52 protein-coding genes and 3 pseudogenes (2 of these 55 cut by a window edge) are annotated in these 56,743 nt (G+C 59.6%); 30 read left to right on the top strand and 25 right to left on the bottom strand.

Annotated elements, in window-relative coordinates; genetic code table 11:
- The 7 genes and pseudogenes from HF679_RS06830 to HF679_RS06795 all read left to right on the top strand — a co-directional run.
- Positions 1-53, top strand: partial view of an LLM class flavin-dependent oxidoreductase gene (locus tag HF679_RS06830; protein ID WP_187042768.1) — the final stretch only. It extends 949 nt beyond the left edge of the window; the window shows 53 of its 1,002 coding nt (coding positions 950-1,002); its start codon lies off the left edge, out of view; the stop codon is at positions 51-53.
- Entirely contained in the window at positions 50-1,171 is a 1,122-nt protein-coding gene (locus HF679_RS06825) for an amidohydrolase (protein WP_187042767.1), read from the top strand. Before HF679_RS06830 ends, HF679_RS06825 begins: the two co-directional genes overlap by 4 nt.
- A gap of 87 nt (positions 1,172-1,258) precedes the next feature.
- Positions 1,259-3,522, top strand: a pseudogene (locus HF679_RS24850) (NtaA/DmoA family FMN-dependent monooxygenase).
- A gap of 11 nt (positions 3,523-3,533) precedes the next feature.
- Entirely contained in the window at positions 3,534-4,043 is a 510-nt protein-coding gene (locus tag HF679_RS06810; protein ID WP_123754214.1) for a GNAT family N-acetyltransferase, read from the top strand.
- A 9-nt stretch (positions 4,044-4,052) separates the two neighbouring features.
- Complete coding sequence (locus tag HF679_RS06805) at positions 4,053-4,985, top strand: amino acid ABC transporter permease (protein ID WP_123754215.1); 933 nt, start codon at positions 4,053-4,055, stop codon at positions 4,983-4,985.
- Positions 4,969-5,745: an amino acid ABC transporter ATP-binding protein gene (locus HF679_RS06800; RefSeq protein ID WP_123754216.1), complete on the top strand. Its 777-nt coding sequence runs from the start codon at positions 4,969-4,971 to the stop codon at positions 5,743-5,745. Before HF679_RS06805 ends, HF679_RS06800 begins: the two co-directional genes overlap by 17 nt.
- 44 nt (positions 5,746-5,789) lie before the next feature.
- A complete protein-coding gene (locus HF679_RS06795; RefSeq protein ID WP_187043038.1) occupies positions 5,790-6,647 on the top strand; it encodes a transporter substrate-binding domain-containing protein in 858 nt (285 codons plus the stop codon).
- Between the two features lie 65 nt (positions 6,648-6,712).
- On the opposite strand, the gene HF679_RS06790 is transcribed toward HF679_RS06795, so the two are convergent.
- Positions 6,713-8,023, bottom strand: coding sequence for an MFS transporter (locus HF679_RS06790; protein ID WP_123754217.1), 1,311 nt, complete (start codon positions 8,021-8,023; stop codon positions 6,713-6,715).
- A 106-nt stretch (positions 8,024-8,129) separates the two neighbouring features.
- A complete protein-coding gene (locus HF679_RS06785) occupies positions 8,130-9,326 on the bottom strand; it encodes an L-talarate/galactarate dehydratase (RefSeq protein ID WP_154143768.1) in 1,197 nt (398 codons plus the stop codon).
- A 305-nt stretch (positions 9,327-9,631) separates the two neighbouring features.
- On the opposite strand from HF679_RS06785, the gene HF679_RS06780 reads away from it, so the two are divergent.
- The 4 genes from HF679_RS06780 to nadS all read left to right on the top strand — a co-directional run bounded on the left by HF679_RS06780 (position 9,632) and on the right by nadS (position 12,237).
- A complete protein-coding gene (locus HF679_RS06780; protein ID WP_123754219.1) occupies positions 9,632-10,636 on the top strand; it encodes a LacI family DNA-binding transcriptional regulator in 1,005 nt (334 codons plus the stop codon).
- A gap of 83 nt (positions 10,637-10,719) precedes the next feature.
- Positions 10,720-11,337 carry a glutathione S-transferase family protein gene (locus HF679_RS06775; protein WP_187042766.1) on the top strand — a complete coding sequence of 206 codons (618 nt, stop codon included), beginning with the start codon at positions 10,720-10,722 and terminating at the stop codon, positions 11,335-11,337.
- Between the two features lie 67 nt (positions 11,338-11,404).
- Complete coding sequence (gene pptA, locus HF679_RS06770; RefSeq protein ID WP_187042765.1) at positions 11,405-11,632, top strand: tautomerase PptA; 228 nt, start codon at positions 11,405-11,407, stop codon at positions 11,630-11,632.
- A gap of 308 nt (positions 11,633-11,940) precedes the next feature.
- Positions 11,941-12,237 (top strand): NadS family protein, encoded by a 297-nt coding sequence (gene nadS, locus HF679_RS06765; protein WP_123754222.1) that lies wholly within the window; start codon positions 11,941-11,943, stop codon positions 12,235-12,237.
- A 308-nt stretch (positions 12,238-12,545) separates the two neighbouring features.
- Here nadS and HF679_RS06760 read toward each other — a convergent pair.
- From HF679_RS06760 to HF679_RS06745, 4 genes and pseudogenes are all read right to left on the bottom strand, one after another.
- Positions 12,546-13,064, bottom strand: a pseudogene (locus HF679_RS06760) (ClbS/DfsB family four-helix bundle protein).
- 129 nt (positions 13,065-13,193) lie between these two features.
- Positions 13,194-13,529: a DUF6616 family protein gene (locus tag HF679_RS06755; RefSeq protein ID WP_154143772.1), complete on the bottom strand. Its 336-nt coding sequence runs from the start codon at positions 13,527-13,529 to the stop codon at positions 13,194-13,196.
- A gap of 25 nt (positions 13,530-13,554) precedes the next feature.
- Positions 13,555-14,064, bottom strand: coding sequence for a MarR family winged helix-turn-helix transcriptional regulator (locus HF679_RS06750; protein WP_154143773.1), 510 nt, complete (start codon positions 14,062-14,064; stop codon positions 13,555-13,557).
- Between the two features lie 272 nt (positions 14,065-14,336).
- Positions 14,337-14,918, bottom strand: a complete 582-nt coding sequence (locus HF679_RS06745; protein ID WP_123754226.1) for a flavin reductase family protein — start codon at positions 14,916-14,918, stop codon at positions 14,337-14,339.
- A gap of 214 nt (positions 14,919-15,132) precedes the next feature.
- On the opposite strand from HF679_RS06745, the gene HF679_RS06740 reads away from it, so the two are divergent.
- The 5 genes from HF679_RS06740 (at position 15,133) to nhoA (ending at position 19,737) form a co-directional block, all read left to right on the top strand.
- Positions 15,133-15,834, top strand: a complete 702-nt coding sequence (locus HF679_RS06740; protein ID WP_123754227.1) for an ABC transporter ATP-binding protein — start codon at positions 15,133-15,135, stop codon at positions 15,832-15,834.
- Positions 15,831-16,799, top strand: a complete 969-nt coding sequence (locus HF679_RS06735; RefSeq protein WP_123754228.1) for an ABC transporter substrate-binding protein — start codon at positions 15,831-15,833, stop codon at positions 16,797-16,799. Before HF679_RS06740 ends, HF679_RS06735 begins: the two co-directional genes overlap by 4 nt.
- 152 nt (positions 16,800-16,951) lie before the next feature.
- Positions 16,952-17,074, top strand: a complete 123-nt coding sequence (locus tag HF679_RS24845; RefSeq protein WP_255417644.1) for a hypothetical protein — start codon at positions 16,952-16,954, stop codon at positions 17,072-17,074.
- 85 nt (positions 17,075-17,159) lie between these two features.
- Complete coding sequence (locus tag HF679_RS06730) at positions 17,160-18,815, top strand: ABC transporter permease (protein ID WP_187042764.1); 1,656 nt, start codon at positions 17,160-17,162, stop codon at positions 18,813-18,815.
- A 76-nt stretch (positions 18,816-18,891) separates the two neighbouring features.
- On the top strand, positions 18,892-19,737 hold the full coding sequence (gene nhoA / locus HF679_RS06725) for an N-hydroxyarylamine O-acetyltransferase (protein WP_123754230.1): 846 nt from the start codon (positions 18,892-18,894) through the stop codon (positions 19,735-19,737).
- Between the two features lie 45 nt (positions 19,738-19,782).
- On the opposite strand, the gene HF679_RS06720 is transcribed toward nhoA, so the two are convergent.
- Both HF679_RS06720 and HF679_RS06715 read right to left on the bottom strand, forming a co-directional pair.
- The gene (locus HF679_RS06720; protein ID WP_123754231.1) at positions 19,783-20,193 is read right to left on the bottom strand and encodes a tautomerase family protein; all 411 of its coding nucleotides are present in this window, start codon (positions 20,191-20,193) and stop codon (positions 19,783-19,785) included.
- 10 nt (positions 20,194-20,203) lie between these two features.
- Entirely contained in the window at positions 20,204-20,518 is a 315-nt protein-coding gene (locus HF679_RS06715; protein ID WP_123754232.1) for a carboxymuconolactone decarboxylase family protein, read from the bottom strand.
- Between the two features lie 115 nt (positions 20,519-20,633).
- Between HF679_RS06715 and HF679_RS06710 the strand changes: the two genes are divergently transcribed.
- On the top strand, positions 20,634-21,551 hold the full coding sequence (locus HF679_RS06710; protein WP_154143776.1) for a LysR substrate-binding domain-containing protein: 918 nt from the start codon (positions 20,634-20,636) through the stop codon (positions 21,549-21,551).
- Between the two features lie 54 nt (positions 21,552-21,605).
- On the opposite strand, the gene HF679_RS06705 is transcribed toward HF679_RS06710, so the two are convergent.
- From HF679_RS06705 to HF679_RS06675, 7 genes are all read right to left on the bottom strand, one after another.
- Positions 21,606-21,872, bottom strand: a complete 267-nt coding sequence (locus tag HF679_RS06705) for a hypothetical protein (protein ID WP_154143777.1) — start codon at positions 21,870-21,872, stop codon at positions 21,606-21,608.
- Positions 21,873-22,064: 192 nt separating this feature from the next.
- Positions 22,065-22,745: a respiratory nitrate reductase subunit gamma gene (gene narI, locus HF679_RS06700; RefSeq protein ID WP_123754235.1), complete on the bottom strand. Its 681-nt coding sequence runs from the start codon at positions 22,743-22,745 to the stop codon at positions 22,065-22,067.
- Complete coding sequence (gene narW, locus HF679_RS06695) at positions 22,742-23,437, bottom strand: nitrate reductase molybdenum cofactor assembly chaperone (RefSeq protein WP_154143778.1); 696 nt, start codon at positions 23,435-23,437, stop codon at positions 22,742-22,744. The genes narI and narW overlap by 4 nt, the downstream gene beginning before the upstream one ends.
- Positions 23,437-24,963 (bottom strand): nitrate reductase subunit beta, encoded by a 1,527-nt coding sequence (gene narH, locus HF679_RS06690; RefSeq protein ID WP_123754237.1) that lies wholly within the window; start codon positions 24,961-24,963, stop codon positions 23,437-23,439. Before narH ends, narW begins: the two co-directional genes overlap by 1 nt.
- Positions 24,960-28,700, bottom strand: a complete 3,741-nt coding sequence (locus HF679_RS06685; RefSeq protein ID WP_154143780.1) for a nitrate reductase subunit alpha — start codon at positions 28,698-28,700, stop codon at positions 24,960-24,962. Before HF679_RS06685 ends, narH begins: the two co-directional genes overlap by 4 nt.
- A 60-nt stretch (positions 28,701-28,760) precedes the next feature.
- A complete protein-coding gene (locus HF679_RS06680; RefSeq protein WP_123754239.1) occupies positions 28,761-30,149 on the bottom strand; it encodes a NarK family nitrate/nitrite MFS transporter in 1,389 nt (462 codons plus the stop codon).
- A 285-nt stretch (positions 30,150-30,434) separates the two neighbouring features.
- On the bottom strand, positions 30,435-31,016 hold the full coding sequence (locus tag HF679_RS06675) for a TetR family transcriptional regulator (protein ID WP_187042763.1): 582 nt from the start codon (positions 31,014-31,016) through the stop codon (positions 30,435-30,437).
- 120 nt (positions 31,017-31,136) lie between these two features.
- On the opposite strand from HF679_RS06675, the gene HF679_RS06670 reads away from it, so the two are divergent.
- Positions 31,137-32,627 (top strand): SmvA family efflux MFS transporter, encoded by a 1,491-nt coding sequence (locus tag HF679_RS06670; RefSeq protein ID WP_123754241.1) that lies wholly within the window; start codon positions 31,137-31,139, stop codon positions 32,625-32,627.
- 2 nt (positions 32,628-32,629) lie between these two features.
- Here the strand turns inward: HF679_RS06670 and HF679_RS06665 are convergent.
- A pseudogene (locus tag HF679_RS06665) lies at positions 32,630-33,518 on the bottom strand (IclR family transcriptional regulator C-terminal domain-containing protein).
- Between the two features lie 121 nt (positions 33,519-33,639).
- Here HF679_RS06665 and HF679_RS06660 point away from each other — a divergent pair.
- The 7 genes from HF679_RS06660 (at position 33,640) to HF679_RS06630 (ending at position 39,939) form a co-directional block, all read left to right on the top strand.
- A complete protein-coding gene (locus HF679_RS06660) occupies positions 33,640-34,806 on the top strand; it encodes a muconate cycloisomerase family protein (RefSeq protein WP_174508733.1) in 1,167 nt (388 codons plus the stop codon).
- A gap of 20 nt (positions 34,807-34,826) precedes the next feature.
- Positions 34,827-35,117 carry a muconolactone Delta-isomerase gene (gene catC / locus HF679_RS06655; RefSeq protein ID WP_123754244.1) on the top strand — a complete coding sequence of 97 codons (291 nt, stop codon included), beginning with the start codon at positions 34,827-34,829 and terminating at the stop codon, positions 35,115-35,117.
- A gap of 78 nt (positions 35,118-35,195) precedes the next feature.
- Positions 35,196-36,122 (top strand): catechol 1,2-dioxygenase, encoded by a 927-nt coding sequence (gene catA, locus HF679_RS06650; protein ID WP_123754245.1) that lies wholly within the window; start codon positions 35,196-35,198, stop codon positions 36,120-36,122.
- Positions 36,123-36,265: 143 nt separating this feature from the next.
- Positions 36,266-37,648 carry a Rieske 2Fe-2S domain-containing protein gene (locus HF679_RS06645; protein ID WP_123754246.1) on the top strand — a complete coding sequence of 461 codons (1,383 nt, stop codon included), beginning with the start codon at positions 36,266-36,268 and terminating at the stop codon, positions 37,646-37,648.
- Positions 37,648-38,133, top strand: coding sequence for a benzoate 1,2-dioxygenase small subunit (benB, locus tag HF679_RS06640; RefSeq protein ID WP_123754247.1), 486 nt, complete (start codon positions 37,648-37,650; stop codon positions 38,131-38,133). The genes HF679_RS06645 and benB overlap by 1 nt, the downstream gene beginning before the upstream one ends.
- A gap of 9 nt (positions 38,134-38,142) precedes the next feature.
- Positions 38,143-39,156, top strand: a complete 1,014-nt coding sequence (benC, locus tag HF679_RS06635; RefSeq protein ID WP_187042762.1) for a benzoate 1,2-dioxygenase electron transfer component BenC — start codon at positions 38,143-38,145, stop codon at positions 39,154-39,156.
- A 9-nt stretch (positions 39,157-39,165) separates the two neighbouring features.
- Positions 39,166-39,939 carry a 1,6-dihydroxycyclohexa-2,4-diene-1-carboxylate dehydrogenase gene (locus HF679_RS06630; RefSeq protein ID WP_187042761.1) on the top strand — a complete coding sequence of 258 codons (774 nt, stop codon included), beginning with the start codon at positions 39,166-39,168 and terminating at the stop codon, positions 39,937-39,939.
- Here HF679_RS06630 and yddG read toward each other — a convergent pair.
- Positions 39,936-40,814, bottom strand: coding sequence for an aromatic amino acid DMT transporter YddG (gene yddG, locus HF679_RS06625; protein ID WP_187042760.1), 879 nt, complete (start codon positions 40,812-40,814; stop codon positions 39,936-39,938). The genes HF679_RS06630 and yddG overlap by 4 nt on opposite strands.
- A gap of 223 nt (positions 40,815-41,037) precedes the next feature.
- Here yddG and fdnG point away from each other — a divergent pair, with 223 nt between their 5' ends.
- Genes fdnG through fdnI form a run of 3 tightly spaced genes read left to right on the top strand, consistent with a single transcriptional unit; the run spans position 41,038 to position 45,642 of the window.
- Positions 41,038-44,085, top strand: coding sequence for a formate dehydrogenase-N subunit alpha (gene fdnG, locus HF679_RS06620; RefSeq protein WP_148060376.1), 3,048 nt, complete (start codon positions 41,038-41,040; stop codon positions 44,083-44,085).
- Between the two features lie 11 nt (positions 44,086-44,096).
- A complete protein-coding gene (fdxH, locus tag HF679_RS06615) occupies positions 44,097-44,981 on the top strand; it encodes a formate dehydrogenase subunit beta (protein ID WP_154143787.1) in 885 nt (294 codons plus the stop codon).
- Positions 44,974-45,642, top strand: a complete 669-nt coding sequence (fdnI, locus tag HF679_RS06610; protein WP_123754254.1) for a formate dehydrogenase-N subunit gamma — start codon at positions 44,974-44,976, stop codon at positions 45,640-45,642. Before fdxH ends, fdnI begins: the two co-directional genes overlap by 8 nt.
- Before the next feature lie 77 nt (positions 45,643-45,719).
- Here fdnI and ppk2 read toward each other — a convergent pair whose 3' ends face one another.
- Entirely contained in the window at positions 45,720-46,538 is an 819-nt protein-coding gene (gene ppk2 / locus HF679_RS06605; protein ID WP_123754255.1) for a polyphosphate kinase 2, read from the bottom strand.
- 264 nt (positions 46,539-46,802) lie between these two features.
- Here ppk2 and HF679_RS06600 point away from each other — a divergent pair, with 264 nt between their 5' ends.
- Both HF679_RS06600 and araJ read left to right on the top strand, forming a co-directional pair.
- The gene (locus HF679_RS06600; protein ID WP_123754256.1) at positions 46,803-47,135 is read left to right on the top strand and encodes a glycine zipper domain-containing protein; all 333 of its coding nucleotides are present in this window, start codon (positions 46,803-46,805) and stop codon (positions 47,133-47,135) included.
- A gap of 213 nt (positions 47,136-47,348) precedes the next feature.
- Entirely contained in the window at positions 47,349-48,518 is a 1,170-nt protein-coding gene (gene araJ, locus HF679_RS06595) for an MFS transporter AraJ (RefSeq protein WP_123754257.1), read from the top strand.
- Here the strand turns inward: araJ and HF679_RS06590 are convergent.
- The 7 genes from HF679_RS06590 to adhP all read right to left on the bottom strand — a co-directional run.
- On the bottom strand, positions 48,515-49,609 hold the full coding sequence (locus tag HF679_RS06590) for an alkylhydroperoxidase domain protein (protein WP_123754258.1): 1,095 nt from the start codon (positions 49,607-49,609) through the stop codon (positions 48,515-48,517). The genes araJ and HF679_RS06590 overlap by 4 nt on opposite strands.
- Before the next feature lie 8 nt (positions 49,610-49,617).
- Entirely contained in the window at positions 49,618-50,607 is a 990-nt protein-coding gene (locus HF679_RS06585; RefSeq protein ID WP_187042759.1) for a putative FMN-dependent luciferase-like monooxygenase, read from the bottom strand.
- Positions 50,604-52,208 carry a dipeptide ABC transporter ATP-binding protein gene (locus HF679_RS06580; protein WP_123754260.1) on the bottom strand — a complete coding sequence of 535 codons (1,605 nt, stop codon included), beginning with the start codon at positions 52,206-52,208 and terminating at the stop codon, positions 50,604-50,606. Before HF679_RS06580 ends, HF679_RS06585 begins: the two co-directional genes overlap by 4 nt.
- Entirely contained in the window at positions 52,205-53,056 is an 852-nt protein-coding gene (locus HF679_RS06575; protein ID WP_154143789.1) for an ABC transporter permease, read from the bottom strand. The genes HF679_RS06580 and HF679_RS06575 overlap by 4 nt, the downstream gene beginning before the upstream one ends.
- The gene (locus HF679_RS06570) at positions 53,053-53,997 is read right to left on the bottom strand and encodes an ABC transporter permease (protein ID WP_187042758.1); all 945 of its coding nucleotides are present in this window, start codon (positions 53,995-53,997) and stop codon (positions 53,053-53,055) included. The genes HF679_RS06575 and HF679_RS06570 overlap by 4 nt, the downstream gene beginning before the upstream one ends.
- A 10-nt stretch (positions 53,998-54,007) precedes the next feature.
- Positions 54,008-55,630, bottom strand: coding sequence for a TIGR04028 family ABC transporter substrate-binding protein (locus tag HF679_RS06565; protein ID WP_123754263.1), 1,623 nt, complete (start codon positions 55,628-55,630; stop codon positions 54,008-54,010).
- Positions 55,631-55,812: 182 nt separating this feature from the next.
- Positions 55,813-56,743, bottom strand: the 3' portion of a protein-coding gene (adhP, locus tag HF679_RS06560) for an alcohol dehydrogenase AdhP (protein WP_123754264.1). Its footprint extends 80 nt past the window's final position; the window shows 931 of its 1,011 coding nt (coding positions 81-1,011); its start codon lies off the right edge, out of view — the gene reads right to left on this strand; it ends in the stop codon at positions 55,813-55,815.

Genomic DNA, 56,743 nt, shown 5'->3' with positions numbered 1-56,743 from the left:
ATTCGCTCCGCCTGCTGGCTCAGGCCCACCATCGCACGGAGGTGCTGTCATGAGTTTTGAACAACAACTGATTGGCTGGCGCCGCGAACTGCATCAGTTCCCGGAACTCTCGCTGCAGGAGGTGGCAACCACCGCCCGCATTCGCGACTGGCTGGAAAGCGGCGGCCTGCGGGTGCTGCCCTACGAACTGAAAACCGGGCTGGTGGTAGAGGTGGGCCGCGGTGACAACATCATTGCTCTGCGGGCCGATATCGACGCTCTGCCCATTGAGGAGAACAGCGGGTTGCCTTACCGCTCGCAGCACGAAGGGGTGATGCACGCCTGCGGCCACGACATTCACACCAGCGTGATGCTCGGCGCCGCGCTTTTGCTGAAAGAGGCGGAAGCGCAGCTGCCAGGTCGGGTACGGGTCCTGTTTCAGCCCGCAGAGGAGAACTTCGGCGGCGCGAAAACGCTGATTCGTGCCGGAGCGCTGGAAGGCGTGCGGGCGATTTTCGGCATGCACAATGAACCCGGTCTGCCGCTGGGCGAGTTTGCCACCCGCGGCGGCGCCTTCTACGCCAACGTCGACCGATTTGTGTTTAAGGTGACCGGCAAAGGCGCGCACGCCGCGCGTCCCCATGAAGGCAAAGACGCGATTTTGCTGGCCAGCCAGCTGGTCACCGTGCTGCAAAGCGTCGCCAGCCGCGAGGTGAATACCCTCGATTCGGTGGTGCTCAGCGTGACGCGGATTCAGGGCGGAAATACCTGGAACGTGCTGCCGGAAAGCGTTGAGCTGGAGGGCACCTTACGGACCCACAGCAGCGAGGTACAGCAGCGCGTGAAGGCGCGGGTCAGCGAGATCGCCGCCGGGTTTGCCAGCGCCTTTGGCGCCCAGATTGATGTGTTCTGGTATGCCGGCCCGACGGCGCTGGTCAATGATGACCGCTGGGCGGCGTTTGCCAGCGAGGTCGCTGCAGAATCCGGCTACCGCATCCATGAAGCCGATTTGCATATGGGGGGCGAAGATTTCGCCGTCTATTTGCAGCATATTCCCGGCGCCTTTGTCAGCATCGGCAGCGCCAGTGAATATGGCCTTCATCATCCGGCCTATAACCCGGATGATCGCTTAATTGCCCCGGCGGCCCGTTATTTCGCGGCGCTGGCACAACGGGCGCTACAGCAGAGTTAAACGCTGTTTATCGCGCCCTGTCAGGGCTATTTAGCCAGGGCTCATGCAATTTGAAATATGACCGGTAAATTCATAAAAGGGGTTGTTATGTCTGAAAATCGGCAATTGCGCCTGGGCACCATATTACACGGCGCATCAGGAAATATGTCCGCGTGGCGTCATCCGGCCGCTCAGGCCGATGCCAGTATTAATTTTGACTTCGTCAAACAAACGGCATTAAAAGCGGAAGAGGGAAAGCTGGACTTTATATTTGTCGCCGACGGTTTATATATTAATGAAAAATCTATCCCGCATTTTTTAAACCGTTTCGAACCCCTGACGGTATTATCGACGCTGGCGGCGGTGACCCGCCATCTCGGGCTGGTTGGTACCTTATCGACCTCCTACAGCGAGCCTTTCACCACCGCGCGGCAGTTTGCCAGCCTCGACCATTTGAGCCAGGGACGCGCCGGCTGGAACGTGGTGACCTCGCCGCTGGAAGGCTCGGCAAAGAACTTCTCCCGAGCGCAGCATCCTGATCATGCGCTGCGCTATCGCATCGCCGATGAATATTTACGAGTGGTGAAAGGGCTCTGGGACTCCTGGGAGCAGGACGCGTTTATCCGCAATAAAGCCACCGGCCAGTTCTTTGATAACACCAAACTGCACACCCTTGACCATCACGGTGATTTTTTCCAGGTCGCCGGTCCGTTAAATATTGCCCGCACGCCGCAGGGCCGTCCGATTATCTTTCAGGCCGGCGCTTCGGATGACGGCAAAAAACTGGCGGCAAGCCACGCCGACGCTATCTTCACCCATCAGGCCACCCTGGCGGAAGCTCAGGTATTTTATCGCGATGTGAAACGCCAGCTGGCGGAGCACGGGCGCCAGGCGGATCAGCTGCACATTTTCCAGGGCGTCAGCGTGATTGTCGGCGACGATGCCGACGACGTGGAACAGCAATACCAGACCACCGCCGCGCTGGTGTCGATCGACGATGCTCTGAACTACCTCGGGCGTTATTTCGAACACCACGACTTTAGCCAGTATCCGCTGGATGAAGCGTTCCCGGATATTGGCGAACTGGGCAAAAACAGCTTCCGCAGCACCACCGATGAGATCAAACGTAACGCCCGTGAACGGCATTTGACCCTGCGCCAGGTGGCGCTGGAGGCCGCCAGCCCGCGCCCGCTGTTTTCTGGTACGCCAGAAGAGGTCGCCGACGGTCTGCAGCAGTGGTTTGAACAGCATGCGGCGGACGGTTTTATCATCCAGGGCGGCACCCCGGACACCTTCCCGCGCTTTGTTGACCGGGTGGTGCCGGTACTGCAGGCACGTGGGCTGTTCCGTAATGAATATCCCGGCACGACCCTGCGCGAGAGTCTGGGGCTGGCGCAGCCCGTCAACCAATTCCAACAATAAAAACAGAGAACACCGCTATGCAGAAAAAGTCACTTTTACTGGCGCTTGCGCTGGCCTTTAGCGCCCCGTCATGGGCACAGGACGTCAACATTAACGGCACCGGCGTGAGCCTGGCCGCCAATAAAGCGCCGATCCACACGGCGAAAAACCCGCAGGCCATTGCGCAGCTGCCGGCGAATTATCACTTCGCGGTGCCGGGCAAACTGACCGTGGCGGTGGCGGCGCTGAACTCGCCGCCGCTGACGGTGTTTTCCGACGATAACAAAACCCTGCTCGGCAGCGAGGTGGATATCGCCCGCCTGGTGGCCGACAGCCTGGGGCTGGAGCTGAACGTCGTCCCAACCTCCTGGGAAGACTGGCCGCTGGGGGTGGCCTCCGGCAAATATGATGCCGCGATCAGCAATATTACCGTCACCAAAGAGCGCAAAGAGAAATTCGATTTTGCCACCTACCGTAAGGACTCGTTAGGCTTTTACGTCAAAAGCACCAGCCCGCTGCAGCACATCGACAAAGCGGAAGATATTGCCGGGCTGCGCATTATCGTCGGCTCCGGGACTAACCAGGAGGCCATCCTGCTGGCGTGGAACGCTGAAAACCTGAAGAAAGGGCTGAAGCCCTTTACCCCGGTCTACACCAAAGACGATGCCGCCCAGACGCTGGCGATCCAGTCCGGCCGCGCTGACGCCTTCTTTGGCCCCAACGTGATTGGCGCATGGAAAGCGGCGCTGACCGGCAAAACCAGGCCGGTGGGCAGCGTGGATGGCGGCTGGCCGAAAGCGGCGCATATCGCGGTCACCCTGAAAAAGGGCGGCGGCCTGGTGGAACCGGTACAGACGGCATTGAACGGCGTCATTAGCAACGGCGACTACGCCAAAGTGCTGAACCGCTGGGGCGAAGGGGTCGAGAGCATCCCGCAATCAGAAATTAACCCGGCCGGTCTGGGCGACTAACAGGAGGCAACATGAGCGACGCATTCCGCGATATCTCCCCCGAAGCACCGGAACTTCAGCCGATTATTAACGGCCTGTTCGCTGAATATGCCGCGCGCTATGGCGACTACTTTTCCCGTGACGCGGAGGTTGAGCTGACCGAATGGTATCTGGCGCCGCAGGGGCTGTTCATCGTCCTTGAACGCGACGGCGAGATCATCGCCACCGGGGCCTATAAGCCAAAAGATGCCCACACCGCGGAGATCAAGCGTATCTGGACCCACCACCGTCTGCGCCAGCAGGGGCTGGCGGTAAAAGTCGTGCAGGAGCTGGAGCGGCGGGCCGTGCTGGCGGGTTACAGCCACATTTATCTGACAACCGGCTTTCGCCAGCCGGAAGCGGTGAAGCTCTATCTGAGCCAGGGATACGACGCCCAGTTTGACCTGACGCGCAACCCGGAAGAGTACAGCCAGCCGCCGTTTGACGGACGGCTGCGCTTCAGCAAAGCGCTGGCGGTCAGCGCCCTGAGCCAAAGCGCCTGAGGAGGCCACATGACGCATTCGGAAACGATAAAAGTGGTTCCGGCGCGCTACCCACTGCGCGCCGTCGGGGCGCTGCTGGCGCTGCTGGTGCTGGCGGGCGTGGTGCAGTCGGTGGCCTTTAACCCGCGCTGGGAGTGGGCGGTGTTTGCCCGCTGGTTCTTCGACCCGGTGATCCTTGAAGGGCTGGGGCAGACCCTGCTGTTGACGCTGATCGGCACTGTCCTCAGCGTGCTGTTCGGCGGCGTGCTGGCGCTGGCCCGGCTCTCTTCCTCCTGGTTGTTGAGCAGCCTTGCCTGGGGCTATATCTGGCTGTTCCGTTCGCTGCCGCTGATAGTGGTGCTGATCATTCTCTACAACTTTTCCTATCTGTACGACACGCTGTCGATTGGCATCCCGTTTACCGCCTTTAGCTGGGGGAGCTACCAGACCATCAACGTACTGGGGCAATTTTCGACGGCGGTGGTCGGGCTGACCCTGGTGCAGAGCGCCTACACCGCCGAGATTATTCGCGGCGGTTTCCTTGGGGTTGATCACGGGCAGTATGAGGCCGCGGCGGCGCTGGGGCTGCCGGCATGGCGCCGCACGCTGCGGATTATTCTGCCGCAGGCGCTGCGGACGATTTTGCCCGCCGGCTTTAACGAAATTATCAGCCTCGCCAAAGGCACGGCGATGGTCTACGTGCTGGCGATGCCGGAGCTGTTTTACACCATTCAGATGATCTACAACCGTACCCAGGAGGTGATCCCGCTGCTGATGGTCGGCGCCGTCTGGTACCTGGTGATCACCAGCGTGCTGTCAGTGATTCAGTATCTGGTGGAACGCGCTCTGGCCCGCAGCGAACGCCGCTCGGCGGTGAACTCGCCGCGTCGTCGGCAGCTTCAGGAAACCGCCCCGCAGCCGCAGCAGAAACCGCAGGAGGCCATCCATGCCCAACTCTCTTAACGGCCATATTTCGATTACCGGGGTCAGCAAGTACTTCGGTCGCCACAAGGCGCTGGACGATGTGTCGCTGGAGATCCCTCCCGGCACCGTCACGGTGATCCTCGGCCCTTCCGGGTCTGGCAAGTCCACGCTGCTGCGCACCATTAACCATCTGGAGCGGGTAGATGAAGGATTTATCCAGATTGACGGGGACTATATTGGCTACCGCCGCGAGGGCGACAAGCTGTATGAACTGAAAGAGAAAGCGATTCTGCGACAGCGCGTCAACGTCGGCTATGTCTTCCAGAACTTCAATCTGTTCCCGCACCTGACGGTGCTGGAAAACCTGATTGAAGCGCCGATTGCTCACAAGCAGGCGACCCGCAAAGAGGCGATAGCCCGCGCCTATGACCTGCTTGATGTGGTGGGCCTGCGCCACAAGGCCGATGCCTGGTCGCGGCATCTCTCCGGCGGGCAGCAGCAGCGCATCGCCATTGCCCGGGCGCTGGCCCTCAAGCCGAGAGTGATTCTGTTTGATGAACCGACCTCGGCGCTCGATCCTGAGCTGGTGGGCGAAGTGCTCGACGTGATTAAAAAGCTGGCGCGCTCCGGCACCACGCTGGTGGTGGTAACCCACGAAATCGGCTTCGCCCGCGAAGTGGCCGACAAAGTGGTGTTTATGGTGGAGGGCAAAATCATCGAACAGGGCAGCAGCGATGAGGTGCTCAACCATCCGCAACATCCGCGAACGCGGCAATTTTTATCGAAGGTGCTGGCATGAAAACAAGGACAAGTGTGTTGGCGCTCGCCGCCATTTCAACGGTGATGGCAGCCGACGTGCAGGCGGACATCGACCTGAAGGCCAACGAAACGCCGCTGCCGGTGACGGCGGATCCCACGGCGATCGCCAGGGTCCCGGCCAACTACCGTTTTGTGGAACCCGGCACGTTGACGGTGGCCATTTCGGCGCTGAACTCGCCGCCGCTGGCGCTGCTGGCAAGCGACAACCGCACGCGCATCGGCAGCGATCCGGATATCGCCCGTCTGCTGGCGGGAAGTTTAGGGCTCAAGCTTAAGCTGGTGCCCACGGCGTGGGAAGACTGGCCGCTGGGGATCACCTCCGGGCGCTATGATGTGGCGCTGGTCAATATCGCCGTCACCGAGCAGCGTAAAACGAAGTTCGATTTCGCCACCTATCGCGTCGATTCGCTGGCGTTTTCCGTGAAGTCGACCAGCAATATTGCGCAAATCAGCGGTCCGGCGGACCTCTCGGGTCGCAAGGTGATCGTCGGTTCCGGTACCAATCAGGAGCGTATTTTGTTGGGCTGGAACGAGGAAAACAAAACGGCAGGGCGCCCGCCGGCGCTGCCGGTCTATCTGACCGATGACGCTTCTGGCAATCTGTACATCCAGTCCGGGCGCGCCGACGTCTTCTTTGGCCCGCAGTCGACGGCGGCTTACAAAGCGGCGCTGAGCGGCACCACCAAAGTGGTGGGGTTGGGGCCGAAGAAAGCCTGGGTGGCGACCACCACCAACAAGGGCAACGGCCTGGTGTATGCGCTGCAGGCGGCGCTGGACGGCGCTATCGCGCGCGGGGAGTATCAGCAGGTGCTGGCGCGTTGGGGAGAGCAGGGCGAGGCGGTGGCGCAATCAGCGGTGAACCCGCCGGGTATTACCTACTAAAAAACCGCTGTTTCGCAGGAGTGTGTTGCGAAACAGCGGGGGCGATATTCGCCAGGGATTTAACTTCAGGCAAGGCGCGGGGTGAGGGTTATCCGGTCCAGCGGGCCGACCACAAACAGGTATGAGAACAGGCCCAGTACGCCCATGGAGCCGACATACAAAATGGCGTAATCAAACGAGTGGGTGTTGGCGAGGATCACCCCAATCACCAGCGGGGTGATGATGCTCGCCAGGTTACCGCACATGTTAAACACGCCGCCGGCAATGCCGAGCATCTCTTTCGGCGAGGTATCGCTGAGAATGCACCAGCCAAGGTTGCCAAACCCTTTGGCGAAGAAGGCCAGACTCATGGCGGCGATGACGACCACTTCCGAACTGGTATAGTTAGCCACGACAATCACGCAGGAGAGCAGCATGCCGCAGATCACCGGCAGTTTACGGGCGGTGGTCAGGCTGTAGCCCTGTTTCAGCAGCCAGTCGGAAAAGACGCCTCCCAACAGTCCGCCGATGAATCCGGCGATCGCCGGGATACTGGCGACGAAGCCCACCTTCAGAATCGACATCCCCTTGGCCTGATACAGATAGGTGGGAAACCAGGTCAGGAAGAACCAGGTAATCGACGTCACGCAGAACTGGCCGATATAAACGCCGATCATCATCCGGTTGACGCAGACGCTTTTAATCTGCGCGAGGGTGAGTTTCTGCTGTATTTTACGACTACCCAGCTCCGGCTCGCCGCCGCCATCGCGGATATAATCGATTTCCTGTTGATTGATGCCTGGGTGCTGTAGCGGATCTCTGACTTTAATCAGCCAGAATATCCCCAGTACCACCCCGATGGCGCCAATATAATAAAAGACGTAATGCCAGCTTAAATTATGCAAAATAATGGTCATCAACGGGGTAATAATACCCAGAGAGATATATTGTGCCGCCTGGTAAACCGAGGTGACGAACCCTCGCTCTTTATTCGGGAACCACTGGACGCTCAGGCGGCTATTGGCGGGAAACGCCGGCGCTTCTATAGCCCCCATCATCAGGCGTAAAATAATCAACACGATCAGTGGGCTGGCGTACAGGTAGATGGTGCCCTGAAACATGGTGACGACGGACCAGCCAATTAATGCAAAGCCGTAGACTAGGCGGGAGCCATATTTATCCAGCAGCCAGCCGCCGGGGATCTGCATCACCACATACGAAATCCCGAATACCGAAAAAGCCAGCCCCATGGCTTCGGGATCGAAACCTAACTCTTTACTCATCATCGGGGCAACGACGGACAAGGTTGCCCGGTCGGCATAATTAAATACGGTGGCGAGAAACAGAAATATCAAAATACCATAACGCACTTTGCTGGGTTTTATTGGCGTTGTCATGTTATTCAACTCCTTTACAGGGTTGCATTGTAGGTACAGCGGATTTCAGCCGTGAATCGGCCGGTAGCCCGGATACGGCGCTTGCGCCGCAATCCGGGGAAATTGATTAAGGGCGCTGACCAAACTCGCAGCTGTGCTGGGTCCAGCGGCGGGCCTGTTCGCTGAGGGTGAAGCCCAGGCCGTGGCGTTCAGATACCCACATCCGCCCGTCGCGCAGCTCCAGCTGTTCGTTAAACAGCGGGTTAAGCCATTCGAAATGTTCCAGCCACGGCTCCAGCGGGTAGGCGGCGGCGAGATGCAGGTGGACCTCCATGGCAAAATGCGGTGCCAGCTTGCGGCCATGCTTCGCGGCGAGATCCATAATTTTGAGGAACGGCGAGATGCCGCCCACCCGCGGAGCGTCGGGCTGAACCACGTCGCTGGCGTTGCCGAGGATCAGCTGTTCATGTTCACGGAAGCTGGTCAGCATTTCACCGGTGGCGATAGGGGTGTCCAGCGCCGCGGCAAGCTGGGCGTGGCCTTCGACATCGTAGGCGTCCAGCGGCTCCTCAATCCACACCAGATTGAACCCTTCCATTTTGCGCCCCATGCGGATGGCGGTTTCACGATCCCACTGCTGATTGGCGTCGACCATCAGCGGGAAATCATCCCCCAGCACTTCCCGCACCGCCGTCAGACGACGAATGTCTTCGGCGGTGTTGGGCTGGCCGACTTTGAGTTTGATCCCGCCGATGCCGTTTTCCCGCGAGATAGCCACGTTCTTCAGCACCTGATCCAGCGGGGTATGCAGGAATCCGCCCGAGGTGTTGTAGCACTGCACGGAATCGCGGTGGGCGCCGAGGAGTTTGGCTAACGGCAGCCCGGCGCGTTTGGCTTTCATATCCCACAGCGCGATATCGATAGGGGAGATAGCCTGCACCGCCATGCCGCTGCGGCCCACGGAAGCCCCGGCCCACAGCAGCTTGGTGTAGATCTTATCGATATCATTCGGATCTTCGCCGAGCAGGTTATCGGCAATCTCTTTGGCGTGGGCGTAGATCCCCTGGCCTCCGGCCCGTTTCGAGTAGCTAAAGCCGACGCCTTCATAACCATCACGGGAGCGGATTTCGGCAACGATAATCGCCACTTCGGTCAGCGGTTTTTGCCGACCGGTGAGCACTTTGGCATCGCTGACCGGCGTCGCCAGCGGTAAAAAGGCCAGTGACAGTTTGACGTGAGCAATGCGGTCGCCGGTTTCAGCCGCGGTTTTGGCCCCGAGGGTTTTGGCGTAGCTCACGGACTCGGAATTTGCGCTAAAGGTCATGGTAGGTTCCTTTCAGGTTATAAAATGTTTGCGCTAACATTTCTAATCCTGAACGCTGACTTGCGCCATCGCATTGACTTTAATTTGTACAAACGATCACAACTGACGATAATTTAGGGTGAAATTATGCAAGTGACATCACGATCCAAGCAGGTTTGTGAAAAGCCACAATAATCAATGATAGCGATAACATTTAATGGGCGGCAACGCTGATAGTATCGGGCTGAGAGCGGCAGAGGCTGGCAATTGCGAGGGGCATCATCAATAATGCCCACAGGAAAACGACTCAACACAGGGGCTTCGTCGTGAAAAGCAGAAAACCGTCGCGGGCGCCGACGCTGGATGATGTCGCTCGTAGCGCCGGGTTGTCATCGATGACGGTCAGCCGGGCGCTAAATACCCCGCAGCTGGTGCGCCCGAAAACGGTGGAGAAAGTGATGCAGGCGGTGCAGGCTACCGGCTATATCCCCAATGCGCTGGCGGGTGGACTGGCGTCGCGGCGAAGCAAACTGATCGCGGTGGTGGTGCCGCAGATCAACAACAATATGTTTGTCGATACCATCCAGGCGCTCAGCGATACCCTGGCGGCGCGCGGCTATCATATGCTGCTGTGCGTGGCTGGCTACAGTCGCCAGACCGAAGCCGAACTGGTGGCGACCTTACTCTCACGCCGCCCGGATGGTGTGGTGTTGACCGGTATTCAGCACGCTGCGGCGCTGAAAAAAACCATTCTTAATGCCGCCATTCCGGTGGTGGAAATCTGGGATCTGACCCCCACGCCGCTGGATATGCTGGTGGGCTTTTCGCATGAGAAGGTCGGCGAAACCATCGGCGAGTTTCTACTGCACAAAGGCTACTGTCGCCCGGGACTGCTATGGGCCGCAGACGCGCGCGCGGCGCTGCGTAAGCAGGGGCTGCGCGCCGCGCTCAGCAAAAACGGCATATCCGCCGCACCGCAGATTGAAGTGCCGCTGCCGGCGTCACTGGCGTTGGGACGTCAGGGCCTGGCGCAGCTGCTGGATTCCGCCTCGTTTGATGTCATCGTCTGCAGTTCGGACACGCTGGCGCAGGGGGCGATCATGGAAGCCGAAAGCCGTGGCCTGCGCGTGCCGCAAGACCTGGCGGTGATTGGCTTTGGCGATCTGGATTTTGCCGCCAGCAATCGCCCGGCAATCACCACCGTCAGCGTCGACCGCCACGCCATTGGCGAACAGGCGGCGACGCTGCTTGCTGACCGCATCGAAGGACGCGAGGAAGGCGAGGTGATTATTGATATCGGTTTTCAGCTGGTGGCGCGCGAGTCGGCGTAGACGGATCAGCGCAGCGCCACCGGGGAATGACGCCAGAACCGCCGGTTTCTGCCTACACTTAGCGTTTAACGTGGAGGCCGAATATGATCACCGTTTATGGCGCACTCGGCTGGGGCTCGGCGATTAGCGAGCTGATGCTGACGCTGGCCGGGATGCCTTACCACTTTGTTAACGTCGGGGGCTTTGACCAACCTGGCCCGCAGCGCGATCGCCTCAAACAGCTAAACCCGCTGTGTCAGGTGCCGACCCTGACGCTGGATGACGGTCGCGTGATGACTGAGTCCGCAGCGATCGCCCTGATGATCCTCGACCAGCGTCCGGATCTGGCGCCCGACCCGGGTACGCCCCAGCGTCAGCAGTTTCAGCGCCTGCTGATCTGGCTGGTGGCCAACGTCTATCCCACGTTTACCTATGCGGACTATCCGCAGCGCTGGGCCGCCGATGCGCCCGAGCAGCTGCGGGAAAACTGTATTCAGTATCGACAATCACTCTATCTGTGGCTGGAGCAGCAGCTGGCCGCCGCGCCGTACGCGCTGGGGGCGGAGATAACCCTGCTGGATTGCTATATCGCGGCGATGTATTCATGGGGGCCGCGGCAGGCGTGGTTTGACGGGCATACGCCGAAGTTGGCTGCGGTGGCGGAAACGGTCTATCAACGGCCTGAGCTTCAGCCGGTGCTACGTGACAACGGGTTGATTTAAGGCACAAATAGCGAACCGATACCTCGGGGCTATGCTAATTTATCGCACTGACACTAAGGAGCCTGCTATGCCACATGTTGATATTAAATGTTTTCCCCGTGAACTGGCCGATGAACAAAAAACCGCGCTGGCGAACGACATCACCGAGGTGCTGATTCGCCACCTCAGCAGCAAGGACAGCGCGGTGAGCGTTGCCCTGAACCAGGTTGAACCCGGCGACTGGCAGCAGGTCTGGGACAGCGAAATCGCCCCGCAGATGGAGCAGCTGATTAAAAAGCCCGGCTACAGCATGTAATCATCGAGTGACCCCGGATGGCGGCGCGATGCGCCTAATCCGGGCTACGGAATGGTGCAGTTTGTAGCCCGGTCAGCGTAGCGCCACCGGGAATCCCGGATGGCGGCCCGGGCCACAGTATTGTGCGGAATGTAACGACAAAAGGGCGCATTTATCTGGCATTGATCTATTCGAAAAACGAAAGGGATGAATTAAGCCAGGAACAAAAAAGGATGTTAAGACAGGTTGCTGGTTTATTAAACTAATATATAAACAGTAAGTCAGGCTGAGCAAACATTTGTAGCGACAGAGAGCCAACTGAGGTGTTTATGAAAGATGAATTGTTTGCCGATCTGCTGGCCAGTGCAGAAGAGATGGTCAGGATTGAAAAAGGCGAGCAAACGCCAAAGGTAGAGCATATTCATACCTTTAGCGAGATTGACGTGAGAGCGATACGGGAAGCAACTGGTTTGAAACAGCAGGATTTCGCGGTTGCCGTTGGCGTCAGCTATGAGCTGGTAAAAAGCTGGGAAACCAAACGACGTCAGCCAACCGGCCCCTCAAGGAAGTTGCTTTTACTGCTTCAAGGCAATCCAGTTATTATTGATAAATTAAAAAGCATTTAAAATAAGATGCTCAAAGGCAGGATTGTTTTATTTTGGCTGTTTTTACAAAAATTGAGATAAAAAGGATAGTTAAAAACCTGCATTTATAACTGCTATCTGTCTTCATTATTATTCCACTGGATAGCCAGTCGTCCTGTCTTAAGCCCAGCGAAGACCGACGCCGGGTGCAGCGTTAAGATACCCCGGATGGCGGCGCAGGGCGCCTTATCCGGGCTACAGTATTGTGCGGTGTGTAGCCCGGTCAGCGCAGCGCCACCGGGAAATACCCCAATATATCCCTCGCAAAAGTTGCCGCGTCGCTGGGGAGATTATTTCAAGGGAATATTCTGCTCTTTTGCCCATCTACGCAATCGGACACAAGCGTTGGCGTAGGGTGACGAGGTGTTTAGTGAAATCATCCGCCCAAGCGTCCATTTGCCGTACCACGGGCGACCGTACAGTGCCTCGTCGTCACTGGTCGCGATTTGGACCATTATCTTCTGCTTAACCTCATGTAGGTCAGCCAGTAAAGAAGTGAAGTCCCGCGAAGGATAATCGCCATAAAACTTCTGTGCCAACTGCCCAAGCTGATTCCATTAAAAACCGGTTTCAGGAAGGTCTACAGGCGTTTGTGCTTTGTCGAGAGTAATCCATTTAAGCACCAGTTCGTTCCATCCCAACAAATAACAGACCAGATCGCGTACGCTCATGACTGTGCCTTGCGCATGACCAGGTAAGTTTTTTTCAGCTGCTTTTTCCTTGGGGATATGCGCAAGGTAATTTGCTAATGTGGTGAAGTTTTTGTCAATAGCTTGCAGAAGCTGAATCTGGGTTTGCGGTATGCTCATCGTGAGTTCCTTTCTGAGATGATATGGATGATTCCCGGATGGCGGCGCGATGCGCCTAATCCGGGCTACAGTATTGTGCGGTGTGTAGCCCGGTCAGCGCAGCGCCACCGGGGAGTTGGCCGCAGGATATTATCCCGCCAGCGCCTGCAGGTGCTGCTGCATATTACCGGTTACCGCGGCGGCATTGATGTGATCAAAATAGCCATACCAGCCGCTGGCAGCGATACCGGCCAGCAGGGCATCGCGGGCCTGGGCGTCAGGAAAACGCCAGATCCCCAAAAAGCGGTGCGGAGCCGCGTTGTCGATGGCCGTATCGGTTTCCGCCAGCGTCAGCAGTTCAACCCCCCATTGTGCAAGACCGCTCATCCCGGACTGAATGCCCTGAATAAACGCGCTACGTTGCGCCTCTGACAGCGCGTGCCAGGCGGCGTTGGGAGTGTAGAGTTCAACCAAATAATGAGACATGTTTGCTGCTCCTTTACGTTGTGTTTTAACACGAATCAGATGCGGCTTTTCCCGCCAGCGTTCCGGCGGCGACTTTCGCCAGCAGGCCAGCCAGTTGGCTGCGCTCCGGCGCCGAGAGATGGCTGAACAAACCGGCAATCCAGCGGCTGTGTTGGGCAAAAACCTTGCCGATCAGCTGCTTGCCTTCGGGGGTTAATGCAATACGCATCGCCCGGCCATCAAGAGGGTCGGCATGACGTTCAATCAACTGGTCGCGCTCAAGACCGTTCAGCAGACCGGTGATCGTCGCCCGGGTGACGCCGGCTCTTTCTGCCAGCACGTTGGGGGCGAGGCCCTCAGGCGCGGCATCAAGCAAAAACAGCAGCACGAAGCGCCCCTCGGATAGCCCCCAGGGTGCCAGCAGCGTCGCGCAATCGCGGTCGATGGCGGCAGCTAACGACAGGGTCTGAAAACAGAGGCGGATATTGTCCACATCGGCAAGCTGATGACGTTCGGCTTCCTGCAGTAGCGATAGGTATTTTTGTTCGAGCTCCATAGTGGCCTCCGTCAGATAGTATGGTGCCTAACTATATGCCTGAAGCAATGAACGATCAACCTGCTAAAAAAGAGAGTGTCGCGGGGAGAAGGCAGGCTCAGAGCCTGGCCCATTAGGCTATTTTATTTGCCATTTTGGCCCTGGGCAGTGCTCACCATCCTCACGTACTGCGTGTTCGCTCCGGTGGTTCTGCGCTGTCCGTGGCCAAACTGGCTGCATCAATCTACGCCTACTGGGATAGGCTCTTAACCACCTGCCTCGGTAAAGAAAGGTTACTCTTCCGGCATATTGGCCTGCACGTGGCGGCCGCTGGCGACAAAATTTCCGGTGCCGAGATGATGCAGCGTATTGAGCTTATCGTCGTCGAACTGCCAGCGACCGGTAGCAAATGCGCGCTCATCGGCGGCAGCGGAAACTACCTCGCCAAACAGGGTATCGTACTGCTCCTGGGCTGAGCCTGACGGGAGCAGGCGGCACTCCATCCACGCCAGACACTTCTCTTCGATTAACGGCAGTCCCAGAACCGGGCCGTTGACCACCGGAATACCGTAGGCGTTGAATTTATCCTCGTCCCGCCCGCTGATGCTGCCCACGGCATAGGTCCAGCTGGCCGCAGCCACCCCGGGAACCACGATGCCGAAGGTGCCGTTGCGCTCGATAATTTCCCGCGTCCAGGCGCTTTTATCCACCACGATCGCCAGCCGGGGCGGCGCGAATTCGACGGGCATAGACCATGCGGCGGCCATCACATTGCGGCGTTGCGTCTGGGCGTCATAACTGGTGATCAGAATGGTCGGGCCATGATTGAGCAGGCGACTGGCGTACTGGAGTTCCACGTGGCGAAAACGGCTCATAAGCGTTCCTTGGTAAATGGGTCTGATGCCAGACAACACGTTAATCCGCAATGAAAACGTAATCAATACGTCATACAGGCTCCCTATAGTCGGCACCACTAAATCCCAAAGAGGATCACAACATGGAAGCTCTCCTGTCTTTATCACAGGTGAGCGCGGCCCGTCAGGTGTTAACCGCGGGCAGAGCATCGCTTTCCCAACGGGGAGGGCGAGAATGCGCGCGCTGACCAGCATCACACTCGATGGCGTCTCATTCGCCTTCGGTCCCCAGACCGTTCTTCATCAAATCGACCTGCAGATCGACGCGGGCAGCATCGTGGCGCTTTTAGGGCCGTCGGGCTGCGGCAAAAGCACCTTGCTGCGTCTGCTTGCGGGACTCACCGTGCCCGCCAGCGGCGAAATTCGTTTCGGCGACCGGCTGGTGGCAAAACGCGGTTGGGCAATGCCGCCGGAGCAGCGCGACATCGGCATGGTGTTTCAGGATTACGCCCTGTGGCCGCACATGACGGCGGCGCAGAACGTCGCCTTTCCGCTACGGATGCGCGGCGTATCGCGGCATGACCGACAAAAGCGAGTCGCTGAAGCGCTGGCGCTGGTGGGCCTCAGCGGTTTCGCCGAGCGTAAGCCTTCCGGATTGTCCGGCGGGCAGCAACAGCGCGTGGCCCTGGCTCGCGCCATCGTCGCTGAACCCCGGGTCCTGCTGTTTGATGAGCCGCTCTCCAATCTCGATAGCGAACTGCGGGAGTCACTGTGCGTGGAGATGAGCCGTCTCTTGCGACAGTTGGGGATCACCGCCGTATACGTCACTCACGATCGCCGCGAAGCCGAGCTGCTGGCCGACAGAATTGTTCATCTCTCGGCGGGCGCCATCGCCGCCGTGCGCACCGTTACTTCATCCTCAGGGGAACTTGCATGAAAACTGTTATGACCATTAAGAAAGGAGCTGCGCTCGCGATGCTGTTGTCCGCCACCATGATGTCCAGCGCCCATGCGCTGACCGTATACACCGCCGGTCCCGGCTCGCTGGCGAAGAACCTTGCCAGCGGCTATGAGAAGAAAACCGGAGTGAAGGTCAATATTTTCCAGGCCACCACCGGCAAGGTGATGGCCCGTCTGGAAGCCGAGCAGGCCAACCCGCAGGCGGATGTGCTGATCTCTGCCTCCTGGGATACCGCCGAGGATTTACATCACCGCGGCTGGCTGCTGCCGTACCAGAGCGCCAATGCCGATAAGGTGCCGGCGAACCTGAAAACGGCGGATTATGTCGCGCAGGGGATCTCGGCGCTGGGTATCGTCTGGAATACCAAAAGCGGGACCCCGGAGCCGAAAGAGTGGCGCGACCTGACCGAAGCGGCGTTCAAGGACAAAGTGACCACGCCGGACCCGGCGCTCTCCGGCGCATCGCTGGATTTGCTGATCGGGTTACAAAATGGCATGGGCGATAAAGCCTGGGCGCTGTTTGACGATCTGAAGCGCAACGGCATGGTGGTCAGCGGGCCGAACGCTCAGGCGGTTACCCCGGTGATGCAGGGGGCGAAAGCGGCGGTATTCGGCGCGGTGGATTATGTCTCCTATGGCAACATCCATCAGGGCGAATCCCTGAAGGTGATTTTCCCCGCCAGCGGCACGGTGATTGCGCCGCGTCCGATGATGATCCTCAAGACCAGCCAGCATGCTGATGATGCCAAAGCCTTCGTTGATTATGTTCTGTCGCCGGAAGGCCAGGCGCTGGTTGCCGATGCCTGGCTGATGCCGGCGCGCAGCGATGTCCAGGCCAGGCGCCCGCTGCTTAATGAGCTGAAGATCCTACCGACCACCAGCGATGGCAGCAGTGAACGTAGCGCGGTGCTGTCCCGATTCAATACGCTGTTCGCACAGTAAACCGATGTGTCCCCAACGTATCCGGGGGATCCGGTCTGGCACATTTCCCGGAGGCGGCGCTGGCGCGCCTGTCCGGGCTACCGGACTATCAGCGACGTAGCCCGGTCAGCGCAGCGCCACCGGGGCCGGCACATTTCCCGGAGGCGGCGCTGATGCGCCTGTCCGGGCTACTGGATCATCAGCGACGTAGCCCGGTCAGCGCAGCGCCACCGGGGCCGGCACATTTCCCGGAGGCGGCGCTGGCGCGTCTGTCCGGGCTACCGGACCATCAGTGACGTAGCCTGGTCAGCGCAGCGCCTCCGGGGATCGGGCGACAGAACTGCCGATAGGTTGCGGGCGATTATTTTCCAGGAACATGCCGTGAAACAAACATTGATATCCGGGTTTACGCTGACCGCGCTGCTGGTGCTGGTGGCGTTACCGTTGTTATTTATCGTCCTGCAGGCGATATTTCCGCACTTCAGCGCCGGTTCGCTGGACGGGGCATTGAGCGGCGTTTCGACGCTGGCCAAAGAACCGCAGCTGCTGTCGATGCTCGGCGGCACCCTGTGGGTCGCCGCTGGCGTGGCGCTGATAAGCGTGCTGATTGGCCTGCCGCTGGGGGTATTGCGCGGTCTGTTTACGCTGCCGATGCCGCGCCTGTGGGATCTGCTGTTCCTGATCCCGTTTCTGACGCCGCCCTATATTTCGGCCCTGTCGTGGATGCTGGTGCTGCAAAGCAACGGCTATCTGCAACAGCTCACGGGCTGGGATCTTAACGACCTGCTGTTCAGCCGCAGCGGGATCGTGCTGGTGATGACCTTTAACATCTTCCCGGTGGTCTATTTCGCCGTTTCCCGCAGCCTGCTGGCGAGCGGTCAACGGCTGGCGATGGTGGCCCGCGTGCATGGCGCCAGCGCCTGGCGGGCCTTCTGGCATATCACGCTGCCGATGCTCTCGCCGGCGCTGGCGGCGGGGATGCTGCTGGCGTTTACTCTGGCAATTGAAGAGTACGGCGTTCCGGCGGCGCTGGGCTCGCGGGCCGGGCTGACGATGCTCACCGTCGGCATCGAGAAAAAACTCGCCGACTGGCCGATTGATTTACCCGGCGCCTCGCTGCTGTCGCTGTTGCTGATCGCGGTGGCGCTGCTGGCCTGGTGGCTGCAAAAGCGGCTTACGGGCGATACAGAGGTCACCAGCGTGACCGGCAAGCCGGGAGAGAACAGCGGTGCCAGCCTCGGCTGGCTGGCGACGCCGGCGGTACTGCTGATGGCCGGCGTTGGCGGGCTGGCGGTGGTGCTGCCGGGGGCCTCGATGGTGCTGACCAGCCTGATGGGCACATTATCCGGCGGTATTCACAGCGATAATTTTACCTTGCGTCATTTTACCGCGCTGTTTGCCCAGCAGGGCGATGCGCTGTCGGCGTTGGGGACCAGCCTGTCGCTGGCGCTGGCGTCGGCATTGATTGTCGGGCTGATCGGACTGCTGGCGGCCTGGCTGGTGCTGGTGCAGAAAATCAAGGGCAGCGCCCTGGTCGATGCCTTATCGTTGATGCCGGCGGCGCTCCCGGGGGTGGTGGTGGGCGTGGGGTTGATTCTGCTGTGGAACCAGCCGTTCTGGCCGGTTTCGCCCTATAACAGCTGGTTTATGCTGCTGCTCTCCTATTGCTGCCTGCTGTTGCCGTGGCCGGTGCGCTATGTCGGCAGCGCACTGCGCCAGCTCGGCACCAACCTCGAACCGGCAGCGCGGGTACACGGCGCCACGCCTCTGCAGGCGCTGCGTTTAATCGTCCTGCCGCTGGTGTTTCCGGCGCTGCTGGCCGCCATGCTGATGGTGTTTGCGGTGGCCTCGCGCGAGCTGGTGACCTCGCTGCTGCTGGCACCGGCCGGTACCCAGACCGTAGCGGTGTTTATCTGGCGCCAGTTTGAGCAGGGCTCGGTCGGGCAGGGAATGGCGATGGCCTCGCTGACGCTGTTGACCGGGCTGGTATTGATGCTCAGCGCGTTGGCGTTAATGCAGCGGAGCACACGCGAATAAATACGACCGCACAAAATAGACGGTCAAACGGCAAAAATAGGCTATAAATGTCGGACACCGATTGCTGGAGGCATTGATGAGTCCATTTTTAAGCGCCTATTTTTCCCGTCTGGGCTGGACGGGAACCCCTGATGTTTCTATCGACACCTTGCGCGACCTGCATATTCACCACAACAGCGCCATCCCGTTTGAAAATCTGGATGTGCTGTTGCCCCGGGAGATCCACCTTGACGATCGCACGCTGGAAGAGAAGCTGGTGAACGGTCAGCGTGGCGGCTACTGCTTCGAGCAAAACGGTCTGCTGGAAAGAGCGCTGCGCGAGCTGGGCTTTAAAGTCCGCAGCCTGTTGGGAAGAGTGGTGCTGGCGAATCCGCCGCAGATGCCGCCGCGTACCCATCGTTTGCTGCTGGTAGAAGTGGAGGGCGAACGCTGGATCGCCGATGTCGGTTTCGGCGGGCAGACGCTGACCGCACCGATTCGCCTGCTGGCGGATGTCGAGCAAGCCACCCCGCACGGTGAGTATCGCCTGCTGTGTGAGGGAGAGGCCTGGACGCTGCAGTTCAGCCACCACGGCCACTGGCAGTCGATGTACCACTTTGACCTCGGTCACCAGTACGCCTCCGACTATGTGATGGGCAATTTCTGGTCGGCCCACTGGCCGCAGTCGCATTTCCGCCACCATCTGCTGATGTGCCGCCATCTGCCGGACGGCGGCAAAATGACTTTAACTAACTTCCACTTCACCCACTGGGATAAGCACCATGTGGTTGAGAAGATTGACTTCCCGGACGTTCCGGCGCTGTATGCCGCGCTGCAGTCCCGTTTCGGCCTCGGCGTCGATGATGCCAAATATGGTTTCAGCGAAGCGGAACTGGCAGCGGTGATGGCGGCGTTTGATACCCATCCGGAAGCCGGTAAGTAGGGCGCTCAAGGGCCGGAAACGACGTTCTCCGGCCCGCATCCGTCGTCACCGCGTAACCGGGACATCCGTTAAACAGAACATCTTGCCGCCGCTGAACGACCAGTCTTCCGGCTCGGTAAAGCCGATCACCACCATCACCTCGTGCGGACTGATGCCCAGCGACTGTTCAAGTCGCGTCACTAAATCCTGATAAAAACGCTGCTTTTGCAGAGGGCTGCGCGGCTTACCGGCGGTTATCTGAAACAGCAGGAAATCATCGCTGCGCCCGGCTTCAGCCGTGCAGAGATAGTGCGGGTTAACTATCCGCTGCCCTGAACGGTAGCAATCGAACAGCTGAAAGCAGTCACCGGCCGGGACCGAAAAATGGTCTTCCAGCGCCTGCTGTAACGCGGTGCTAATCGCGGCGTGCCAGGGGGCGAAACGTTGCTCTGAAATCGCAATGCGGGTTACGGGCATCGTCGTCTCCTTATTCCGCGTTGAGCTGGTGCAATACGTTTAATGCCGACACCGCAGCAGGCCAGCCGGCATAAAACGCCAGGTGGGTCATTAGCTCGGTGATTTCGCTTTGGGTGACGCCGTTTTTTTCAGCGAACTGCAGGTGCCAGCCGAGCTGTTCCGGGCGATACAGGGCAACCAGCGCGCTAAGGGTAATCAAACTTCTGTCGCGCGCAGAGAGTTCCGGACGCTGCCAGATATCGTTAAACAGCACCTCTTCGCTCAGCGAGGCCAGTTTTGGCGCCAGTTGTGCGAGGTTTTCCCGTGTCAGATGACCGTTACTCATGTTTTTGCCCTTATTGTGAAATTAGTGGGGTGTCACAGAGACGATATCCGGTTATGATTGTTTTGATAATCATATAATTCATGACAAATAGTCCTGAAAAACGGGATGATTGATAATGGCCAGAAGACCACTGACCCTGGATGCCGATGCGCTGCGTGCTTTTGTCACCGGGATGGAGTTGGGGAGTTTTGCCCTGGCGGCGGAGCGCCTCGGACGTTCAACCTCGGCAGTCAGCGCGCAGCTGAAAAAACTGGAGCAGCAGACCGGCATGGCGCTGGTGCAGAAGGCGGGCCGTCATCTGGCATTGACGCCTGAAGGCGAAATCATGCTGGGTTATGCGCGACGCATGCTTAGTCTCAATGACGAGGCCTGTACCGCGTTGCAGGCCAGAGGGGTGAGCGGCGAGGTGCGTCTCGGGTTGCAGGAGGATTTTGGCGAGGTGCTCCTGCCGGCGATCCTCGGGCAGTTTGCCCGGTCCTGTCCGGAGGTTGAAATTGCCGTGACCGTGACCCGCAACGCGCCGCTGCGAGAGGCGATGCTGCACCAGGAGCTTGACCTGGCGCTGAGCTGGGAAGGGCGCGAGCAACCGGCTTTTGACCGGGCGCTGGGAAGGGCGCAGCTGCGCTGGATCGCGGCGCCAGAGTTCGACATCGCCACGTATCTCGCCAAAAACCAGCCGTTGCCGCTGCTGGCGTTTGAAGCGCCCTGTGTGATGCGTACCGCCGCCACAACGGCATTAGATAACGCCGGTATTCCCTGGCGTATTGCGTTTACCAGCCGCAGCCTGAACGGTATCTGGGCCGCCGCCTCTGCCGGGTTAGGGGTCGCGCTACGTACCACCATCGGCATGCCGGCGACGCTGCAGGTCATTAAGGCCACAACGCTGCCCGAAGCGGGAGATATTGGCGTCGGGCTATATGGCGATGAACGTCGCCTTACTGCACCGGCAAAGCTGCTGCTTGATACCATTATTGACTGCTTTGCGCTGCATCTGCCGCCGACGGACGCTGCGCCGTGGCAGCCAAAACGCTAATAAGCCGGGCTGTTACTCACATTGTTATTAACCCGGCTATTTCATTCACTATATTTATGTAAAAAACCAAACAATAAAGCCGAACATGGCGATGATGCCGACAAATATAATGTTGCCGGTATAGTCTTTTACTTCCTGCATATACTCATCATTAAATTGATTTAACGCCTTAACGGCCTGGACTTCGTTCTCTGCATCCACTTCAATATGATGTTTTCTAAACCCTTTTTGCTTCATCTCTTTAATAAATGCACGGGTCACTTGTTCTTTTGGAAACGCTTTGCCACCGCTGGTGCTGATAAAAATGACATATTTATTCATGGTTCCCTCACTGGAAACGTCTCTTCCGTTGGCGTCATGGTGTTAAGGCAAATATGACAATCATGAGAGGCGAGTATAAAACATGGCGAGGATTGGCGACAGATACCGCCGGTGCAATAAAAACGCCCGACTCCTGAACCGGAAGCCGGGCGTTTGCTTTTAACAAGGAGTACCAGCTATAGGGTTAGCCCCTCAGCGCCGGGATCGCACCAGCTGATAGCGGCGGGTTAAATATTCGATCGGTGCGCTCCAGACGTGCACCAGGCGGGTGAAGGGGAAGATTAGGAAAATGGTCATCCCGAGCACCAGGTGGACGCGGTAGATAAACGCCACGCCATCAAGATGCGCCGAGGCGCCGCCGTGGAAGGTCACCACCGCCTGGGCCCAGTCCACCAGCTTTAACATCTCGCTGCCGTCAGGGTGCTGGGCCGAGAAGGGAATGGTGGTTAACCCCAGAATGCACTGAATCAGCAAAATGCTGAGGATCACAATGTCCGCCGTCGATGAAGTGGCGCGAATGCGCGGGTTGGTCAGCCGACGAATCAACAGCCCCGCGCCGCCCACCAGCGTCAGCACGCCGCAGATGCCGCCGAGGATCATCGCCATCAGCTGTTTCTGCGACATCGGCAGGAACCACGAGTAGACCCAGTGCGGGGTCAGCATGCCGAAGAGGTGACCGAAGAATATCCCCAGAATGCCGATGTGGAACAGATTCGACCACAGCACCATCCCGCGTTTGTCGAGCATCTGGCTGGAGGAGGCGCGCCAGCTGTACTGCCCGTAGTCATAGCGCAGCCAGCTGCCGATGAGAAACACCGTCCCGCACACGTAGGGGTAGATGTCGTAAAAGAAGAGGTTCAGGTACTGTATCATTTCGGGCCTCCGGCACGGACGTCAACGTACTGCGGCGCGACGTCCTGGCTAAAGCGTCGTTGATAATGTTGCATCGGCGAGCTGTCGCAGGCGGTGGCGTTATCTTCGATAAACTTCACCTGCTCCTCTTCCCACACGGCATCCAGCGCCTGGCGGGTGTCATCGCGTTGCTCGCCTGCCACCTGTTTCGTGACACTGTCACTATTGAGGGGGCTGCCGGCCAGCGCCAGCAGCGTGTCAAACAGTTGATAGTAATCGCATTGTCGTTGTTTCAGACGGCCGCCCAGCAGGGCAAGGATCGGCGCGACGTTTTGCAATCCCTCCCTGGCCGCGTCCGTCTCGAGCGTGCTGAGGTACTCGAGATAGAGCGGCAGATGGTCCGGCAGCTCCCGGCAGTCGAGCTGCAGACCGGCCTGCTCGTACTGGTTCATCAGATTGACCATCGCCTGGCCGCGGTCGCGGGATTCCGCATGCACATGTTCGAACAGCAGCAGTGAGGTGGCGCGCCCGCGCTCGAACACCTCGCACCATTCGGCCTGGCGGTCGAGCAGCGGCGCGGCCAGCAGCGGGGCGGCAAACGGCAGCAGCGCCGGCGCATCGGCGCCGACCAACGCCAGCGCCTCCTCGCGGTTGTCCCACAGCAGGGCGTCCGGGTACTCCAGCAGCAGCCCGATGACATTAAGGATCCGCATTAGTCTTTCTCCCCAATGTTGATCGCATCGATACGCTGGCTGTTGAACAGGTTGAATTTGGTATCCGAGCCGTGGCAACCGTCACCGAAAGTAAAACCGCAGCCGTTACGTTCCGGGAAGGCATCTTCCGCCATTTCACGGTGGCTGGTGGGGATCACAAACCGGTCTTCATAGTTGGCGATAGCCAGATAGCGGTACATCTCTTCAACCTGCTCGACGCTTAACCCCACTTCTTCGATCGCCCGGGTATCGGTGACCCCTTCGACGGTCTGGGAGCGTTTATAGTGGCGCATCGCCATCATGCGTTTCAGGGCGCGCAGCACCGGGCCGGTATCGCCGGCGCTCAGCAGGTTCGCCAGGTACTGCACCGGAATACGCAGGCTCTCCACCGCCGGCAGAATTGTGCCTTTATTCGGCAGACCGCCGGCATCGGCGACCGACTGGATCGGCGACAGCGGCGGCACGTACCAGACCATCGGCAGGGTGCGGTATTCCGGGTGCAGCGGCAGCGCCAGCTTCCAGTCCATCGCCAGTTTATACACCGGAGACTTCTGCGCCGCTTCGATCACGTTGTGCGCAATGCCCTGTTTCAGCGCTTCTTCAATCACCGCCGGATCGTGCGGATCGAGGAACACATCGCACTGACGTTCATAGAGATCGGTTTCATGCTCGGTGCTGGCCGCTTCCTCAATCCGGTCGGCGTCATACAGCAGGACGCCGAGGTAGCGAATGCGCCCGACGCAGGTTTCTGAGCAGACCGTCGGCTGGCCGGACTCGATGCGCGGATAGCAGAAGATGCACTTCTCAGATTTGCCGCTTTTCCAGTTAAAGTAGATTTTCTTGTACGGACAACCGCTGATGCACATGCGCCAGCCGCGGCATTTATCCTGATCGATCAGCACAATGCCATCTTCTTCACGCTTATAGATGGCGCCGCTCGGACAGGTGGCGACGCAGCTCGGGTTGAGGCAGTGTTCGCACAGGCGCGGCAGATACATCATGAAGGTGTTTTCAAACTGGCCGTACATCTCTTTCTGCATCGCCTCGAAGTTGCGGTCGTGGGCGCGTTTTTCAAATTCGCCGCCCAGCAGCTCCTCCCAGTTTGGCCCCCAGCTGATTTTGTCCATTCGTTTACCGCTGATCAGCGAGCGCGGGCGGGCGGTCGGCAGATGCTCACTTTCCGGCGCGGTGTGCAGATGCTGGTAATCGAAGGTGAAGGGTTCGTAATAGTCATCGATGCCCGGTAGTTGCGGGTTGGCGAAGATTTTTGATAGCACGCCCACCCGGTTGCCTAGGCGCGGGGTCAGCTTGCCGGTGATCCCCCGGATCCAGCCGCCTTGCCACTCTTCCTGGTCTTCCCAGTTTTTCGGATAGCCGATGCCGGGTTTAGTTTCGACGTTATTAAACCAGGCGTATTCCATCCCTTCGCGCCCGGTCCAGACGTTTTTACAGGTGACCGAACAGGTGTGGCAGCCAATGCATTTGTCGAGATTCAGCACCATCCCGACCTGTGAGCGTATTTTCATTTTTTCGCCTCCTGTACCTGATCGCGACCTTCGTTATCCAGCCAGCTGATGTTTTTCATTTTACGAATCATGATGAATTCATCGCGGTTGGAGCCGACGGTACCGTAATAGTTAAAGCCGTAGGCCAGCTGCGCATAGCCGCCAATCATATGGGTTGGTTTGGGGCAAATACGGGTCACGGAGTTATGGATCCCGCCGCGACGACCGGTTACTTCGGAGCCGGGAATATTCATGATGCGTTCCTGCGCGTGGTACATCATGGTCATCCCCGGTGGGATACGCTGGCTCACCACCGCGCGGGCGGTAAGGGCGCCGTTGGCGTTGAAGGCTTCGATCCAGTCGTTATCTTCAATGCCTAACTCTTTGGCGTCGGTTTCGCTAAGCCAGACGATCGGCCCGCCGCGCGACAGGGTCAGCATCAGCAGGTTTTCACTGTAGGTGGAGTGAATCCCCCATTTCTGGTGCGGCGTGAGGAAGTTGAGCGCCTTTTCCGGGAAGCCGTTGGGCGGGATCTCGCGCATGTGGCTGACGCTGCGGGTATCAATCGGCGGACGGTAGACCACCAGGCTTTCGCCGAAGTCGCGCATCCACGGATGGTCCTGATACAGCTGCTGGCGGCCGGAGAGGGTGCGCCACGGGATCAGCTCGTGGACGTTGGTGTAGCCGGCGTTGTAAGAAACATGTTCGCTTTCGAGGCCGGACCACGTCGGGCTGGAGATGATTTTGCGCGGCTGCGCCTGGATATCGCGAAAACGAATCTTCTCGTCTTCTTTGTTGATTGCCAGATGGGTGTGATCGCGCCCGGTAAACTCGCCGAGCGCTTGCCAGGCTTTAACCGCGACCTGACCGTTGGTCTCCGGCGCCAGGCTGAGGATCACCTCCGAGGCATCGATGGCGCTGTCGATGCGCGGTCGGCCTTTGGCCGGGCCGTCGAGCTTAACGTAATTGAGTTTGCCAAGGAATTCGACCTCATCCTCGGTTTTCCAGTTAATGCCCTTGCTGCCGTTGCCGAGCTTATCCAGCAGCGGCCCCAGCGAGGTAAAGCGCTCGTAGGTCGCCGGATAATCACGCTCCACCACCGCGATGGTTGGCGCGGTTTTTCCGGGGATCAGATCGCATTCGCCTTTATGCCAGTCCTGCACCTCAAACGGCTGGGATAGCTCGCCCGCCGAATCGTGCTGCAGCGGCAGAAGCACCACATCCGTTTCAGTATCGAGATGCCCCACGCAGACCGTCGAAAAGACCCGGGCAATCTCTTTATAGATTTCCCAGTCGCTTTTGGCTTCCCAGGCCGGGTCGACCGCGGCGGAGAGCGGGTGGATAAACGGGTGCATATCCGAGGTATTCATATCGTCTTTTTCATACCAGGTGGCGGTCGGCAGGACGATATCGGAGAACAGACAGGTGCTCGACATCCGGAAATCGAGCGTCACCAGCAGGTCGAGTTTGCCTTCGATGGCGGCGGTCTGCCACTCCACCTCTTCGGGTTTCACCTCGTCCGTGGCCCCTAGTTCATCGCCCTGAATGCCGCTGTCGGTACCCAGCAGATATTTGAGCATGTACTCGTGGCCTTTGCCGGAAGAACCCAGCAGATTAGAACGCCAGATAAACATATTGCGCGGGTGGTTTGCGCCGCTGTCCGGCTGCTCGCAGGCAAAGCGGATCGCGCCGGATTTCAACGCCTGGACGGTGTAGTCCGCCGGCGACAGTCCGGCGACATCGGCCTGCTGTTTGATGGTCAGCGGGTTGAGGTTCAGCTGCGGCGCGGAAGGCAGCCAGCCCATCCGTTCCGCCCGAACGTTAAAATCAATCAGGTGGCCGGTATAGCGGCTGGCATCCGCCAGCGGGGAGAGCAGTTCCTGGGCGGTGAGCTTCTCGTAACGCCACTGGCTGGAGTGGTTATAAAAATAGGAGGTGCTGTTCATCTGCCGCGGCGGGCGGTTCCAGTCGGTGGCAAAGGCCAGCGGTAGCCAGCCGGTCTGCGGGCGCAGCTTCTCCTGGCCGACATAATGCGACCAGCCGCCGCCGCTCTGGCCGACACAGCCGCAGAAGACCAGCATATTGATCATCCCACGGTAGTTCATGTCCATGTGATACCAGTGGTTCACCCCGGCGCCGAGGATGATCATCGACCGGCCATGGGTCTTATGCGCGGTGTCGGCAAACTCCCAGGCAATTTGCTCAATGTGCTGGCGCGGGACGCCGGTGATCTGCTCGGCCCAGGCCGGGGTATAGGCTTTGATTTCGCTAAAATCGCTGGCCGCATTGCTGTCATCAAGCCCGCGATCGAGGCCGTAGTTGGCCAGCACCAGGTCATAGACGCTGACCACCAGGGCGCTGTCGCCGTTAGCCAGCGTCAGGCGTTTTGCCGGTAGCGGGTGAATGATCACCGGCTGCTGGGCCACGCTGCGAAAGTGAGGGTTCTCATTGCCGCCAAAGTAGGGGAAACCCACGGGGACCACGGCGTCGTTAAAGGGCAGCAGGGAGAGCGCCAGTTCGGTCTCTTTTCCGGCGGCCAGCGGTTCGAGGTTCCATTTGCCTTTTTCACCCCAGCGAAAGCCAATGGAGCCGTTGGGAGCCACCAGTTCACCGGCGCTGCTGAACGCCACGGTTTTCCACTCCGGGTTGTTACTTTCCCCCAGCCCGTCCAGCAGGTCGGAGGCGCGGACCATGCGGCCCGGCACCAGGCTGCCGTCAGCGCGCTCCTCAAGCATCACCAGCATCGGCATGTCGGTATAGTGGCGGCAGTAGTTGAGGAAGTAGTCGCTTGGGTTGTCGAGATGGAAACACTTTAAAATCACGTGGCCCATGGCCATAGCCAGCGCGCTGTCGGTGCCCTGTTTCGGCGCCAGCCACTGGTCGCACAGTTTTGCCACTTCCGAATAATCCGGCGTGATGGCGATGGTTTTGGTGCCTTTGTAACGGACCTCGGTAAAAAAGTGGGCGTCCGGGGTGCGGGTCTGCGGCACGTTCGACCCCCAGGCGATGATGTAGCTTGAGTTATACCAGTCGGCGGATTCCGGGACATCGGTCTGCTCACCCCAGGTCATCGGCGAGGCCGGCGGCAGGTCGCAGTACCAGTCGTAGAAGCTCAGGCAGGTGCCGCCAATCAGCGACAGATAGCGGGTGCCGGCGGCATAGGAGACCATCGACATCGCCGGGATCGGCGAGAAGCCCACAATGCGGTCCGGGCCATACTGTTTGATGGTCCAGACGTTGGCGGCGGCAATCAGCTGGTTCAGCTCTTTCCAGGTCGAGCGAATAAAGCCGCCTTTGCCGCGCATCTGTTTGTAGCTGAGGCACTTCTGGCGGTCCTGCATGATGCTGTCCCAGGCATCGACCGGGTCCGGATGCAGCGCCAGCGCTTCGCGCCACAGCTCAATCAAGCGCTTGCGCGCCAGCGGGTATTTCAGGCGGTTGGCGCTGTAGAGATACCACGAGTAGCTGGCGCCGCGCGGGCAGCCTCGCGGTTCGTGGTTGGGCAGATCCGGGCGGGTGCGCGGGTAGTCCGTCTGCTGGGTTTCCCAGGTGACCAGGCCGTTTTTAACGTAAATTTTCCAGCTGCAGGATCCGGTGCAGTTGACCCCATGGGTGGAGCGGACGATCTTGTCAAACTGCCAGCGCTGCCGGTAGCTATCCTCCCAGTCACGGTTGGTATCCAGTAGCTGGCCGTGGCCGTTGGCAAAGGTCTCGCGTTTCTGCTTAAAGTAGCGAAAGCGATCCAGTAGTTTGCTCATGACATTATCTCCTGACGGAGGCAGGCGCCTCCGTGGTTACCGTGCTCAGCAGGGTTGTGATTATTTTGTGGCGGGCTTGCGACGGCCGTAGACCAGCCAGGTCACCAGTACGCAGACGACATAAAAGACGAAGAACACCTTCATGGCGCCGACCGGCGAGCCGGTCATGGCGAGCGACGTGCCGAAGGCTTTGGGGATGAAAAAGCCGCCGACCGCGCCGATGGCGGAGATAAACCCCAGCGCCGCGGCGGTGTCGGTGACCGCTTCATGCTGGGCCTGCTCATCGCTACCGCCGCGTTTCTTGACGCTGTCGATGGTTATCTGACGGAAGATGACGGCAATCATCTGGAAGGTGGAGCCGCTGCCGAGACCGGCGGTGAGGAACAGCCCCATAAACACGATGTAGAAAGCAAGAAAGCTGCCGGAACCGGAGCCCGGCAGGGTCAGAAACAGCAGGCCGGTAAACAGCGCCATCAGGATAAAGTTCACCAGGGTTACCTTCACGCCGCCCAGCCGGTCGGAAATGATGCCGCCGAATGAGCGCGCCAGGGCGCCGATAAACGGCCCGAAGAAAGCTAGCTTGAGGATGTTAACGTCGGGAAACTGGGTCTTCGCCAGCATTGCGAAGCCGGCGGAGAAGCCGATAAAAGAGCCGAAGGTGGCAAGATAGAGCAGGCTCAGCAGCCACATATGCGGGCGTTTTAAGACCGGCAGCTGATCGCGGATCGCCGTTTTGGAGCCGGCAATATCGTTCATGCCGAACCACGCGGCGACGGTGGCCGCCAGCAGCAGCGGCACCCAGATCAGCGGCGAGTTACCCAACCACAGGGTCGAACCATCCCCTTGGTCAACGCCGCGCACGCCGAGGAAGGTGAAGATCGGTAAAAAGATCACCACCGGCGACAGCAGCTGCATCACGCTGACGCCGAGGTTACCCAGGCCGCCGTTGACGCCCAGGGCGCTGCCTTGCTTCGCTTTGGGGTAGAAAAAGCTGATGTTGCCCATGCTGGAGGCGAAGTTAGCCCCGGCAAAACCGCAGAGCAGGGCGATGATGATAAACATCCAGAACGGCGTTGCCGGATTCTGTACCGCGATCCCCAGCCACAGGCACGGGACCACTAATATCACCGTGCTGATTACCGTCCAGTAGCGCCCGCCAAATATCGGCACCATAAACGAATAGGGCACCCGCAATATTGCGCCCGACAGCGAAGGGAGCGCGGTTAATAAAAACAGCTGGTCGGTAGTGAAATTAAAACCGACTTTATTCAGATTGACCGCAACGGCGCTGAATAACATCCAGACGCAGAAGGCCAGTAGCAGACAACTGACTGAAATACAAAGATTCCTCCGTGCAATTGCCTTTCCTTTATTTTCCCAGAATGCCGGATTTTCTGGTCGCCAGTCTTTTAAAAGGTAATGATTATCTTTCTCATTTTCTCTCGACATATTGCCCTCGAATACCCAGTAACCAAAGGAAAATTAAATTTGAGAAAACAGCAAATTAATCAGAAGAGGTGATTCAGGATGGCAGATCTTATTATTGTCGTGATTGAAGAATAGATAAAAAAATAGCCGTGGCAGAATGCCCGCTGCGAATAGGGTTTTATTATTTGTTACTAAATGTAAATTTTAGCAGGATAAACCACCAGCAATGCGCTGCGGTCTATGTCAGCTCAGGGCCCGACAGACGGGGCCTGAGCAGGGATCTGCCGCGTGGGAGCACTGGCCTGGTCAGGAGCGTAACAGTTCCATCGCTATATTATTATTTATATAACGAGTGAAGGTGCTATCGTCAATAACGTCCATCCCCAATACATAGATCCCGTCCAGACCGCAGACCAGCGAAATTAAGCGCCAGGCAATATCTTCAGGGCTATCGGTGGGGTGAAATTCACCGCTGTCGACGCCGTCGCGAATAATATTCACGGTTTCCGTGTGCCACATCGACATGGTCAGCAGGTAGGCCGCTTTGATATCGCTATCGCTGCCGGCGAGCAGCTGGCCCTCGCGCCACAGGCGAATATAGGGTTCCAGCCGGCGATCTTCGCTCCCGAGCACCGCGAACAACCGCTCCTGGCAGCTGCTCTGCGGGGATACCAGCTGAATATCCATCATTTCGCGGATCAGCCGGACAAATACCTGGGCTTTCAGTTCGCCGGTGGAGCTGAAATGGTGGTGCAGTTGCCCGGTGGAGACCTGCGCCTCTGCGGCGATCTGTCGCACAGTCATCGCCGCCAGGCCGCCCTGCAGCGCCACGCGCATGGCCGCCAGCATGATCACTTCGCGGCGTGCTTCCCGATTTAAATAATGCATATTTCCCCGCTGAAACGTGGTGTCGATGGATAGTAACAAAAAGTTGGACAGTCGTTCAACAATCCGGCAGGATCGCATTCCTGAACATCTGTTCAATTTATAAATGTGAGGAATAAAGAGATGTCCCGGCAATGGTTAACGCTCGTGGCGATTCTGTTGGTTTATCTGCCGGTGGCGATCGATGCCACCGTGCTGCATGTCGCTGCGCCTACGCTCAGCATGTCGCTGGGCACCAGCAGCAATGAGCTGCTGTGGATCATTGATATTTACTCGCTGGTGATGGCCGGCATGGTGCTGCCGATGGGGGCGCTTGGCGACAAAATCGGCTTTAAACGCCTGTTGCTGCTCGGCAGCGCTATTTTTGGCGTCTCATCGCTGGCGGCGGCGTTTGCGCCCAACGCCCCGGCGCTGATTGCCGCCAGGGCGCTGCTGGCGATCGGCGCGGCGATGATCGTGCCGGCGACCCTGGCCGGTATCCGCAACACCTTTTCTGAGGCGCGTCATCGTAATATGGCCCTCGGCCTGTGGGCGGCTATCGGTTCCGGCGGCGCCGCCTTTGGCCCGCTGGTGGGGGGGATCCTGCTGGAGCAATTTTACTGGGGGTCGGTGTTCCTGATCAATGTGCCTATCGTGCTGGCGGTGATCGCCTTCTGCGCCCGGATGGTGCCATCGCAGCCCGCGCGGCGCGAACAGAAGCTCAAAATTACCCAGGCGTTAATGCTGATTGCGGCGATCCTGATGCTGATCTTCAGCGCTAAATCGGCGCTGAAAGGCCAGATGGCGCTGTGGATGACCGGGCTGGTGGCGCTGGCGGGTGCGGCGCTGCTGACCTGGTTCGTGCGCCAGCAGCTCTCCAGCAGCAACCCGATGGTCGATATGCGGCTGTTTACCCACCGCATTATCTTAAGCGGCGTCATGATGGCGATGACCGCGCTGATCACCCTGGTGGGCTTTGAACTGTTGATGGCCCAGGAGCTGCAGTTTGTCCACGGTAAAACGCCGTTTGAAGCCGGGCTGTTTATGTTGCCGCTGATGCTGGCGAGCGGATTTAGCGGGCCAATTGCCGGGGTGATGGTGTCGCGCCTCGGCCTGCGCCAGGTGGCGACCGGCGGCATGCTGTTAAGCGCCTTCAGTTTCCTGGGGCTGTCGGTGACCGATTTCAGTACCCAACTGTGGCAGGCGTGGGGGCTGATGATCCTGCTGGGCTTTAGCGTTGCCAGCGCGCTGCTGGCGTCCGGGGCGGCGATTATGGCGGCAGCGCCGAAAGAGAAAGCGGCGGCGGCGGGGGCCATTGAAACCATGGCCTATGAACTGGGGGCCGGTCTGGGGATCGCGTTGTTCGGCCTGATCCTGACCCGCAGCTACAGCTCGTCGATTGTGCTGCCCGCTGGTGTGGAAGGCCAGGCGGCAACTCAGGCCGCGTCGTCCATCAGCGAGGCCATTGCGCTGGCTCAATCGCTGCCGGCCATTCCGGCCCATTCGCTGATCGACGCCGCCAAAACCGCGTTTATCAGCGCCCACAGCGTGGTGCTGCTGACCGCCGGGGTGCTGCTGCTTCTGCTGGCGACCGGTATCTGGCGCAGCCTGGCAAAAGCGCCGGAGATGCAATAAGTCTACAGCTGGAGTGACAACTCCATTGCCGCCCGCCGCAGCGGGGCCAGCGCTTTTTCCCGCAGCGCGGCGGCGCTCATGGCGGGGGCGGGGGCGCCAACGTTCAGCGCCGCCACCACCTGACCGCTGCGCGACAGCAGCGGGACCGCCAGCGAACACAGCCCGACTTCAATTTGCCGGTCGGCGAGGGCATAGCCCTGCATCCTGACCCTGGCTATCTCTTCGCGCAATCCCGGTAGATCGCAGACGGTATGCGGGGTGTAGCGTATTAAATTCGCACGTGACAATGTCACTTCTAGCTGGTCTTCCGGCAGGGCGCTGAGCAGCACGCGCCCCATCGAGGTGGCCCATGCAGGAAGACGACTGCCGCGCCCGATGTCGACGCTAAGCAGATTGTTGACCGCCGCTCGGGCGATATACAGCACGTTATCCCCGTCGAGGGTCGCCGCAGAGCAGGATTCTCCCAGCGACTTGCCGAGATTATCCAGCGCGGTTTGCGCCACCTTTGCCAGCGGCGTACCGGCCAGATAGGCGTGACCCACCGCCAGCACACGCGGCAGCAGTTCATAGCTGCGCCCGTCCGGGCTGTGCACCATTCCCAGCGCGGCCAGGGTGTACAGGCAGCGGCGAACGGCGGCACGGGAAATTTGCGTTTTCTGGCTGAGCTGCGAGATGGTCAGCCGCTGACGCTGGGGAGTAAAGGCATTGAGAACTTCCAGCCCGCGCGCCAGGGACAGCATAAAGTTGGGGTCATGCTCGGCCTGCCTGGCGCTGAGGGTGGTTGGCGGTGTTGCGCTCATTGAATTCCTCTCCATTCGAAGCCAAAAGCTCACGGGGCACCACTATACCGCGCGTAAAAATGGCGGTGATGGAATGTGCCTGTTTTCCCACTCGGATCACATTATTAACCTCAATTTAACAAGCGCGTCGATAATCGCACAACATTTCGATTATCGCCGTTGACCATTTCCCCGGCTCGCCCCTATTGTCAAAGGCATCGTCACCCCTCGTTATGAATGGGGGTACAAAAAGTTATGTATTTAACCTTCAGGAACAGAACATGACCGCGACCGTAGAACGCATTGAAAGCTGGCTGGTTGACCTGCCGACTATTCGTCCGCACAAACTCTCCATGACCACCATGGGCTGCCAGACGCTGGTGATTGTCCGCATTACGCGCTCGGACGGCATTTGTGGGATTGGCGAAGCGACCACCATCGGCGGTCTGAGCTACGGCGTGGAAAGCCCGGAAGGTATCGCTTCGGCCATCACCCATTACCTGACGCCGCTGCTCAAGGGCCAACCGGCAGATAACCTCAACGCCCTGACCCAGCGCATGAACGCCGCCATCAAAGGCAACACCTTCGCTAAATCAGCCATTGAGACCGCGCTGCTGGATGCTCAGGGTAAGGCGCTGGGGCTGCCGGTGTCGGCGCTGTTGGGCGGTGCGCTGCAGACCTCGCTGCCGGTGCTGTGGACCCTGGCGAGCGGCAATACCGATAACGATATCGCCGAAGGCGAAAGGCTGCTGGCCGAACGCCGCCATCAGGCGTTTAAGTTAAAGATTGGCGCCCGCGAGTTAGCCACCGACCTGCGTCATACCCGGGCGATCGTCGAAGCGCTGGGCGACCGCGCCAGCATCCGCGTTGATGTCAATCAGGCCTGGGACGCCACCGCGGCGGCGAAAGGCTGTCGTGAGCTGGCGGCCATGGGTATCGATTTAATTGAGCAACCGGTCAGCGCCCAGGACAACGCGGCGCTGGTGCGCCTCAGCCACAACATTGAGACAGCGATCCTCGCGGATGAAGCGGTGGCGACCCATTACGATGGTTATCAGCTGGCGCAGCAGGGCTTTAGCGGCGCCTATGCATTGAAAATCGCCAAAGCGGGCGGCCCGGCCAGCGTATTAGCGCTGGCACGCGTGGCGCAAGCGGCGGGTATCGGCCTGTACGGCGGCACCATGCTGGAAGGGACCGTCGGTACGGTGGCCTCGCTTCACGCCTGGTCGACGCTGCCGCTGCAGTGGGGCACCGAAATGTTTGGCCCGCTACTGCTGAAAGACGACATCGTCAGCGTGCCGCTCTCCTTCGTGGACGGGCAGGTCGCGCTGCCGCAGACCCCGGGTCTGGGCGTCACGTTGGATGAAGATAAATTGCAGTTCTACGCGCGCAAAGCGTAGCGCATCACAGGAGAAAACCGATGCTGTTTAAAGTGGATATGACCGTCAATATTCCGCTGGGCTATCCGGCCGACGAAATTGACGACATTAAGCAACGTGAAAAAGCCTATTCGCAGCAATTACAGCGTGAAGGCAAATGGCGCCATATCTGGCGGGTGGCAGGGCTGTACGCCAACGTCAGTATATTCGATGTGCGTGACGCCGAAGAATTACATCAAATTTTAATGGGTTTGCCGTTATACCCGTTTATGGAAATACGCGTCGAGGCATTGTGTCGCCATCCCTCCTCAGTACGCGAAGACGATAGCTAATAAATAATAAGAAACCTCACGCCGGTTATTCCGGCGTACACCCTACAAGCAACCTGCAAGCAATAAGTGAGAATCACAATGAAAAATTCTTTCGTACAACAAGACGCCGTGCAGAAATTATTACGTGAAAGTGCTGGGTTAAATGTGCCTGGTGGTAATGAGCGCTTTAAAGCCATTGTGCATCGGGTGCTGGAAGATATGTGTAGCCTGATCGACGATTATAATGTGACCCAGGAAGAGTTCTGGCATGCGGTGAATTATCTGCATGAACTGGGTGGCCGTCAGGAGGCCGCACTGCTGGCGGCGGGTCTCGGTCTTGAGCACTTCCTCGATCTGCGCCAGGATGCCATTGACGCCGCCGCGCACCAGGAAACCGGCACGCCGCGCACCATCGAAGGCCCGCTGTACGTCGCCAATGCGCCACTGGCCGACGGACACACGCGGATGGATGACGGCAGCGATGCCGGCGAGGTGATGTGGCTCCACGGCCAGGTACGTGATACCCAAGGCCGCCCGGTCGCCAATGCGATCGTCGATATCTGGCACGCCAACACCCTCGGCAACTACTCGTTCTTCGACCAAAGCCAGGGCGAATATAACCTGCGCCGGCGGATCCGCACCGGCGCCGATGGCCGCTACAGCGTGCGCAGCATTATGCCTTCCGGCTACGGCTGCCCGCCTGACGGCCCGACCCAGAAGCTGCTTGACCAGCTGGGTCGCCACGGTAATCGTCCGGCACACATTCATTTCTTCGTCTCCGCGCCGGGCCACAAGCATTTAACCAGCCAGATTAACCTCAGCGGCGATAAGTACCTGTGGGACGACTTCGCCTTTGCGACCCGCGACGGCCTGATTGCCGACCCGGTGAAAATCACCGACCGCGAGCTGATTGCCCAGCGCAAACTTGACGGCGAGCATACCGAAGTGTGCTTCGACTTTACGCTGTGCAAGGCGCAAAACGCCGACCAGGAACAGCGCATCAGCCGCCTGCGCGCGCAGGAGTAACTGCCGGTACACCCCCGGACCGCTGCGTCCGGGCTGGTGAATCTTGTTATCGCCCGGCCCGTATTGCGCGGCCGGGGATATTCCCGAATTAATTATTCTTTCTGAACTCATTGATTCCTGAATTCTGCAGGAGGGCTAAGCTCATGCAAAAAACATTCACCCTGTTAAAAGATAAAATCAGCAATGCCTTAATTGTTGATCGCCAGAATCATGTATATCGTTGCCACCGCTCGATCTTCACCGACGAGCAGTTATTTGATTTTGAAATGAAGCATATATTCGAAGGCAACTGGGTATTTCTCGCCCATGAAAGCCAGATCCCGGAAGCGGGCGATTATTTTACCCTGACGCTGGGGCGTCAACCGGTGATTATTACCCGCGATAAAAAAGATCAGCTGCATGCCTTAATTAACAGCTGCGCCCACCGTGGCGCGATGTTATGCCGGCGCAAAACCGGCAATAAAAACTCGTTTACCTGTCCGTTCCACGGCTGGACCTTCAGCAATAACGGCAAACTGCTGAAAGCCAAAGATGAAAGCACCGGCGGCTATCCCGACAGCTTTAAACATGAAGGATCACACGATCTTAAAGCCTTGCCGCGCTTCCAGTCGTATCGCGGTTTCTTATTCGGCAGCCTCAGCGAAGACGTACAGCCGCTGGAACAGTATCTCGGCGAAACCTGCAAAATTATCGACCTGATGGTCGACCAGGCCGCAGAAGGGCTGGAGGTCCTGAAAGGCTCCTCAAGCTATGTCTACGAGGGTAACTGGAAGCTGGGAGCGGAAAACGGCGCCGACGGCTATCACGTCAGCGTGGTGCACTGGAACTACGCTTCCACCATGTCGCGCCGCAACTATGAGGCCGAAGGCACCCATTCCGTCGATGCCAACGGCTGGTCGAAGAGCCTCGGCGGCGGTTACGGTTTTGAAAACGGCCATATGCTGCTGTGGACCCGGGCGCTGAACCCGGAAGTGCGCCCGGTGTTTGCTCACCAGGCGCGCCTGCAGGCCGAATTTGGCGAGCTTCGCGCCGACCAGATGGTCAACGAAACCCGCAACCTGTGCCTCTATCCCAACGTCTATTTAATGGATCAGTTCTCGACGCAGATCCGCGTGATCCGCCCGATTGCCGTCGATAAAACCGAAGTCACCATCTGGTGTTTCGCCCCCAAAGGGGAGTCGGACCAGGCGCGAGCGCTGCGCATCCGCCAGTACGAAGATTTCTTTAACGTCAGCGGCATGGGGACGCCGGACGACCTCGAAGAGTTCAGCGCATGCCAGCGCGGCTATCTTGGCGAGAACCTCGCATGGAGCGACCTCAGCCGCGGGGCGTTGCACTGGGTCGATGGCCCGGATGAGCACGCGCAGCACGCCGGGTTTACCCCGCTGCTGAGCGGCGTCAAGTCGGAGGATGAAGCGCTGTATATCGCCCATCACCACCACTGGCAAAACGTGATGCTGGCGGCGCTGGATAAAGAACAGCAGCGCTACGAGCAATCCATTACCCAACGTGTGGAGGTGGTGTGATGCTGAGCCTCGAACACGTTCGCCAGTTCCTCTATTACGAAGCCCGCCTGCTGGACGACCGTCAGTGGGACGAATGGCTGACCTGCTACAGCCCGAAAGTGGTGTTCTGGATGCCGGCCTGGGGCGACGACGACAAGTTGACCCGCGACCCGCAGCGCGAAATCTCGCTGATCTACTACCCGAACCGTGACGGGCTGGAAGACCGCGTATACCGAATTAAAACCGAGCGCTCCGGCGCCAGCACGCCGGAACCGCGGACCACCCATATGATCAGCAATGTGGAGCTTCTCGGCGAGACCCCGCAGGGCATCGAAGTGCGCTACAACTGGGTCACCTACAGCCACCGCTACCAGCACACCGATGCCTATTTTGGCTCGACCTGCTGCACACTGACGGAAGTGGACGGCAAACCGCAGATCCTGCGCAAAACGGTGCGTCTCAACAACGACTACATCCGCCAGGTGATTGACGTTTACCATATTTAAGAGGTGGCTATGTTTACTATCGCACTCAATTTTGAAGATGGCATCACCCGCTTTATCCACTGCAATGCCGGAGAAAAGGTGCTGGATGCCGCCTATCGCCAGAAGGTTAATTTGCCGATGGACTGCTCGGACGGGGTCTGCGGCACCTGTAAATGCCACTGCGCCAGCGGCGAGTACGGTATGGGAGATGACTATCTGGAGGAGGCGCTGAGCGAGGACGAAGCCGATGCCCGTCAGGTGTTGACCTGCCAGATGGTGCCCACCAGCGACTGCATCATTGATGTCCCGGTCGCGGCAGCGCAGTGCAAAACAGCCCTGACCAGCATCGGCGCAGAGATCGTAGAGGTCACGCTGCTATCGGACACCGCCATTGAACTGGTGGTGAACCTGGACGAGGCGCTGGCCTTTTTACCGGGGCAATACGTGTCGATTCAGGTGCCGGGAACCCCTCACAGCCGCGCCTATTCCTTCAGTTCGCTGGCCGGCGAGCGTGAAGGGCGCTTCCTGATCCGTAACGTCCCCGGCGGTATGATGAGCCAGTGGCTGACCCAAAAGGCGCAGCCGGGCGATCGCCTGACCCTGAGCGGCCCGATGGGCAGTTTCTACCTGCGCAACGGCGAACGTCCGCTGCTGTTGCTGGCGGGCGGTACCGGCCTGGCGCCGCTGCTGTCGATGCTGCACACCCTGGCGCGGCAAGGTAATACCCGCCCGGTGACGCTGCTGTACGGCGTGACCCGGGATTGTGACCTGGTGAAAACCGAGGCGCTGGAGGCCTTTGTCGGCCAGCTGCCGGGCTATCGCTGGCTGCCGGTGGTGGCCGATGAGCACAGCGCCTGCCCGCAGCGCGGCTTCGTTACCGAACATCTTGATGAGGCGATCCTCAACGACGGCGATGTGGACATTTACCTGTGCGGCCCGCCGCCGATGGTGAACGCGGTATCTACCGCGCTGCGTGAACGGGGAATTAACCCTGCCGGTTTCTGGTACGAGAAATTTAACGCCAGCCAGAGTGCGGCGGCATAAGGAGTGGGTATGCGTTTTCAACATAAAGTGGTGGCGATCACCGGCGCCGCGCAGGGCATCGGACGCCAGACCGCCGAGCAGGCCGCCCGCGAAGGGGCGAAGCTGTTGCTGATTGACCGCTCGGGCTATGTCCACGAGCTGGCGGCCACGCTGGTGCAGCAGGGCAGCGAAGTGCTGGCCATTGAGGCGGATCTTGAACAGTGGGAGAGCACCGAGCAGGCCTTTGCCACCGGCGTCGCCCATTTTGGCTGCCTCGATGTGGTGATCAATAACATCGGCGGCACGATTTGGGCGCGACCGTTTGCTGAGTATCAGCCGGACCAGATCGAAAAAGAGATCCGTCGCTCGCTGTTTCCGACCCTGTGGGGCTGCCGGGCGGCGCTTCCGTGGATGCTGAAACAGGGGAAAGGCAGCATTGTGAACGTCTCGTCTGTCGCCACGGCGGGGGTTAACCGGGTGCCGTACTCTGCGGCGAAAGGCGGGGTCAATGCCCTGACCCGTTCCATTGCCATGGAGTACAGCCACAGCGGGATCCGCATCAACGCCGTGGCGCCGGGCGGCACCGATGCCCCGGCGCGGGTAACGCCGCGCAACAGCGAAACGCCGACGGCGCAGGAGCAGGCATGGTATCAGCAGGTGGTCGATCAGACCGTCGACAGCAGCCTGATGCATCGCTACGGAACGCTGGCGGAACAGGCGAACGCGATCCTGTTTCTCGCCAGCGATGAGGCCAGCTATATCACCGGGGTGACGCTACCGGTGGCCGGTGGCGACCTCGGCTAGCGCCGGGTGGCGGACCAGCAGAGCAGGGAGCCGGCGCAGACCATGCCGGCCCCTTGCCAGAATGACCAGGATAACGCCGCGCTGAGCAGCACCGCCGCCAGCGCCGACGAGAGCACCGGCGTGAAGTAGGAGGCGGCGGCCAGCAGGCTGACGTTGCCATTGAGGATCCCGACGTTCCAGGCGGCATAGCCGAAACCTAACGCCACTGCACACATCACCAGCTTCACCACCACCGGCCAGCTGAACAGCATCGGCGGTTGCTCGCTGAACAGGAATTTCAGCCACAGGGTCAGGGCGGTTAATAAGACAAACAGGGTAATGCCGTTGTGGCCTTTCGCATATTTGGCGGTGACCGTGCAATAGGTCGCCCAGATAAAGGCGCCAATAAACGCCAGAATATAGCTCAGGGGGCTGGAAATGACGTTGCGGGAAATTTCATCAACATTCAGACCGTGCTCACCGCCTAATACCCAGACGACCCCAAGTAGCGCCAGCAGCAAGCCGGGAATAATCAGCCAGTTTGTTTTTTGGCGATTAAACAAAATGGCAAATAAAATGGTCAGGCTGGGCCAGAGATAATTCACCATGCCGACTTCAATGGCCTGCTGGCGGCTACCGGCAAAGCCTAACGACAGCGCCAGACACAGCTCATAGCTGACGAACAGCACGCTACCGGCCAGCAGATAGCGGCGCGGGATCTGCCGCAGGCGGGGAAAACCGACGGTCACCAGCAGCAATAACCCGCTGAGTGTATAAATCATTGCCGCGCCGCCCACCGGGCCTAACCCTTCGCTGACCCCACGAATTAAACCAACCATCGTACTCCATAGCACAATGGCGGCCAGGCCGATCAGCGTTGCTTTTTTCTTTTCCATGTCCAACCAGACAGCAATATTTATCAAGAGTCGATTTATAACATTTTTTTATTCCCGGTGGTCCCTATTTTCCATTCGGCGTAATACCTAGGGAGTAAGCAACGCCGGCGCCCCTGACTATTAAGGGGGCGTCGCTTTTCGACATTGATTTGACGCAAAAAAAACGCCGACATTGCTGTTAATTTCCCTGGCGATAAACATGCATCCTGAAGGGAGAAAACCAATGGACGTCAGCCGCAGAAGGTTTTTCAAAATCTGCGCAGGCGGTATGGCCGGAACCACCGCTGCTGCGCTGGGCTTTGCACCCAAAATGGCACTGGCTCAGGCGCGAAATTATAAATTATTGCGCGCCAAAGAGATCCGCAACACCTGCACATACTGCTCCGTGGGCTGCGGGCTATTAATGTATAGCCTGGGCGACGGCGCGAAGAACGCCAAAGAAGCGATTTACCATATCGAAGGGGACCCGGATCATCCGGTAAGCCGGGGCGCGCTCTGTCCGAAAGGCGCGGGGCTGCTCGATTATGTGCACAGTGAAAACCGTCTGCGTTACCCGGAATACCGCGCGCCAGGATCGGATAAATGGCAGCGCCTCTCCTGGGATGAGGCCTTCAGCCGCATCGCCAGACTAATGAAAGCCGACCGCGATGCCCACTTTATCGAAACCAATGAGCAGGGGGTAACGGTCAACCGCTGGCTGTCTACCGGGATGCTGTGCGCCTCGGCGGCCAGCAATGAAACCGGCATGCTGACGCAGAAGTTTGTGCGCTCCCTCGGCATGCTGGCGGTGGATAACCAGGCGCGCGTCTGACACGGACCAACGGTAGCAAGTCTTGCTCCAACATTTGGTCGCGGTGCGATGACCAACCACTGGGTTGATATCAAAAACGCTAACGTCGTGATGGTGATGGGCGGCAACGCCGCTGAGGCCCATCCAGTGGGATTCCGCTGGGCGATGGAGGCAAAAAACAATAACGATGCGACGCTCATCGTCGTTGACCCGCGTTTCACCCGTACCGCATCGGTAGCCGATATCTATGCGCCGATTCGCTCCGGCACCGACATTACGTTCCTGTCGGGGGTGCTGCTGTACCTGATTGAAAATAACGCCATCAATGCCGAGTACGTCAGGCACTACACCAACGCCAGCCTGCTGGTGCGCGATGACTTTACCTTCGACGACGGCCTGTTCAGCGGTTATGACGCGGAAAAACGCCAGTACGATAAATCCTCGTGGAACTACCAGTTCGATGAGAACGGCTACGCCAGACGCGATGACACCCTGAACCACCCGCGCTGCGTGTGGAACCTGCTGAAGCAGCACGTTTCCCGCTATACGCCGGAGGTCGTGGAAAACATCTGCGGCACGCCGAAAGCCGACTTCCTTAAAGTATGCGAAGTGCTGGCCTCCACCAGTGCGGCGGACCGGACCACCACCTTCCTGTATGCTCTTGGCTGGACCCAGCATACCGTCGGGGCGCAGAACATCCGCACCATGGCGATGATCCAGCTGCTGCTCGGCAACATGGGAATGGCGGGGGGCGGCGTCAACGCCCTGCGCGGACACTCCAATATCCAGGGCTTAACCGACCTCGGCCTGCTGTCGACCAGCCTGCCGGGCTACCTGACGCTGCCGTCGGAAAAACAGACCGATCTGCACAGCTGGCTGACGGCCAATACCCCTACGGCAACCCGGCCCGATCAGGTCAACTACTGGAGCAACTATCCGAAGTTTGCGGTCAGCCTGATGAAATCGTTCTACGGCGACGCGGCGCAGAAAGACAACGACTGGGGCTTTAACTGGTTGCCGAAATGGGACCAGGCCTACGACGTTATCAAGTATTTCAACATGATGGATAACGGCAAGGTCTCGGGATATATCTGCCAGGGCTTTAACCCGGTGGCCTCCTTCCCGGACAAAAACAAGGTCGTGCGCAGCCTGAGCAAGCTGAAGTACATGGTGGTTATCGACCCGCTGGTCACCGAAACCTCCACCTTCTGGCAGAACCACGGCGAGATGAACGATGTGGATCCGGCGGCGATTCAGACCGAAGTGTTCCGTCTGCCTTCCACCTGTTTTGCCGAAGAGGACGGTTCGATTGCCAACTCCGGGCGCTGGCTGCAGTGGCACTGGAAAGGTCAGGATGCGCCGGGGGAAGCACGCAACGACGGCGAGATTCTGGCCGGCATTTATCACCGTCTGCGCGAGATGTATCGCCGCGAAGGTGGCAAAGGCGCCGAACCGCTGCTGAAGATGCGCTGGGACTATCATCAGCCGGATCATCCGCAATCGGAAGAGGTGGCGAAAGAGAACAACGGTTACGCGCTGGCGGACCTCTACGACAGCAACGGCACGCTGCTGGCGAAAAAAGGCCAGCTGCTGAACAGCTTCGCGCTGCTGCGTGACGACGGCACCACCGCGTCATCGTGCTGGATTTACAGCGGCAGCTGGACGGCGCAGGGCAACCAGATGGCGAACCGTGATAACGCCGACCCGTCGGGGCTGGGCAACACCCTCGGCTGGGCCTGGGCCTGGCCGCTCAACCGTCGGGTGCTCTACAACCGCGCCTCGGCGGATATCCACGGCAAGCCGTGGGACGCCAAACGGATGCTGATCCAGTGGGACGGCAGCCGCTGGAGCGGCAACGACATTCCGGACTTCAATAACGCCGCGCCGGGCAGCAACACCGGGCCGTTTATCATGCAGCCGGAAGGGCTGGGGCGTCTGTTTGCCCTCGATAAACTGGCGGAAGGGCCGTTCCCGGAACACTACGAGCCGATGGAAACGCCGTTGGGGACCAACCCGCTGCATCCACAGGTGGTCTCCAGTCCGGTGGTGCGGCTGTACGAGGAAGATGCCCGTCGTTTAGGCAAGAAGGATCGCTTCCCGTACGTCGGGACCACCTATCGCCTGACCGAGCACTTCCACACCTGGACCAAGCATGCGCGGCTTAACGCAATTGCTCAGCCACAGCAGTTCGTGGAAATCAGCGAAGGCCTGGCGAAAGCGAAAGGAATTGCCAACGGCGATCGCGTGACGGTCAGCAGCCAGCGCGGCTTTATTCGCGCGGTGGCGGTAGTGACCCGGCGTCTGCGTACGCTGCAGGTCCACGGTCAGGAGGTCGAAACCGTCGGCATCCCGCTGCACTGGGGTTATGAAGGGGTGGCGCAAAAAGGCTATATCGCCAATACCCTGACGCCAAACGTCGGCGATGCCAACTCGCAAACGCCGGAGTATAAGGCGTTCCTGGTCAACATCGAGAAAGCGTAAGGAGCGACTTTATGGCGATGGAAACACAAGACATTCTCAAACGCTCCGCCACCAACCCGATAACACCCGCGCCTCGTGCGCGGGACGATAAAGCGGAAGTGGCCAAGCTTATCGATGTGACCTCCTGTGTGGGCTGTAAAGCCTGCCAGGTGGCCTGCTCCGAGTGGAACGATATCCGCGACGAAGTGGGGCACTGCGTCGGGGTGTACGATAATCCCGCCGATCTGAGCGCCAAATCCTGGACGGTGATGCGTTTTAGCGAAACCGAGCAGAACGGCAAGCTGGAGTGGCTGATCCGCAAAGACGGCTGTATGCACTGCGAGGATCCGGGCTGCCTGAAAGCCTGTCCGTCCGCCGGAGCGATCGTGCAGTACGCCAACGGCATTGTCGATTTTCAGCAGGACAACTGTATCGGCTGCGGCTACTGCATTGCCGGCTGCCCGTTCAACGTGCCGCGCCTGAATAAGGCCGATAACCGGGTATACAAATGCACCCTCTGCGTGGATCGCGTCAGCGTCGGCCAGGAGCCAGCCTGCGTGAAAACCTGCCCGACCGGCGCCATTCATTTCGGCAGCAAGAAAGAGATGCTGGAGGTGGCGCAGGCGCGGGTCGACAAGCTAAAAAAACGCGGCTATCTGCAGGCGGGGCTGTACAACCCGCCAGGGGTGGGCGGTACCCACGTGATGTATGTGCTGCACCACGCCGACCAGCCAGAGCTGTATCACAACCTGCCGAAAAACCCGCAGATTGATACCAGCATTAACCTGTGGAAAGGGGCGCTGAAACCGCTGTCGGCGGCGGGCTTTATCGCTACCTTCGCCGGGCTTATCTATCACTACATCGGCATTGGCCCTAACAAGGAAGTGGACGACGACGAGGAGGAACATGATGCATAAATCGAAAATGATAGTGCGCACCAGGTTTATTGACCGCGCCTGTCACTGGACGGTGGTGATCTGCTTCTTTCTGGTGGCGCTGTCGGGAATTTCGTTCTTCTTCCCGACGCTACAATGGCTGACGGAAACCTTCGGAACGCCGCAGATGGGGCGCATTTTGCACCCCTTCTTCGGGGTGGCGATCTTCCTGGCGCTGATGCTGATGTTCGTGCGCTTTGTAAAGCATAACATCCCGGACAAGCAGGATATCCCGTGGCTTAAAGGCATCGTCGAGGTGCTGAAGGGCAATGAGCATAAGGTAGCCCGCGTCGGGAAATATAACGCCGGGCAGAAGATGATGTTCTGGACCATCATGAGCATGATTTTCGTGCTGCTGGTGACCGGGGTAATTATCTGGCGGCCTTACTTTGCCTCCTACTTCCCGATCCAGCTGGTCCGCTACAGCCTGCTGATCCATGCGACCTCGGCGATTATTTTGATTCACGCCATCCTGATCCATATGTATATGGCGTTCTGGGTCAAAGGGTCGATTAAGGGGATGGTCGAAGGGAAGGTGAGCCGTCGCTGGGCGCAGAAGCACCACCCGCGCTGGTACCGTGATGTCGAACGTCTGGAAGCGAAAAAAGAGAGCAGTGAAGGGATCGCCTCCCGGCGTTCCTGATCGTTATCTTTTGGCCTTCACGCCGCGCGTCCCGCCTCAGGCGTTAACCTTGAGGCGGGACGTCGTCGCGGGCGCCGTCAAAAATCCTCGCGAATAAAACGGAACGGATAGTCGGCGGTTTTCACTTTGCCGATTTTGCGTTTCGGCAATTTGACCGGTTCCGGATGCAGGCTCTTGTAGGGAATGTGCGACAGCAGATGGGTAATGATATTCAGCCGGACGCGTTTTTTCTCTTCCGAGCGGGCGACAAACCACGGCGCCCAGGCGGTGTCGGTGGCGGCAAACATCGCATCCCGGGCGAGGGTGTACTCATCCCAGCGGTTAAACGACTTGATATCCATCGGCGACAGTTTCCAGATTTTACGCCCATCATTGATGCGATCCCGTAGCCTGCGTTCCTGCTCTTCCGGGGTCACTTCCAGCCAGTATTTCAGCAGGATAATCCCCGATTCCACCATCGAGCGTTCTACCAGCGGCGCGCCCTGCAGAAACTTCTCCACTTCATCGTCGGTACAAAAGCCCATTACCCGCTCGACGCCCGCCCGGTTATACCAACTGCGGTCGAAAATCACGATTTCCCCGGCCGCCGGCAGGTGCGGAATATAGCGTTGGAAATAGAGCTGGGTTTTTTCTTTGTCGGTTGGCGCCGGGAGCGCCACCACCCGAAACACTCGCGGGCTGACCCGCTCGGTGATCGCCTTGATGGTGCCGCCTTTACCGGCGCCGTCGCGGCCTTCAAAGACGATGCAGACCTTGAGGCCCTGGCTGACCACCCACTGCTGTAATTTGACCAGTTCAACGTGAAGCTTCCGCAACGCCTTTTCATAGGTTTTGTCGTCGAGAGGCTTCATGTTGCTGGCGCCGGCAACGCCCTTGGTCTTCTTTTTGTTTCCCATGGTTATCGCTCCATCAGGTGAGGGAATGGGACAGGTGTTGTGTAAAGTGTAAACAGCAACGGCAATTTGCGCGGACTTTATTAGATTTCCGCCGCTTAGCCCGAATGCCGGACACGCCGTGATGGTGGTGAAAGTCCAGAATTGGACAAACTAGCGCTTTTTATTGGTCAGGGCGGCGCATACCGTGAGCATGACGTATTGAAAATGGACCAGGTGGTCCGGCTGCCGGATGTCAACGGCAGCGCACTAACAAGGAACTGACTGATGAAATCAGCACAAGGTATGGCAATTCTTCTGGGTTGTGCACTGGCTTTTTCCGCCAGCGCTATGGACAAAACGGCCGGTGGCGCCGCCGCCGGTGCCGCCGTCGGGGCGTTAACCGGTAAAAGCGTGCGTTCGACGCTGCAGGGCGCGGTGGTCGGCGGCGGCGTTGGCGCGATGACCGAGCACGGTGACAAAGGCAAAGCGGCGCGGACCGGCGGAGCCATTGGGGCGGCGGTTGGTGCGGGTGCCGCGGTGGTCACCGGCAATAGTGCGCTGAAAGGCGCGGCGCTGGGCGCCGGTGCCGGAGGGATGATCGGCAAAGCCTCCGATTAATTGAGTTCAGCCGTATGGCTTCGGCGATACGGCTGCCTGCGCTGTTTCCCCGTTTTATTTCCCCCACTGAACGACCTCGTGCTGGCCCCTTACGGGCATGCAGGGATTGGGCCATTTGATGGACAATCGGGTCACCACGTGTTTTTGTCTGGTCTGCCACTACGCGATGGTCAATAATGCCGGTCGCAAATCCAAAAACATGTGATGACCTGAATGAAAAAGACGATTTTTTCGCTGGCGCTGGGCACCTTTGGCCTGGGGATGGCGGAATTTGGCATTATGGGCGTGCTGCCGGAAATTGCCCATGATGTCGGGATCTCGATTCCCGCCGCCGGGAATATGATTTCGTATTATGCGTTTGGCGTGGTTATTGGCGCCCCGGTGATGGCGCTGTTTTCCAGTCGTTACTCCTTAAAGTCGGTCATGCTGTTCCTCGCCGCGCTCTGTATTATCGGGAATACCCTGTTTACCTTCTCCTCCAGCTATCCGATGCTGGCGCTGGGCCGTCTGGTGTCCGGCTTCCCGCACGGGGCCTTTTTTGGCGTCGGGGCGATTATTCTGTCGAAGGTCGCGCCGCCGGGAAAAGTGACCGCGGCGGTCGCCGGGATGATCGCCGGGATGACGGTTGCCAACCTTATTGGCGTGCCCGCCGGGACCTGGCTCGGGCATCAGTTCAGCTGGCGCTATACCTTTATGGCCATCGCCCTGTTTAACGTGGCGGTGCTGGTGTCGATCCTCTGGTGGGTTCCGACCCTGTTCGACCGCTCGACGACGCGTCTGCGGGAACAATTTCACTTTCTTAAATCACCGGCACCGTGGCTGATCTTTGCCGCAACCATGTTTGGCAACGCCGGGGTATTCGCGTGGTTCAGCTATATCAAGCCGTTTATGATCAACGTATCCGGGTTCTCTGAAAACGCGATGATCGCCATCATGATGCTGGTGGGGCTGGGGATGGTCATCGGCAACCTGCTGAGCGGTAAAATATCCGGCCGCTTCAGCCCGCTGCAGATTGCCACCGTCACCGACGGCGGCATTGTGTTACTGCTGTTGCTGATCTTCCTGTTCGGCGGGGTGAAAAGCGCCTCGCTGCTGCTGGCGTTTCTGTGCTGCGCCGGGCTGTTTGCGTTGGCCGCGCCGCTGCAAATCTTGCTGCTGCAAAACGCGCGCGGCGGCGAAATGCTTGGCGCCGCCGGCGGGCAAATCGCCTTTAATCTCGGTAGCGCCATCGGCGCCTTCTGCGGCGGAATGATGATCACCTACGGCTACGGCTGGAACGCGGTGACGCTCCCGGCGGCCTTGCTCTCATTCCTGGCGATGACCTCGTTGCTGATTTACGCCCGCTACCAGCGGGTACGCCTCGCGGCGGGCGTGGTCAGTTAAGCAATTTTCCACGGTTCGCCGAGGGTCAACATCAACCGGTTGGCCCAGGCGAAGAACGCCGCCGATTGCAGTAGATCCAGCTGAGCCAGGGTATCCAGACCCTGCTGCTCAAGCCCCGCAAGATGCGCGGCGTTCAGGGCCGGCGGCGTCACGGACAGGGCGGCGGCAAATTCGATTTGCGCCTGCCAGCGCGGCGACTGACCATCGCTCAACCGTTCCCCCGGCGTCACCGCCAGCAGGGTATCAACGGCGGTCTCCTCTTTTGCCAGTTGCGCCGCCTTACGGGCATGCACCGACGCGCAATAAATACAGCCGTTCACCTTACTGGCGACCGTGGCGGCCAGCTCTCGTTCCGCGCGCGGCAGGCCGCCAGGGGTATAGAAGATGCCTTTGTCGGTCAGGGTGCGCTGCTCCAGCAGCGGCTGATTGCGCGCCAGCAGACGGAAATATGGGGAGTCCGAGTGGCCAAATTTCGCCAGCGTCTGCTGCTCGGCCTCGCTGAACTCCGCCAGCGGTTTGGCGTCCAGCCAGGGTTCCCAGTTCAGCTCCTCGCGGGTGAAATGTACCGGGGCCGGCTTGCCGCTCAGCGTGTGCGGCGTGGTGTGCCAGAAACCGGCGGCGACTGGCGTCGCGGCGCTGGCGCTGGTTTTGCCGTTCAGCAAGCGCAGGCCGTTAAGTAGCCGGCTCTGGAAACTGACGAACGCAATCAGCTGAGCGAGGGTGACGATGCCTCGCGAGGTCCAGCCGGCGCGGGTTAGCGCCTGTATCGCCGCAGGCGTGGCTTCCACCGGCGTGAAGGTTAACAGGCGGGCAAACGCCAGCGCCGGCGTCAGCCGCGCCGAGGTGGGATCGGCGAGGCCAAATCCGGCATAGTGGGCGGCCAGCGCGTCGGCCTGATGCAGCTTCGCCACTTTGGCGGCAATGGCGAAACGCTCATCCGGCGTAAAGTCCTCGTCCTGCTGGCTGAACAACACTTCATAGCTACCCTGAGCGTGGCGGGTTGCTGCCTCGCGCACGGCACGCGCCTCGGCCAATGGGGAATGCGGGGCGATCTCTGCCAGTTCGGCCAAAATATCCTGACTCAATGTCATGGTGACTCCTACCTTAGTTGCGGGGCGATATGCTGAGCGATCAGCTCAATGGAACGCAGGGTGTCGCGGTGCGATGGTTCAACGGAGTGCACCTGGAACGAAATATCGGTGACGCGGGCGAGGACGCTGTCCTGCGCCAGCGATGCCTGGACATGGTCGATATCACCGACGTGGGCGTCGAACTGTGCCAGATGGTATGTGACAGTGTCACCTATTACCTGATGGCCGGCGGCGCGATGGGCCGCCGCCTGCTGGCGCAACCCCGGTTCGGCGACCTGCAGGGCGTAGGCCTGGCTGTCGGCCACAAAGGCGGTGCGCGAGGCGAGGATGCGCGGGGCGATACCGGCGGGCAGCGCCGCGAGATAGGCATCGATCAGCGGATTCTGGATCGCATCCAGCGTTAAGTCCGGCTGTCCGGGCGGGCGTGGCTGAGTCCGGGAGAGCATTAAACCGTGACCGGCCTGGCCGGCACGAACGGCGCCCTCTATGGAAAAGGTCGCGATCCAGATCCGTTGTGCCAGCTGCGGCGCGGGAGGATAGAGATGATTGTCAGGATGGGCGAGAGAATCGCCGCGCCAGGCGCTGTGGATCAGATGCAGGTTGTCGGCGAAGGCCGCCCCACGCTGCTCGCTGGTTAAGCCAAACGGCAGAAATGAGGTTGGCGTACCGCCGGAACCAAATCCCATCTCAAGCCGCCCGTCGGCCAATAAATCCAGCACCGCCGCGTCCTCGGCGACCCGCAGCGCATTTTCCATCGGCAGCGTAATAATGGCGGTACCGAGACGGATCCGCTCGGTCTGCGCCGCAACATGGGCGAGAAAAACCAGCGGTGAAGGCAGGCCGCCTTCTTGTTCGTGAAAGTGGTGCTGCGCCACCCACGCGCTGTCGAAGCCGAGGCGCTCGGCGTGACGAATCTGCTCGGTTGCCAGCCGGTAGCGCGCTTGCGGGGTGGCATGGTCCAGCAGGCGGGTGAAAAAGCCCAGGCGTTTACGCGTCATGCGATCTCCTTGCTGAGGGTGGATACGTGAGGAATGGCGGCGATGAGCTCGCGGGTGTAGTCGTGCTGGGGCTGGCTGAACAGGCGGCTGACCTCGCCGGACTCCACCACCTGTCCGGCGCGCAGCACCGTGACGCTCTGGGCGATGCGGCGTACCGTCGCCAGGTCGTGGGTAATAAACAGGTAGCTCAGCCCCAGTTGCTGTTGCAGCTGCTGAAGCAGGGCGAGGATCTGCGCCTGCACCGTGACGTCCAGCGCCGAGGTGGCTTCATCGAGGACCAGAATCGTCGGCTCCAGCACCAGCGCCCGGGCAATGGCCACCCGCTGACGCTGGCCGCCGGAGAGCTCGCGGGCGGTGCGTGTCAGCAGTTCTGGAGCCAGCGCGACCCGGGCGGCAACCGCCTCAACCCGAGCGCGGCGAAGCGCCGGGGGCAGCGGCTCAAAATTCTTCAGCGGCTCTTCGATAATCGCAAACAGCGTCTGGCGCGGGTCGAGGGAGGCGAACGGGTTCTGATAGACGAACTGAATTTTGCGCCGCAGCTGGCGCTGTGCCTCGCGGCTTAAATGACCAGCGTCGATCCCGTCAATGGCGATGTGCCCGCCGTCGGCGCGCTCAAAACCCAACAGGATCCGCGCCAGCGTGGTTTTTCCCGAACCAGATTCGCCCACCAGGGCGTGAGTCGTGCCGCGTCTGACCTCGAAACTGACCGCGTCCAGCGCCTGCAGCTGCCCGCTCCCCAGGGCAAAACGTTTACTGATATCGACGGCGCGGATCGCCGGGGTGCTCAGCGTATGGCGGCCCTTCACGACAGCGGTCAGCCGCTCGCCTTGCAGATCGCTCAGCAGCTGGCGGGTATAGGCGTGCTGCGGGGTGCGCACGACATCCGCCGTCAGGCCCTGTTCCTGAATTTCTCCGTGGCGAAAAACCAGCAGCCGGTCGGCGCGCTGGGCCGCCAGCGCCAGATCGTGGGTGACAAACAGCACCGCCGTTCCGGACTCCCGGCGTAGGGCATCAAGCAGGTCGAGAATGCGCTTTTGCACGGTGACATCCAGGGCGCTGGTCGGTTCGTCGGCAATAATCAAATCCGGTTTAAGAGCCACGGCGATGGCGATTAACACCCGCTGTTTCATGCCGCCGGAGAGCTGGTGCGGATACTGATTGAAGCGCTGTTCGGGGTGGCTGAGGCCGACTTTGGTTAACAGCGCCAGCACCTGCTGTTTACGTTCGAAGGCGCTGGTTTTCTGATGCAGGCTGAGGATTTCTGCGACCTGAGTGCCGATGGTTTGCACCGGGTTCAGGGCATTGCCGGGGTCCTGCGGGATCAGGCTAATGCGCGCGCCGCGCAGGTTATCGAGCCGCTTTCCTGACCAGCGGCTAATGTCCTCGCCGTTGATCTCGATGCGCCCGCTGTCGCGCCGGGCGTTGTCTGCCAGCAGGCCGATAATGGCCTGGGCGGTGGTGGTTTTGCCGGAACCGGATTCGCCGACCAGGGCCAGCATTTCGCCGGGGTTGAGGGTGAAGCTAACGTTATGCACCACTTCCTGCCAGCGTTGATGCGAGCGGTAGCTGATGCGCAGATTTTCCACGCGTAATACGTTCATGAGCGCTCTCCGGTAAATTGACGGCTGATGCGGTTTGCCGCCAGCACCACGGCGATCACCGCTACGCCGGGGAAGGTGGTCAGCCACCAGGCGGTCGACAGATAGTTCCGTCCTTCGGCAATCAGCAGCCCCCATTCCGGCACCGGCGGCGGGGTGCCGTAGCCGAGAAAGCTCAGGGTGGAGAGGGCGAGGATCGCCTGACCAAACTGTAAGGTGGCGAAGGCCAGCACGGCGGTCAGGGAGTTGGGCAAAATATGCCGCCAGAACACGGCGAAGAAGGTGCCGCCGCTGCCGAAGGCCGCCTCGACGTAGTCGCTGTGGCGCACGCGGACCACTTCCGCTCGCGCCAGACGGGCAAAACTGGCCACCGAGGCGGCCCCGACGGCCACCGCCGCGTTGACGGTGCCGAAACCGAGCAGAATGATCACCGTTAATGACAGCAGCAGCGACGGGATTGCCAGCAGCACGTCAACCAGGCGCATCACCAGCGATTCGACGCGTCCGGCCGCCGCACCGGCCAGGGTGCCGAGGGTGGTGCCGACCAGCAGCCCAATGGCGACCGCCGCCAGCGCCGCGGAAAGAGAGTGCACCGCGCCGTAGACGATCCGTGTCCACAGGTCGCGCCCGAGCTGGTCGGTGCCCAGCCAGTGCGCGGCCTGCGGTGGCAGACGTTGGGCGCCAGCGATGCCCTCCAGCGGATCGCCGGCGCTGAACCACTGTGGCGCCAGCGCCATCAACAGCGCGAGGATCATCACGCTCCAGGCCAGCCATAATCCCGGACGCCAGCGTAGCGGCTGGCGCAGCGGCGCCCGTCGACGGACGGCAGTGGCATAATCAACAAGGCTCATACTGCCCCTCCGGTGACGGTGTTCAGACGAGGATCGAGCAACGGCATCAGCAGATCCACCAACAGGTTAATCAACACAAAGGCGAGGGCGGAGATCATCACCACCGCCTGTAACACCGCAATATCCTGATTGTTGACCGCCTGCTGGGTCAGCTGGCCCAGGCCGCCGCGGCCAAATACGGTTTCGGTGATTAAGGCGCCGGCAATCAGTTCCCCCAGCAGCAATCCGGCAATATTTAACACCGGCAGCAGGGCGTTACCGGTGACGTGTCGCCACAGGACGGCGGTTTCGCTCATCCCTTTGGCGCGGGCGACGGCGACAAACGGCTGGGCGGCTACCTGGTCCATACTGCGCATCAGGATCTGCGCCAGCGGGGCGGAAATGGGCACCGCGACGGCAATAACCGGCAGAATCAACCCCTGCAACGGCCCCGGGTTGATCACCGGGATCCAGCGCAGCTGGAAGGAGAAAAGCTGAATCAGCGCGATGCCTAACCAGAAGGTCGGCAGCGAGATAAACAGCACCGGTAAGGATTGCAGGGCATTGCTCAGCCAGCGCAGGCCCGGCAGGCGGGCGGCAAAGGCCAGGCTGAACGCCAGCGCGATGGCGAGGATAAACGCCGGGACCGCCAGGCTCAGCGTATCCGGCAGATTGCTGGCAAGCAGGGTGCTGACCGCGATCCCCGCCTGCAATGAATAGCCGAAATCCCCCTGTAACATCGCCGCTAAGGTGTGAAAATACTGGCGCCAGAGCGGACTGTCGGCCCCGTAGGCAAGGCGCATTTCGGCGATTTGTGCCGGACTGAGGCCGAGATCCGGATTCTGGAACTTGATCAACACCGCATCCCCCGGCAGCACCTGCAGCAGCACGAAGGAGAGGGTGAACGCTGCCCACAGCACCAGTAAACCGGAGCCGAGACGGCGCAGAAGGTGGTGGCTCATTCGAGGCTCCTTAGTGCTTTTCCAGCCACGCGCCGTAGAACGACGGGCGACCTACGGCTTCGAAACTGACGCCTTGCACCCAGGGCGCGCCGGCAAAGACCTGCGGCTCTTCAAAGATCGGGATCACGTAGGCGTTATCCAGCAGATAGCGCTGGGCATCTCCGGTCAGCTGCAGCCGTTTTGGCGCATCGACTTCGGCGGAAATGGCGGTCAGCAGATCGTTGAGCTTATCGTCACGGAATTGCTGCACCTTGTCGCTGGAGCCGCCCCGTTGCAGCAGGGCATCGCGGTTGGCCGGGAAGAACATGCTTTTCACCACGTCCGGGTCCGCGCGGCCGACTTCCGACACGGTCAGCGGGGTCTTCAGCGGGTCAAGATTATCGATAACCCGACTGCCGGCGTCGCCGGCTTTCACGCTCAGCGCGACGCCGACCTGGCGCCACTGTTGGGCAATCAGCTGCAGCACCTCTTTGTTTTGCGGCTGCGGCAGAGATTCATAGACCGTCAACGCCAGGCGCTGGCCGGCTTTCTCCCGGATGCCGTCGGCGGCTGGTTTCCAGCCGGCCTCATCGAGCAGCTGACGGGATTTGTTCTGATCGAAGGTCAGCTTGTCGCTAAGATTAACGTAGCCCGCCGCCGTGCTGGCGAGCACCGACGTGGCCTGCGGATAGTTGGCGGAGAACAGGGTATCGACGACCTGTCTGGCGTTGGTGGCGTGCAGTAACGCCTGACGCACGCGCAGGTCAGCAACCAGCGGGTTATCGGGGCGGAAGCTCAGGCTGTCGTTGACCCCACGGGTCGGCGCAGCATAGACCCGCAGACCCTGATCGGTGGTCTGTTTCTCATCGTAGGCCTGAACCTGGCGGATAAATCCGGCCTGACCCGCCAGCAATGCGCCGATACGGACGCTGTCTTCCGGCGTGACGATAATGGTGATCCCGTCGAGATTGGCCGGCCCCTGTTGCGCCAGGTTTTTCGGCCCCCACTGGTAATCCTTGCGGGCAACCAGGCTCAGTTCGCGACCCGGTTTTTCATCTTTGACCACGAAGGGCCCGGAACCGATGATATGGCGCGCATCGCCAAGCTCGTCGAAATTGCGCTGCAGGGTGCTGAGGGAAACCAGCCCGGAGCCGATGGTGGCGGTGCCTTGCAGGAAGCCCGGAGATGGTTTCTTGAAGTAGAACCTGACGGTCAGCGGATCGATAACTTCGCTGTGGTCGTAATTGTTGATGACTTCCGAGACCGGCAGACGCTGGGCCTTATTACCGAGGCCGTAGGTATCGAAATTTTTGGCGACCGCGTTAGCATCCAGCGGCGTGCCGTCGGAGAAAGTCACGCCGGGGCGCAGGGTAAAGGTGTATTCGGTTTTGTCGGCGTTGGTGACCCAGCTCTGTGCAATCCATGGTTCGACTTCCAGGGTCTTCGGGTTTTGCCAGGTCAGCTTATCGGTGATCTGGTTAAGGATCCCGCCGTTGGGGTAGAAGCCTCCGGCTGGCGGATAGAGATTGGTGTGCGGTTGTTGCTCCAGATAGACTAATGTTCCCCCTTTGACCGGCGTGGCGGCGCCCCAGGCGGAAAAAGCAGCGGAGAAAATGAGGGCTGCCAACGCGGGCAGGCGAACACGGCTTTGCATGGTGAATTCCTTTGTTATCTATTGTCTTGCCATCATCGGGTGCGGCTAAAAACAAAGGAACCAAGGAATTGCGCTAAGCATTTGCGGAAAAGGCATTTGCCGCGTTGGGGGAATATCTGCTGTGGGCAGCGAACGACGCAGTGGGGTAAAACGGCCTCTCCCGGGCGGGAGAGGCGCGAGGATTAGCGGCGGAAGTCGATAACCATACGGCCGCGAATCTGTCCCTGTTCCATCTCTTTAAAGATAGCGTTGATATCGCCCAGCGGACGCAGGGTCACTTTCGGTACTACTTTGCCTTCGGCGGCGAACTGGAAGGCTTCGGTCAGATCCTGACGGGTGCCGACCAGTGAACCAACCACTTCAATACCATCCAGTACCAGGCGCGGAATATTCAGGCTCATGGCTTCCGGCGGCAGGCCAACGGCCACCACGCGGCCACCGGCACGTACTGCGTCAACGGCAGAGTTAAACGCCGCTTTGGCGACGGCGGTGACCACCGCTGCCTGTGCGCCACCGGTTTTTTCCTGAATCACTTTCGCCGCATCTTCGGTGCGGGAGTTAATGGTCAGGTCAGCGCCCATTTCGCTTGCCAGCGCCAGCTGTGCATCGTTGACGTCGATGGCGATGACTTTGGCATTAAAGACGTTTTTCGCATACTGCAGCGCCAGGTTGCCGAGGCCGCCGAGGCCGTAGATTGCAATCCATTGACCCGGTTTGATATGCGACACTTTCACCGCTTTATAGGTGGTAACCCCGGCACAGGTGATGCTGCTGGCAGCAGCGGAGTCCAGCCCGTCCGGGACTTTTACCGCGTAGTTGGCGGTGACGATGCACTCTTCAGCCATCCCGCCATCGACGCTGTAACCGGCATTTTTGACCGAGCGACACAGCGTTTCGTTGCCGCTGTTACAATAATCGCAGTGGCCACAGCCTTCAAAGAACCATGCCACGCTGGCACGATCGCCTGGTTTCAGAGAGGTGACGCCTGGGCCGACCTGCTGAACCACACCGACACCTTCATGGCCGAGAATGATCCCGGTGGTGTCGCCAAAATCGCCGTTTTTCACGTGCAGGTCGGTGTGGCACACGCCACAGCACTCCATTTTCAGCAAA

Source organism: Enterobacter sp. JUb54, from assembly GCF_014298075.1.
Classification (GTDB): Bacteria; Pseudomonadota; Gammaproteobacteria; order Enterobacterales; family Enterobacteriaceae; genus Klebsiella; species Klebsiella lignicola.
This window is presented reverse-complemented; position numbering and strand designations above follow the sequence as displayed.

Bases quoted from the DNA above. Each gene is read 5' to 3' on its own strand.
- HF679_RS06570 (WP_187042758.1), bottom strand. From the start codon at position 53,997: ATGAGCCACCACCTTCTGCGCCGTCTCGGCTCCGGTTTACTGGTGCTG.
- narI (WP_123754235.1), bottom strand. From the start codon at position 22,745: ATGATACAGTACCTGAACCTCTTCTTTTACGACATCTACCCCTACGTG.
- HF679_RS06645 (WP_123754246.1), top strand. From the start codon at position 36,266: ATGCAAAAAACATTCACCCTGTTAAAAGATAAAATCAGCAATGCCTTA.
- HF679_RS06755 (WP_154143772.1), bottom strand. From the start codon at position 13,529: ATGTCTCATTATTTGGTTGAACTCTACACTCCCAACGCCGCCTGGCAC.
- catA (WP_123754245.1), top strand. From the start codon at position 35,196: ATGAAAAATTCTTTCGTACAACAAGACGCCGTGCAGAAATTATTACGT.
- HF679_RS06590 (WP_123754258.1), bottom strand. From the start codon at position 49,609: ATGACATTGAGTCAGGATATTTTGGCCGAACTGGCAGAGATCGCCCCG.
- HF679_RS06750 (WP_154143773.1), bottom strand. From the start codon at position 14,064: ATGGAGCTCGAACAAAAATACCTATCGCTACTGCAGGAAGCCGAACGT.
- HF679_RS06800 (WP_123754216.1), top strand. From the start codon at position 4,969: ATGCCCAACTCTCTTAACGGCCATATTTCGATTACCGGGGTCAGCAAG.
- HF679_RS06670 (WP_123754241.1), top strand. From the start codon at position 31,137: ATGTCCCGGCAATGGTTAACGCTCGTGGCGATTCTGTTGGTTTATCTG.
- HF679_RS06705 (WP_154143777.1), bottom strand. From the start codon at position 21,872: ATGAATAAATATGTCATTTTTATCAGCACCAGCGGTGGCAAAGCGTTT.
- pptA (WP_187042765.1), top strand. From the start codon at position 11,405: ATGCCACATGTTGATATTAAATGTTTTCCCCGTGAACTGGCCGATGAA.
- HF679_RS06785 (WP_154143768.1), bottom strand. From the start codon at position 9,326: ATGACCTTTAGCGCAAATTCCGAGTCCGTGAGCTACGCCAAAACCCTC.
- catC (WP_123754244.1), top strand. From the start codon at position 34,827: ATGCTGTTTAAAGTGGATATGACCGTCAATATTCCGCTGGGCTATCCG.
- HF679_RS06630 (WP_187042761.1), top strand. From the start codon at position 39,166: ATGCGTTTTCAACATAAAGTGGTGGCGATCACCGGCGCCGCGCAGGGC.
- narW (WP_154143778.1), bottom strand. From the start codon at position 23,437: ATGCGGATCCTTAATGTCATCGGGCTGCTGCTGGAGTACCCGGACGCC.
- HF679_RS06575 (WP_154143789.1), bottom strand. From the start codon at position 53,056: ATGAGCCTTGTTGATTATGCCACTGCCGTCCGTCGACGGGCGCCGCTG.
- HF679_RS06565 (WP_123754263.1), bottom strand. From the start codon at position 55,630: ATGCAAAGCCGTGTTCGCCTGCCCGCGTTGGCAGCCCTCATTTTCTCC.
- HF679_RS06675 (WP_187042763.1), bottom strand. From the start codon at position 31,016: ATGCATTATTTAAATCGGGAAGCACGCCGCGAAGTGATCATGCTGGCG.
- yddG (WP_187042760.1), bottom strand. From the start codon at position 40,814: ATGGAAAAGAAAAAAGCAACGCTGATCGGCCTGGCCGCCATTGTGCTA.
- HF679_RS06585 (WP_187042759.1), bottom strand. From the start codon at position 50,607: ATGACGCGTAAACGCCTGGGCTTTTTCACCCGCCTGCTGGACCATGCC.
- HF679_RS06745 (WP_123754226.1), bottom strand. From the start codon at position 14,918: ATGAGCCGTTTTCGCCACGTGGAACTCCAGTACGCCAGTCGCCTGCTC.
- HF679_RS06715 (WP_123754232.1), bottom strand. From the start codon at position 20,518: ATGAGTAACGGTCATCTGACACGGGAAAACCTCGCACAACTGGCGCCA.
- HF679_RS06680 (WP_123754239.1), bottom strand. From the start codon at position 30,149: ATGTCGAGAGAAAATGAGAAAGATAATCATTACCTTTTAAAAGACTGG.
- HF679_RS06710 (WP_154143776.1), top strand. From the start codon at position 20,634: ATGGCCAGAAGACCACTGACCCTGGATGCCGATGCGCTGCGTGCTTTT.
- nhoA (WP_123754230.1), top strand. From the start codon at position 18,892: ATGAGTCCATTTTTAAGCGCCTATTTTTCCCGTCTGGGCTGGACGGGA.
- HF679_RS06600 (WP_123754256.1), top strand. From the start codon at position 46,803: ATGAAATCAGCACAAGGTATGGCAATTCTTCTGGGTTGTGCACTGGCT.
- HF679_RS06825 (WP_187042767.1), top strand. From the start codon at position 50: ATGAGTTTTGAACAACAACTGATTGGCTGGCGCCGCGAACTGCATCAG.
- HF679_RS06740 (WP_123754227.1), top strand. From the start codon at position 15,133: ATGCGCGCGCTGACCAGCATCACACTCGATGGCGTCTCATTCGCCTTC.
- nadS (WP_123754222.1), top strand. From the start codon at position 11,941: ATGAAAGATGAATTGTTTGCCGATCTGCTGGCCAGTGCAGAAGAGATG.
- HF679_RS06580 (WP_123754260.1), bottom strand. From the start codon at position 52,208: ATGAACGTATTACGCGTGGAAAATCTGCGCATCAGCTACCGCTCGCAT.
- HF679_RS06790 (WP_123754217.1), bottom strand. From the start codon at position 8,023: ATGACAACGCCAATAAAACCCAGCAAAGTGCGTTATGGTATTTTGATA.
- narH (WP_123754237.1), bottom strand. From the start codon at position 24,963: ATGAAAATACGCTCACAGGTCGGGATGGTGCTGAATCTCGACAAATGC.
- HF679_RS06795 (WP_187043038.1), top strand. From the start codon at position 5,790: ATGGCAGCCGACGTGCAGGCGGACATCGACCTGAAGGCCAACGAAACG.
- HF679_RS06660 (WP_174508733.1), top strand. From the start codon at position 33,640: ATGAATGGGGGTACAAAAAGTTATGTATTTAACCTTCAGGAACAGAAC.
- HF679_RS06720 (WP_123754231.1), bottom strand. From the start codon at position 20,193: ATGCCCGTAACCCGCATTGCGATTTCAGAGCAACGTTTCGCCCCCTGG.
- benC (WP_187042762.1), top strand. From the start codon at position 38,143: ATGTTTACTATCGCACTCAATTTTGAAGATGGCATCACCCGCTTTATC.
- HF679_RS06735 (WP_123754228.1), top strand. From the start codon at position 15,831: ATGAAAACTGTTATGACCATTAAGAAAGGAGCTGCGCTCGCGATGCTG.
- fdnI (WP_123754254.1), top strand. From the start codon at position 44,974: ATGCATAAATCGAAAATGATAGTGCGCACCAGGTTTATTGACCGCGCC.
- HF679_RS06685 (WP_154143780.1), bottom strand. From the start codon at position 28,700: ATGAGCAAACTACTGGATCGCTTTCGCTACTTTAAGCAGAAACGCGAG.
- araJ (WP_123754257.1), top strand. From the start codon at position 47,349: ATGAAAAAGACGATTTTTTCGCTGGCGCTGGGCACCTTTGGCCTGGGG.
- HF679_RS06805 (WP_123754215.1), top strand. From the start codon at position 4,053: ATGACGCATTCGGAAACGATAAAAGTGGTTCCGGCGCGCTACCCACTG.
- HF679_RS06775 (WP_187042766.1), top strand. From the start codon at position 10,720: ATGATCACCGTTTATGGCGCACTCGGCTGGGGCTCGGCGATTAGCGAG.
- ppk2 (WP_123754255.1), bottom strand. From the start codon at position 46,538: ATGGGAAACAAAAAGAAGACCAAGGGCGTTGCCGGCGCCAGCAACATG.
- benB (WP_123754247.1), top strand. From the start codon at position 37,648: ATGCTGAGCCTCGAACACGTTCGCCAGTTCCTCTATTACGAAGCCCGC.
- fdxH (WP_154143787.1), top strand. From the start codon at position 44,097: ATGGCGATGGAAACACAAGACATTCTCAAACGCTCCGCCACCAACCCG.
- HF679_RS24845 (WP_255417644.1), top strand. From the start codon at position 16,952: ATGCGCCTGTCCGGGCTACTGGATCATCAGCGACGTAGCCCGGTCAGC.
- HF679_RS06810 (WP_123754214.1), top strand. From the start codon at position 3,534: ATGAGCGACGCATTCCGCGATATCTCCCCCGAAGCACCGGAACTTCAG.